This window comes from Paenibacillus sp. WLX2291 (assembly GCF_046603665.1).
Classification (GTDB): Bacteria; Bacillota; Bacilli; order Paenibacillales; family Paenibacillaceae; genus Saccharibacillus.
On sequence record NZ_CP176755.1, the window covers coordinates 1,544,213 to 1,601,883 of the forward strand.

General features: G+C 47.5%; 48 protein-coding genes, 2 tRNA genes and 1 riboswitch (2 of these 51 running past the window's edge). Of the genes, 42 read left to right on the forward strand and 8 right to left on the reverse strand.

Annotated features, from left to right (window positions below):
• The 5 genes from ACDE64_RS06705 to ACDE64_RS06725 form a co-directional block, all read left to right on the forward strand.
• On the forward strand, nt 1-954 hold the 3' portion of the coding sequence (locus ACDE64_RS06705; RefSeq protein ID WP_411349437.1) for a hypothetical protein. 540 nt of this gene lie to the left of the window's left edge; 954 of the gene's 1,494 nt are visible here — the last part of the coding sequence; the start codon falls outside the window, past its left edge; it ends in the stop codon at nt 952-954.
• A 208-nt stretch (nt 955-1,162) separates the two neighbouring features.
• Nucleotides 1,163-2,131 (forward strand): aldolase catalytic domain-containing protein, encoded by a 969-nt coding sequence (locus ACDE64_RS06710; RefSeq protein WP_411345705.1) that lies wholly within the window; start codon nt 1,163-1,165, stop codon nt 2,129-2,131.
• A 251-nt stretch (nt 2,132-2,382) separates the two neighbouring features.
• Nucleotides 2,383-2,456, forward strand: a tRNA-Pro gene (locus ACDE64_RS06715).
• Nucleotides 2,457-2,462: 6 nt separating this feature from the next.
• Nucleotides 2,463-2,533, forward strand: a tRNA-Gly gene (locus ACDE64_RS06720).
• Nucleotides 2,534-2,657: 124 nt separating this feature from the next.
• The gene (locus tag ACDE64_RS06725) at nt 2,658-3,128 is read left to right on the forward strand and encodes a GAF domain-containing protein (RefSeq protein WP_411345706.1); all 471 of its coding nucleotides are present in this window, start codon (nt 2,658-2,660) and stop codon (nt 3,126-3,128) included.
• 104 nt (nt 3,129-3,232) lie between these two features.
• Here ACDE64_RS06725 and ACDE64_RS06730 read toward each other — a convergent pair whose 3' ends face one another.
• Together ACDE64_RS06730 and ACDE64_RS06735 are read right to left on the reverse strand one after the other, a co-directional pair.
• On the reverse strand, nt 3,233-3,832 hold the full coding sequence (locus tag ACDE64_RS06730) for an RBBP9/YdeN family alpha/beta hydrolase (protein WP_411349438.1): 600 nt from the start codon (nt 3,830-3,832) through the stop codon (nt 3,233-3,235).
• Nucleotides 3,833-4,059: 227 nt separating this feature from the next.
• Nucleotides 4,060-4,410, reverse strand: coding sequence for a hypothetical protein (locus ACDE64_RS06735; RefSeq protein WP_411349439.1), 351 nt, complete (start codon nt 4,408-4,410; stop codon nt 4,060-4,062).
• A 668-nt stretch (nt 4,411-5,078) separates the two neighbouring features.
• On the opposite strand from ACDE64_RS06735, the gene abc-f reads away from it, so the two are divergent.
• From abc-f to zapA, 4 genes are all read left to right on the forward strand, one after another.
• Nucleotides 5,079-7,124 (forward strand): ribosomal protection-like ABC-F family protein, encoded by a 2,046-nt coding sequence (gene abc-f, locus ACDE64_RS06740; protein WP_411349440.1) that lies wholly within the window; start codon nt 5,079-5,081, stop codon nt 7,122-7,124.
• A gap of 579 nt (nt 7,125-7,703) precedes the next feature.
• A complete protein-coding gene (gene pheS, locus ACDE64_RS06745) occupies nt 7,704-8,735 on the forward strand; it encodes a phenylalanine--tRNA ligase subunit alpha (RefSeq protein ID WP_411345710.1) in 1,032 nt (343 codons plus the stop codon).
• A 97-nt stretch (nt 8,736-8,832) separates the two neighbouring features.
• Nucleotides 8,833-11,274 (forward strand): phenylalanine--tRNA ligase subunit beta, encoded by a 2,442-nt coding sequence (gene pheT / locus ACDE64_RS06750; RefSeq protein WP_411349441.1) that lies wholly within the window; start codon nt 8,833-8,835, stop codon nt 11,272-11,274.
• Between the two features lie 423 nt (nt 11,275-11,697).
• Entirely contained in the window at nt 11,698-15,360 is a 3,663-nt protein-coding gene (gene zapA / locus ACDE64_RS06755; protein ID WP_411349442.1) for a cell division protein ZapA, read from the forward strand.
• A 153-nt stretch (nt 15,361-15,513) separates the two neighbouring features.
• Here the strand turns inward: zapA and ACDE64_RS06760 are convergent, their stop codons facing one another.
• A complete protein-coding gene (locus ACDE64_RS06760; protein WP_411345713.1) occupies nt 15,514-16,914 on the reverse strand; it encodes an MFS transporter in 1,401 nt (466 codons plus the stop codon).
• Nucleotides 16,915-17,169: 255 nt separating this feature from the next.
• On the opposite strand from ACDE64_RS06760, the gene ACDE64_RS06765 reads away from it, so the two are divergent.
• The gene (locus ACDE64_RS06765) at nt 17,170-17,562 is read left to right on the forward strand and encodes an ArsR/SmtB family transcription factor (protein WP_411349443.1); all 393 of its coding nucleotides are present in this window, start codon (nt 17,170-17,172) and stop codon (nt 17,560-17,562) included.
• Between the two features lie 96 nt (nt 17,563-17,658).
• Here ACDE64_RS06765 and ACDE64_RS06770 read toward each other — a convergent pair whose 3' ends face one another.
• A complete protein-coding gene (locus tag ACDE64_RS06770) occupies nt 17,659-18,069 on the reverse strand; it encodes a cupredoxin domain-containing protein (RefSeq protein ID WP_411345715.1) in 411 nt (136 codons plus the stop codon).
• 256 nt (nt 18,070-18,325) lie between these two features.
• On the opposite strand from ACDE64_RS06770, the gene ACDE64_RS06775 reads away from it, so the two are divergent.
• From ACDE64_RS06775 to ACDE64_RS06785, 3 genes are read left to right on the forward strand one after another with little or no spacing between them, the layout of a single operon-like run.
• On the forward strand, nt 18,326-20,698 hold the full coding sequence (locus tag ACDE64_RS06775; protein WP_411349444.1) for an endonuclease MutS2: 2,373 nt from the start codon (nt 18,326-18,328) through the stop codon (nt 20,696-20,698).
• A 59-nt stretch (nt 20,699-20,757) separates the two neighbouring features.
• Nucleotides 20,758-21,210: a DUF350 domain-containing protein gene (locus tag ACDE64_RS06780; protein WP_367055237.1), complete on the forward strand. Its 453-nt coding sequence runs from the start codon at nt 20,758-20,760 to the stop codon at nt 21,208-21,210.
• A gap of 32 nt (nt 21,211-21,242) precedes the next feature.
• Nucleotides 21,243-21,851, forward strand: a complete 609-nt coding sequence (locus ACDE64_RS06785; protein WP_411349445.1) for a hypothetical protein — start codon at nt 21,243-21,245, stop codon at nt 21,849-21,851.
• A 392-nt stretch (nt 21,852-22,243) separates the two neighbouring features.
• Here the strand turns inward: ACDE64_RS06785 and ACDE64_RS06790 are convergent, their stop codons facing one another.
• Nucleotides 22,244-23,491 (reverse strand): NAD(P)/FAD-dependent oxidoreductase, encoded by a 1,248-nt coding sequence (locus tag ACDE64_RS06790; RefSeq protein WP_411349446.1) that lies wholly within the window; start codon nt 23,489-23,491, stop codon nt 22,244-22,246.
• A gap of 300 nt (nt 23,492-23,791) precedes the next feature.
• On the opposite strand from ACDE64_RS06790, the gene ACDE64_RS06795 reads away from it, so the two are divergent.
• The 16 genes from ACDE64_RS06795 (at nt 23,792) to ACDE64_RS06870 (ending at nt 36,718) form a co-directional block, all read left to right on the forward strand.
• Nucleotides 23,792-24,292: an Lrp/AsnC family transcriptional regulator gene (locus tag ACDE64_RS06795; protein WP_411345719.1), complete on the forward strand. Its 501-nt coding sequence runs from the start codon at nt 23,792-23,794 to the stop codon at nt 24,290-24,292.
• Between the two features lie 15 nt (nt 24,293-24,307).
• On the forward strand, nt 24,308-25,510 hold the full coding sequence (locus ACDE64_RS06800) for an aminotransferase class I/II-fold pyridoxal phosphate-dependent enzyme (RefSeq protein WP_411345720.1): 1,203 nt from the start codon (nt 24,308-24,310) through the stop codon (nt 25,508-25,510).
• A 131-nt stretch (nt 25,511-25,641) separates the two neighbouring features.
• On the forward strand, nt 25,642-25,902 hold the full coding sequence (locus ACDE64_RS06805) for an aspartyl-phosphate phosphatase Spo0E family protein (protein WP_411345721.1): 261 nt from the start codon (nt 25,642-25,644) through the stop codon (nt 25,900-25,902).
• A gap of 222 nt (nt 25,903-26,124) precedes the next feature.
• Nucleotides 26,125-26,691, forward strand: a complete 567-nt coding sequence (locus ACDE64_RS06810) for a hypothetical protein (RefSeq protein ID WP_411349447.1) — start codon at nt 26,125-26,127, stop codon at nt 26,689-26,691.
• Between the two features lie 55 nt (nt 26,692-26,746).
• Entirely contained in the window at nt 26,747-27,325 is a 579-nt protein-coding gene (locus ACDE64_RS06815) for a cob(I)yrinic acid a,c-diamide adenosyltransferase (RefSeq protein WP_411349448.1), read from the forward strand.
• Between the two features lie 42 nt (nt 27,326-27,367).
• Nucleotides 27,368-28,387, forward strand: a complete 1,020-nt coding sequence (locus ACDE64_RS06820) for an RluA family pseudouridine synthase (protein ID WP_411349449.1) — start codon at nt 27,368-27,370, stop codon at nt 28,385-28,387.
• 17 nt (nt 28,388-28,404) lie between these two features.
• Nucleotides 28,405-28,767: an arsenate reductase family protein gene (locus tag ACDE64_RS06825; RefSeq protein ID WP_411349450.1), complete on the forward strand. Its 363-nt coding sequence runs from the start codon at nt 28,405-28,407 to the stop codon at nt 28,765-28,767.
• A gap of 127 nt (nt 28,768-28,894) precedes the next feature.
• Nucleotides 28,895-29,377, forward strand: coding sequence for a GNAT family N-acetyltransferase (locus ACDE64_RS06830; RefSeq protein ID WP_411345726.1), 483 nt, complete (start codon nt 28,895-28,897; stop codon nt 29,375-29,377).
• Between the two features lie 234 nt (nt 29,378-29,611).
• Complete coding sequence (locus ACDE64_RS06835) at nt 29,612-30,037, forward strand: hypothetical protein (RefSeq protein ID WP_411345727.1); 426 nt, start codon at nt 29,612-29,614, stop codon at nt 30,035-30,037.
• A gap of 220 nt (nt 30,038-30,257) precedes the next feature.
• Nucleotides 30,258-31,148 carry a 5'-3' exonuclease H3TH domain-containing protein gene (locus tag ACDE64_RS06840; RefSeq protein ID WP_411345728.1) on the forward strand — a complete coding sequence of 297 codons (891 nt, stop codon included), beginning with the start codon at nt 30,258-30,260 and terminating at the stop codon, nt 31,146-31,148.
• Nucleotides 31,141-32,253 carry a phosphodiester glycosidase family protein gene (locus ACDE64_RS06845; RefSeq protein WP_411349451.1) on the forward strand — a complete coding sequence of 371 codons (1,113 nt, stop codon included), beginning with the start codon at nt 31,141-31,143 and terminating at the stop codon, nt 32,251-32,253. The genes ACDE64_RS06840 and ACDE64_RS06845 overlap by 8 nt, the downstream gene beginning before the upstream one ends.
• A 157-nt stretch (nt 32,254-32,410) precedes the next feature.
• A complete protein-coding gene (locus ACDE64_RS06850; RefSeq protein WP_411349452.1) occupies nt 32,411-33,310 on the forward strand; it encodes an ROK family protein in 900 nt (299 codons plus the stop codon).
• Entirely contained in the window at nt 33,294-34,082 is a 789-nt protein-coding gene (locus ACDE64_RS06855) for a DsbA family protein (RefSeq protein WP_411345731.1), read from the forward strand. The genes ACDE64_RS06850 and ACDE64_RS06855 overlap by 17 nt, the downstream gene beginning before the upstream one ends.
• Before the next feature lie 5 nt (nt 34,083-34,087).
• Complete coding sequence (locus ACDE64_RS06860) at nt 34,088-34,552, forward strand: disulfide oxidoreductase (protein ID WP_411345732.1); 465 nt, start codon at nt 34,088-34,090, stop codon at nt 34,550-34,552.
• A gap of 550 nt (nt 34,553-35,102) precedes the next feature.
• Complete coding sequence (locus tag ACDE64_RS06865) at nt 35,103-36,041, forward strand: NADP-dependent oxidoreductase (RefSeq protein WP_411349453.1); 939 nt, start codon at nt 35,103-35,105, stop codon at nt 36,039-36,041.
• A 128-nt stretch (nt 36,042-36,169) separates the two neighbouring features.
• Nucleotides 36,170-36,718, forward strand: coding sequence for a MarR family winged helix-turn-helix transcriptional regulator (locus ACDE64_RS06870; RefSeq protein WP_411349454.1), 549 nt, complete (start codon nt 36,170-36,172; stop codon nt 36,716-36,718).
• Nucleotides 36,719-36,820: 102 nt separating this feature from the next.
• On the opposite strand, the gene ACDE64_RS06875 is transcribed toward ACDE64_RS06870, so the two are convergent.
• Nucleotides 36,821-37,432, reverse strand: coding sequence for a GNAT family N-acetyltransferase (locus ACDE64_RS06875; protein ID WP_411349455.1), 612 nt, complete (start codon nt 37,430-37,432; stop codon nt 36,821-36,823).
• Nucleotides 37,433-37,757: 325 nt separating this feature from the next.
• On the opposite strand from ACDE64_RS06875, the gene ACDE64_RS06880 reads away from it, so the two are divergent.
• Nucleotides 37,758-41,228 (forward strand): HAD-IA family hydrolase, encoded by a 3,471-nt coding sequence (locus ACDE64_RS06880; protein ID WP_411349456.1) that lies wholly within the window; start codon nt 37,758-37,760, stop codon nt 41,226-41,228.
• A gap of 317 nt (nt 41,229-41,545) precedes the next feature.
• On the opposite strand, the gene corA is transcribed toward ACDE64_RS06880, so the two are convergent.
• Nucleotides 41,546-42,481 (reverse strand): magnesium/cobalt transporter CorA, encoded by a 936-nt coding sequence (gene corA, locus ACDE64_RS06885; RefSeq protein ID WP_411345737.1) that lies wholly within the window; start codon nt 42,479-42,481, stop codon nt 41,546-41,548.
• A 478-nt stretch (nt 42,482-42,959) separates the two neighbouring features.
• Nucleotides 42,960-43,096: riboswitch (SAM riboswitch) on the forward strand.
• Between the two features lie 150 nt (nt 43,097-43,246).
• Between corA and metA the strand changes: the two genes are divergently transcribed.
• From metA to mqnC, 6 genes are all read left to right on the forward strand, one after another.
• Nucleotides 43,247-44,188 carry a homoserine O-succinyltransferase gene (gene metA, locus ACDE64_RS06890; protein ID WP_411349457.1) on the forward strand — a complete coding sequence of 314 codons (942 nt, stop codon included), beginning with the start codon at nt 43,247-43,249 and terminating at the stop codon, nt 44,186-44,188.
• A gap of 67 nt (nt 44,189-44,255) precedes the next feature.
• Nucleotides 44,256-45,446, forward strand: coding sequence for an aminotransferase class I/II-fold pyridoxal phosphate-dependent enzyme (locus ACDE64_RS06895; protein WP_411349458.1), 1,191 nt, complete (start codon nt 44,256-44,258; stop codon nt 45,444-45,446).
• Between the two features lie 6 nt (nt 45,447-45,452).
• Entirely contained in the window at nt 45,453-46,703 is a 1,251-nt protein-coding gene (locus ACDE64_RS06900) for a PLP-dependent transferase (RefSeq protein WP_411349459.1), read from the forward strand.
• A 162-nt stretch (nt 46,704-46,865) separates the two neighbouring features.
• Nucleotides 46,866-47,192, forward strand: a complete 327-nt coding sequence (locus ACDE64_RS06905) for a hypothetical protein (RefSeq protein ID WP_411349460.1) — start codon at nt 46,866-46,868, stop codon at nt 47,190-47,192.
• 162 nt (nt 47,193-47,354) lie between these two features.
• The gene (locus ACDE64_RS06910; RefSeq protein WP_411345742.1) at nt 47,355-48,152 is read left to right on the forward strand and encodes an SDR family NAD(P)-dependent oxidoreductase; all 798 of its coding nucleotides are present in this window, start codon (nt 47,355-47,357) and stop codon (nt 48,150-48,152) included.
• A 489-nt stretch (nt 48,153-48,641) separates the two neighbouring features.
• Nucleotides 48,642-49,778 (forward strand): cyclic dehypoxanthinyl futalosine synthase, encoded by a 1,137-nt coding sequence (gene mqnC / locus ACDE64_RS06915; protein ID WP_411345743.1) that lies wholly within the window; start codon nt 48,642-48,644, stop codon nt 49,776-49,778.
• 281 nt (nt 49,779-50,059) lie between these two features.
• Here the strand turns inward: mqnC and ACDE64_RS06920 are convergent, their stop codons facing one another.
• Nucleotides 50,060-50,389, reverse strand: coding sequence for an antibiotic biosynthesis monooxygenase family protein (locus ACDE64_RS06920; protein WP_411349461.1), 330 nt, complete (start codon nt 50,387-50,389; stop codon nt 50,060-50,062).
• Nucleotides 50,390-50,523: 134 nt separating this feature from the next.
• On the opposite strand from ACDE64_RS06920, the gene ACDE64_RS06925 reads away from it, so the two are divergent.
• From ACDE64_RS06925 to ACDE64_RS06950, 6 genes are all read left to right on the forward strand, one after another.
• Nucleotides 50,524-51,408, forward strand: coding sequence for a LysR family transcriptional regulator (locus ACDE64_RS06925; protein WP_411349462.1), 885 nt, complete (start codon nt 50,524-50,526; stop codon nt 51,406-51,408).
• Nucleotides 51,409-51,425: 17 nt separating this feature from the next.
• The gene (gene yfcE, locus ACDE64_RS06930) at nt 51,426-51,971 is read left to right on the forward strand and encodes a phosphodiesterase (RefSeq protein ID WP_411349463.1); all 546 of its coding nucleotides are present in this window, start codon (nt 51,426-51,428) and stop codon (nt 51,969-51,971) included.
• 634 nt (nt 51,972-52,605) lie between these two features.
• A complete protein-coding gene (gene thrS, locus ACDE64_RS06935) occupies nt 52,606-54,546 on the forward strand; it encodes a threonine--tRNA ligase (RefSeq protein ID WP_411349464.1) in 1,941 nt (646 codons plus the stop codon).
• A 448-nt stretch (nt 54,547-54,994) separates the two neighbouring features.
• Entirely contained in the window at nt 54,995-56,230 is a 1,236-nt protein-coding gene (liaF, locus tag ACDE64_RS06940) for a cell wall-active antibiotics response protein LiaF (RefSeq protein ID WP_411349465.1), read from the forward strand.
• A gap of 7 nt (nt 56,231-56,237) precedes the next feature.
• Complete coding sequence (locus tag ACDE64_RS06945; protein WP_411349466.1) at nt 56,238-57,308, forward strand: sensor histidine kinase; 1,071 nt, start codon at nt 56,238-56,240, stop codon at nt 57,306-57,308.
• On the forward strand, nt 57,271-57,671 hold the 5' portion of the coding sequence (locus tag ACDE64_RS06950) for a response regulator (protein ID WP_411345750.1). Its footprint extends 265 nt past the window's final position; only the first 401 of its 666 coding nucleotides appear in the window; the start codon lies at nt 57,271-57,273; its stop codon lies off the right edge, out of view. Before ACDE64_RS06945 ends, ACDE64_RS06950 begins: the two co-directional genes overlap by 38 nt.

Sequence of the window (57,671 nt, forward strand, 5' to 3'; positions counted from 1 at the left end):
GCGCAGCAGATTGATTATATTTCGCTGGATGAGGGATTTTCGCTGGCAGCGCTGCGAGCGGTCGTGTCACGAAGTCGTCGCTGGATCTGGTTAGCTGTAGCAATCATCGCCATTATTGGCGGCAGCAATCAGATATCCGCTTGGTTATGGAGCGTATGGCAATCGCTGCTGGGGATGCTTACACCAGCTAGTATGCCGTCACCGCAAAGTGTTCAGCCAAATGACATCCTGCCTTCGCAAGAGCCATTGCTATTGCCGGAAAGTGAAGATAACAGCATGAACCCATTTTGGATACAGAAAATCGCCCAAATTGCCATGCTGCTAGCGGTCAGTGCGTTTGCTAGTTGGCTGGGATGGTTGCTGTTTCGTATGATCCGCAAATATGCTCCACGTCTATACCGCTGGCTACTGGCTCTATGGGAACCGATTGCTCATACCGATCATGGACAGTCCGGTGACGCATATACCGACGAGGTAGAACACATTTCTCCAGCTCACCAAAAGGAAAAGCGGCGTCTGTTCGCCAATCGTCGTCCACCTGACGATCCATCGGCGCGCATTCGTTACCATTATCGTGAATTGCTGCGCCTTGCACAGCGAAAAGGGCTGCATGTGCCGCCGTCAGCTACGCCGTTGGAAGTGGGGCGGCAATTGGAACACGCAGCGAGGGATGAGAATGGAGCGAGTAGACTGGATCGTACTACTGCATATGATCATTTAGATCATCAGCATTCAGATCACCAGCCTTCAGATCGACAGCAACACCCCTCACCAGTGGATCATACCAACCAAGAGCATGCTGCAACGTCTTATGCTAATTCAGCATCTTCCAATACCTCAACAACGATAGACAAGCTGATCGCGCTGTACAATCGATCCCGTTATGGAGGGCAGTCGGTTTCTATGCAGGAGGTTGAGGAATGGGAGCAACACAATAAACAGACGCACCGATAAGCAGATATTCGTGACAATGCTGTGAAGCATTGTCATTCGCGGTAGACCAATTTCCTTTGAGGACTGGACATAGAGCGCATCAACGGCTATGATAAGTTGTAAGTGACTGTAACCGATTGATGCGTTAAAGCATGTTAGAAAATTTCTTTACATTGAATTTGGCGTACAGTATTATGTATAGAATGAACAGCCTGAGAGGAGATTAACGATGAAACTCAATCATTGCAAAATTGTAGACTGCACAATCCGCGACGGAGGTCTGGTGAATAACTGGGACTTTAGCGTAGAGTTTGTACAGGATTTGTATAATAAACTGAACGAAGCGAACGTCGATTATATGGAGATTGGCTACAAAAACTCGCCCAAGCTGCTGAAAGGTGCCGAGAGCGCTGGTCCATGGCGTTTTCTGGATGACGAGTTCCTGCGCGAAGTGATCCCGCACAAAGGGCATACCAAGCTGTCTGCACTTGTAGATATCGGTCGTGTGGACGAGAATGACATTTTGCCACGTGAAGATAGCCTGCTCGATCTGATCCGTGTCGCTTGTTATATCAAGGATGTAGACAAAGCGCTGCAACTGGTACAAACATTCCATGATCGTGGTTACGAAACAACGCTGAACATTATGGCGCTGTCCAACGTGATGGAAAATGAACTGATCGAAGCATTCGAACTGATCCGTGAGAGCGTAGTAGATGTGGTTTACATCGTGGATAGCTATGGTAGTTTGGATTACAAAGATTTCATCTATCTGGTAGAGAAATTCAAGACTCACCTTCCAAACAAACGTCTGGGTGTGCATACCCATAACAATATGCAGCTTGCGTTCTCCAACACACTGATCGCTGCTGATAATGGCGTAGAACTGCTGGATGCTTCGGTATACGGTATGGGTCGCGCGGCAGGTAACTGCCCAACTGAGCTGCTCGTAACGCATCTGAAAAACACCAAATACACACTGCGTCCTGTACTGGAAATGATCGACAAGCACATGATTCCGCTGCGTGAAAAAGAAGAATGGGGTTACCTCATCCCGTACATGATCACAGGTACACTGGATGAGCATCCACGTTCGGCAATGGCACTGCGTGCTTCGGCGGACAAGGATAACTCGGTCGATTTTTACGACAAGCTGACTACACCAGAAGTAAGCTTTGATTCTTCTTCCAAAAACTAAGTGTATGCCGTTTGTTGTTAAGTCTATACTGTTCGTTGGATTGTATATAGGCTTCACTATAGAACGGGTAAAATAGCGAATGAACAAGCCGGATGCCGTAGATTTGCTACGCTCTGGCTTGTTGTTATTTTAGCGAAATACGCGTAGGGCAGAAGCAGTACCAATCTCATCCTGCGGAGAAATTGCTTGCCAAATTGTTTGAAATATGGTATATTCGCTGTTGTGACTGACAACCAAACTTATAAAAGTTACGGGATGTAGCTCAGCTTGGTAGAGCACCTGGTTTGGGACCAGGGGGTCGCATGTTCAAATCGTGTCATCCCGATTCTGGGCGGGTGTAGTTCAATGGTAGAACTCCAGCCTTCCAAGCTGGTAGCGTGGGTTCGATTCCCATCACCCGCTTCATGTATTTAAATAAATGCGCCGTAGACCCATTTAAGGTTTACGGCGCATTTATTTTTGGGTAAAACGTAGATGATACTATAAATTCGCATGATGCGATATTGGAACAGGAGAAAGATGAACCATGGAGAATTATTCATTTTTTACGGATGAATTGGAGGCAGCTAATCATGTGATCGAAGTGCTGAGTAATGTGCTTGCCGTCAACACCATTTTCATTGCCAGTAATGATGGCAGCACCAATCGCATACTGCGGGCTTTTAACCGTGAGGAATTGTTGGTGAATGAAGGATTGGAACTGCCGCTTCAAGATACATATTGTGGATTGGTTTCCGGCAAGGCTGCTTATGTCGCACATACGAGTGAACATCCATCTACCTGTATGCTTCCAGTGACAGAGAATATGGGGGATCATGCGTTTATCGGCTTTCCAGTCAATCTGCGCAGTGGGCAAATTGTAGGCACGATCTGTGCGCTGCACACACCGGGGTATATTTATTCCAAAACAGAAGTACAATCGATGTACTCGATGGCGATTCTGATGAGCCATGTAGCTGAATTGCAACATCAGACAGATTCACCGATCGTACGCTGATTTGGGAATCATATCGGCATAATATCCATCTATGCTGATTTTGAAAAATAGAGTTGCGACATCGCTTATGCTGGCATCGTTAGATCCTGCTATGCCGGGATATTTCAATCGGTAGCAGATGCCGGAACAGAAGCTTCACCAGAAGCGAATGGAATCGTGCCAGTCAGTGCAAGTTGTAATATAAACGGCCATGCTCCATGCCCGGATGCAGTGTTAATATGTCCCATATTCGGCAGGGTAATACTAAGAACGCCAATTTCTGCATAAAACAACGTGTTCTCCAACTCACAAAACGGATCGTTAGAGGATTGAATAATCAACGTAGCATCCGCAGCAAGCTGTAAGCGTTCCGGGTGTGGAGGCGGGAAAAATTCCTGTATTTCTGGCAACTGAATCTGTGCAGACGGTGGAGCAACTACAATCGCTTGTTTGACGCGTCGCGCAGGTAATGTAGCCGCATAGTGGAACCAGAGCATACAGCCCAGACTGTGCGTAATGACGATCAATTTCTCGTCCTGCGGAATGGCATCCATCAGCTCGCTGAGTTCCTGTAACCAGATGGCAAGCGACGGCTCATCATGATCCGGGAATTGCGGGTAATAGACCCGTTCTCCACGCTCTACCAATTGAGTCGATAACCACGTCTGCCAGTGCTCCGGCCCACTGCCACCCAATCCGTGCAGCAAAAGATAACTTGTACTCATGAACGATGCAACTCCTTTATGTAGAAAGTTAGATGGCAAATCGCAATCATATTCACATATTTTGCAGCCATATTCACATATTTTTAAATTATATAAATAAATACTTTTGTCTGTCTACGTTACATGCTTTATTCGATTTAGGGTTTAAGTTAGAAAGGTCACTCAAGCACCGTCACTTCATTTATTGTGATGCAAGAATGTAATGGTATATCGTTCAAGTGTCATCGCTATTGAGCACGTATCGTCAATTTACTAGCGTTTTCTTGATCCGATTTGCTCAAGATGATCAGATAACGAACATGATCTTTCGTAGCTTGAAGCACTTTGGTACTTTCTACACTATTGACCGTCCAGCCTGAAGCAAGCAGGGAGAGCACATAATTACTTTTTAAATTCTCATGGCCAACATTGAGAGCATAACAGCGTACATCTTCACAATCGGGCTGTGCAGTGATAAACGAAGAAGTAGGAACAGGAAGAGAATGTAGCTGTGGATCGGATTGAGTTTGCAATGTGTCGCTTGTACTACTACATGCGGTTAGTAACCATATCATACTTATTATCAGCGTTTTTTTCATATAAGGCTCCCTGAAATTCATGTTGGTTGATATCGACACACATTCTAGCACGATCTTGAATGAGATAACAATGATGCACCTGTTTCTGTATAAAAGTTGGCATCTATTTCCTTTTCTGCTACAATGACACTGTTGGCGATTCAATATGCCGATCAACTTGTAGAAAAGAGAGGTAACCATTTGTCTAATGAAGTAACAATACGAATGTCCCCATTAACTGTATGCATAAATACAGGCAGTCAGCTGTTCGCGGCGATTGCAACGGGATTCGTATGTGTGTTTTCATCGATAAGGACAGTGGATTACTGGCATTTCTCTTTCACCAATATAGCGCAAATGGTATCAAATACTAGCGCTATGTCTGTATGCAATATACGATAGTGCGGCACAGGATATAGCCGTTCTTAAGTATATATTGCAGGATGTATGTATGGTGATGCTATAAGCTGGGATACAAGGATAGGATATATTACACGGTAGTCTTTGCGCTGCCTGTTATGATCGTATCGTCACAGCTAGGTAGCAAATGAATCCAACCTGACCGATTATTGCTGAATCACATATTGGCTAGTTAAAGCTAACCTTCCGTTTGCAAACCGCGCAGCAGCTGCTGTCGCGGTTTTTTATATGTTCTACACACAGCTGTAGAAGCCGGAAGGATGATGAATATGACCACATGGGTGAAAGTACGTAATTTGTCCAAAGACTGGAATGGCAAAATGATTTTTGAGCAGGTGAATCTGCAAATCGAGAGTGATGAGCGACTGGCGCTGATCGGTGTAAATGGTAGCGGTAAGACGACGCTCATTCGTATGCTGATGGGTGAAGAACATGGTACTGAGGGCGAGATAGAGCGCTTTTTGCCATTACAATATTGGGATTGGATGCGTCAACAAGACGATCAGGATCAGATGGAGGAAGGCGTTACTGTACTGGAGATGGCAAGGCAGGGGAAACGTGAATTGTGGAGCCTGCGCCAGCAATTGGATCGGGATGAAGCGGCGCTGAGCGATACTTCACTGGCAGCTGACGAACAAGGCATGAATGAACGTCTATCCCAGTACAGTCAGCGATTAGAGCAGTATGAACAGCTGGACGGCTTTGTCTGGGAAACGGAAGTGGAGAAGCAGTTGACGACACTCGGTATCGACAGCCAGCTGTGGAGCACACCTTATGCCAGCCTGAGCGGTGGACAGAAGACGCGTGTGCGGCTGGCGGCAGTACTGACTCGTGATACCCGGTTACTCATTCTCGATGAACCGACCAACCATCTTGACGTAGAAACGATGGAGTGGCTGGAGAAGCGGCTGCGGCAATATACCGGTGCACTGCTGTTTGTTAGTCATGATCGCGAATTTGTTGATCGTTTGGCAACTTCTGTAGCAGAATTGACGCCACAGGGCATGACGGTGTACAAAGGCGGCTATCGTGATTATCGGGAGCATAAGGAACGGGAGCTGCAAGCACAGCAGGCACTATACAAAAAGCAAGAGCAGCAGCGTAAAGCGTTGGAAGAGTCGATTCGTCGCTACAAAGAGTGGTTTGACAAAGCGCACGCCGATGCAGGCAAGCAAAGTGAAGTGAAGATCACTGCCAGCTTTTACAAAGCCAAAGCGAAAAAGAATATTTCCCGCTATCATGCCAAGCAAAAGGAAATGGAGCGACTGGAAGCAGTTCGTGTTGATAAGCCGCGGGAAGCGGATCGACTGAACTTTCAACTGGAATCTAGTGAGTTCCGCGGGCATACGCTGCTGGCATTGCGGGATGTATCATTTGGCTATGAAGAACGAAATCAAGCAGCTAAGTCCCAAGCAGAACAACCGTCTCACCTGCTGCAACATCTTGATTTGTCGCTACATCGTGGTGATCGTCTGGCAGTTACTGGGCCAAATGGCAGTGGCAAAACGACCTTGCTGCGATTGCTGCTGGGCAAGCTGAAGCCGAGTGAAGGTGAGATGTATACACATCCGGCACTACAAATCGGATACTTTTCGCAGGAGCTGGAGGATTTGCCGCTGGATATGATGTTGCTGGACAGTCTGCTTGTATTGCCGGGCATGACACGTACGGAAGCGCAGACGATTCTTGGTTGCTTTTTGTTCCGGCGCGAGGATGTACACAAGATGATTGGACAGCTTAGTATGGGCGAGAAATGCCGCGCGGCGCTCATTCGATTGTATTTTGGCGGTGCCAATCTGCTCATATTGGATGAGCCGACCAATTATCTGGATATCGCTGCACAGGAAGTGATCGAGTCGGTATTGAGTAACTTTAGCGGTACAATTGTGCTTGTATCGCATGACCGGATGATGATTCGTCGATTGGCGAATACGTTGTTGCTGCTGGATGGTCACGGACAATATGAAGTGTTCGCTGGTAGTATGGAGGAATATGAGCAGTTTCAGCAACGCTTGAGACAGCAAGCGCAATCTGGTGGACGCGAGGCGGATGAACGACGGATGCTGCTGGAATTACGATTGTCTCAACTGTTAGCGGCGGCTGAGAATGGACAGCAGCATACTAGCTTGGCGTCATCCAGTACTAGTAACACGTCATCGACGATGCATACGTCCAAGTCTGAATATGGCAATCAACCATCGACAGAGGAAGCACTCACAACAGAACATCCGCCAACTGCCGAGCAACGGCTATGGATTGAGATTCGGGAAATACGGGATGAATTGGAACGCTACAAATTGCATAACAATCGTTGACGACCGCCGGGGAAGTTTGTACAATAAGGAGTATTCATCTGCATGACGGTTTTAGAACATGTAGATACGTATTGTCCATTACATGAATGAACATGAACATCTGCAACGATGGAGACAAGTACGCAGCATCGCCCTACAGGGAGAGAATGCCGTAGATTGAGAGCATTTTACAGGGGACGAACTGCCGAAATTCACTCCGGAGCAGCTGCCTGAACGATTCATTGTCGCCGTATCCGCCAACTGGCTGACGGTCTGACATTTGATTTCAGTAGGGATAGCCGGTCTAACGATCCGTTATTGTCGTTATTGAGCGAGAATTAAGTGCTCTGTCCCATGGAACATCATTACATTTGCTGTATTCGGCATGATGTCATTCCGCGCAGACAGAAAAGGTAGCTTGCCGTCATCATCACATCGTCCGCGATTGGGTGCATGACTACAGCAGAACCGGCTTATTTCTAACAAGGGTGGTACCACGGTCTTTTCGTCCCTTACGGGAGAGAAGGCCTTTTTTTGTTGATTTCGTTTCCTTAACAGATTGGCAAATGTGTACAAACAGGCAGAAAGGGGAATTTTACAATGAGCGAAACGGTTCAAATGAAAGAGCAATTGCTAGCGCTGAAGACAGAAGCGCTGGACGTACTGGAAAAAGTCGGCACCCCCAAGGAGCTGGATGATCTACGCGTCAAATACTCTGGCAAAAAGAGTGCGTTGACCGAGATTCTACGCGGTATGGGTAAACTGAGTGCGGAGGAGCGTCCGGTCGTCGGTCAGGTAGCGAATGAAGTGCGCGAAGCGATCGAGGAAGTAATTAGCCGCAAGCAGGCGCATTTTGTACGTGAAGAAACGAATGCCCGTCTGCAAAATGAAAAAGTTGACGTTACTTTGCCGGGTCGTCCATTGTCCCAAGGTGGTATTCATCCACTGAACAAAGTGATCGAGGAATTGGAAGATATTTTCCTCGGTATGGGCTATCGTGTAGCGGAAGGACCGCAGGTTGAGACGGATTATTACAACTTTGAAGCGCTGAATCTGCCACAAAACCATCCAGCACGCGATATGCAAGATTCGTTCTATCTGACGGAAGATCTGCTGATGCGTACACAAACATCCCCAATCCAGATCCGGGCGATGGAACATGCCAAAGGACAGGCTCCGCTAAAAGTCATCTGTCCGGGCGCTGTATATCGCCGCGATGATGACGATGCGACTCACTCCTTCCAGTTCCACCAGATTGAAGGACTCGTTATCGACAAAGGCATTCGCATGAGCGATCTGAAAGGAACACTGCTGCAATTCGCACGCGAAATGTTCGGTGAACAAACCGAGATTCGTCTGCGTCCAAGCTTCTTCCCTTTCACCGAGCCAAGTGTTGAGGTCGATGTGACCTTCACCAAGAAAAACGGCGAGCGCATCTGGATCGAGATTCTCGGTTGCGGTATGGTGCATCCGAAAGTACTGGAAATGGGTGGCTTTGATCCGGAAGTGTACAGCGGCTTTGCCTTCGGTATGGGCGTCGAGCGGATCGCAATTCTGAAATACGGCATTGACGATATTCGCCATTTCTATAGCAATGATATGCGTTTCTTGGAGCAATTCTCCCGCATGTAATATGGGTCATGATGAATGTGATCCATTGTAAACGATAAAGCATCAACTGTACGATGCAATACTAGATACTATTGAAGGTAAAAGGAGTGAACGGACTGTGAAAGTATCAACAGAATGGCTATCTCAGTATGTGTCGCTGGAAGGCGTTAATCCGGAAGACCTCGCTGAGCAAATTACCCGTGCAGGGATTGAGATCGACAGCGTAGAAAGCCGCAATCAGGGCATCACTAGCGTCGTTGTCGGTTATGTCAAACATAAGGAAAAACACCCAGATGCAGATAAGCTGAACGTATGTACAATTGATGCTGGACAAGGCGAAGACCTGCAAATCGTTTGCGGTGCCAAAAACGTCGATGCTGGTCAAAAAGTACCGGTTGCACTGGTCGGTGCCAAGCTGCCGGGTGATCTGCATATCAAAAAAGCCAAGCTGCGTGGCGTTCTATCGCAAGGTATGATCTGTTCCGCGAAGGAGCTGGGCATCAACGATAAGCTGCTGCCGAAGGAGCAACAAGAAGGCATTCTCGTACTGCCAGAGCAAACAGAAATCGGTACACCGATTATTGATCTGCTCGGTTTGAACGACCAAATTCTTGATTTTGATCTGACGCCCAACCGTTCCGACTGTCTGAGCATGATTGGCGCGGCTTATGAAGTGGGTGCAATTCTTGGTCGTGATGTGAAAGTGCCGGAAGTGAATCCGGTAGAAGGTGGAGATTCCGCTGCCAGCCACATTTCTGTATCAATTGAAGCAGAAGAAGCATGCAGTCACTTTTCCGCGCGTTATATTACTGGCATCAAGATCGGTACATCGCCGCTATGGCTGCAAAATCGTCTGATCGCTGCTGGTATTCGTCCGATCAATAACGTGGTGGATATTACGAACTTCGTTATGCTGGAATACGGTCAACCGCTGCATGCGTACGATGCGGACAAGCTGAACAACGGTGCAATCGAAGTGCGTATGGGTCGCGAAGGCGAAATTTTGAAAACATTGGATGATCAGGAGCGTAAGCTGGATGAGCGCATGCTAGTGATTGCGAGCGGTGGCAAAGCAGTTGGTCTTGCTGGCGTCATGGGCGGAGCGGATAGTGAAGTGACTGGTGAAACAGTGAACATTTTGCTGGAATCGGCACGCTTTGATGGCGGTACGGTTCGCAAAACGTCTCGTCGTCTCGGTCTGCGTTCCGAAGCAAGTCTTCGTTTTGAAAAAGAAGTCGATCCTGCTGCGGTTGTACCCGCGCTGAATCGTGCAGCTGAGCTGATCGTGCGTTATGCACACGGTATGATTCACGAAGGTGTCGTTGAGCAGGTTGTATCTCAGCTACAAGAACAAACATTGCAACTGTCGCTGAGCAAGCTGAATCGTTATCTTGGTACTGAGCTGTCACTGCTGGAAGTGAAAATTATTTTCGGTCGTCTGCAATTCCCTTGCGGCGATATAGCACAGGATCTGATTGAGGTACGTGTACCGACTCGTCGCGGCGATATTCAGCGTGATGTCGATCTGATCGAAGAAGTGGCACGTCTTTATGGCTACGACAATATCCCAACAACGCCAATTGAGGGCGCAACGACACCGGGCGCACTGACTGCACCACAGCGTCTGCGTCGTACGGTTCGCCATCTACTCGTACATGGTGGTTATCAGGAAGTGATCAGCTACTCGTTCACACATCCAGACAAAAACAAACGTTTCCCACAGCTGCGTGGCAGTCATCACGATGTAGCGCTGGCGATGCCGATGAGCGAAGAGCGCAGCGTACTGCGTACTGGTATCGTATCGCAATTGCTGGAGATCGCTTCATACAACCGTAACCGTAAGCAGGATAATCTGGCATTGTTCGAGATTGGTATGGCTTTCTTCAGTGAAGAAGAGAAGCTTACTCGTCAGCCGCATGAAGTGCCATTGCTTGGTCTGCTGCTCACTGGTAAACGTCAGCCTGCGCAATGGAATACCGGTTCTGACCGTGTTGACTTCTTCGATATCAAGGGCGCGCTGGAAGGTGTTTTCAGCTATCTGGGCATTCAGCCTTCCATTACGTATAAAGCAGATCAACCAGAAGGATATCATCCGGGTCGCTCCGCATCCGTATATCTGACTACTGGCTCGCGTGAGCTGCGTATCGGTACGATTGGTCAGATTCACCCAGATATTCAGCGGGAAGCGGATCTAGATGAAACATATGTGGCAGAGATCGAACTGACGCCGCTGTATGAGCATACAACAACTCAGATTACGTATAGCGAATTGCCGCGTTATCCATCTGTTCAACGTGATATCGCGGTTGTCGTTGACGACCTGATTCCGGCAGGCGATCTGATTGCTTGCATCCGCGAAACAGCAGGCGAGCTGTTAACATCGGTACACGTATTCGACGTGTTCAAAGGCGAACGTCTCGGCGTGGATAAGAAAAGTGTCGCCATTGCACTCGTGTATCGCCATGCTGAGCATACCCTGACTGATGAAGAAGTAACAGCTGTACACGATATTGTACTGGCGCAATTGGCAGAGCGATTCGGTGCCGAACTGCGTAAATAATAGTAATGCAGATAGCATCCAATCTCGTTATGTAATCGGGTATAGCGATAGGTTCTAACAAAATAGAAGCTGATTCCTAATGTGCAAACAGCAGGAATTCCATGAAGCCACATCGAAATAGACGTCGATGTGGCTTTTTTGTTCAACGAGCACTAGAATAGACAGAAGAACATTTTGTACAATAAGGTTAGCATAAAAGATGACCACAGGCGTAATGTTAGTATGCACCTGTGTATGCCCATATTTATTTGGAACCCGGTGCGCTCCGGCATACAGGATGCCGACATGGCATGTTGCATTCCGTACAAGACCGCGGTGATGCAAAATGTTGACGATCTGGCTTATGCTTCGTCAACATTTTGTGCTTATACACGACATAATGATGAATCGAATAGATGAAATGAAACAAAGGAGGGCACGACTGTGACAACAAACGATCGGATCAAAGTCAGTGTGAATATTTACGGAAAGTCGTATAAGCTAGTTGGCAGCAGTGCCGACTATATGAAAAGTGTAGCCCAATATGTAGATGGGCATATGAATCAAATTGCGCAGGCACATGATCATCTGGACACCACGAAGCTTGCCATTTTGTCAGCAGTACATATGGCGGAAGAAGCGATTCAGGCGAACGAGGGTCGTGCGCAACTGGATGAGGCAGTGAGTGAACGCGATTCGCTGCGGCAGGAATTGGAGCGACTGCATGAAGTACAGCTCAAGCAGCAGGATGTGATTCGGAAGCTGCAAGAAGAGAACGAGCAGCGACAAGCGAATCAGCAGCAGCTGGATAGCGAGCTGACACAATCTCGCAGTGAATTGGAGCAAACGCAAACCGAATTAACAGCTGCACAGCAAAACAACACCAAGCTGGAGCAGCAAAATGCTGATTACCGTCAGACTGGCGTGCAATTACAAGATGAGCTGGACAAGTCCACCACCCGGATCGATGCACTGAAGGATCAGTACAGCAATCTGGAAAATAATATGAAGCAAACGGTAGAAGGATTGCAGCTTGATCTGATGCAGTCTACCGAAAATGAAGAAACGTACCGTTTGCGTACGGAAGAATTGGAAGAGAGTATCCATACGCTGCAACAAGAGCACGATACGGCGCAGCAGCGTGTGATTGTATTGGAGGAAGATAACGATTTTACCCATGCGCAGCTGGACGAATCGCGTCAGCAGCATGATCAGGTACAACAGCAATTGCAGTTGGCACAGGAAGAAGCCGAAACTTGGCGCGAATTGTCACAGCAGCAGGATGGCGATTTGCAGCAATTGCGGGACGAGCATCAGACACTGCAACAGCTGCATGATCAGCTTGACCAACAATTGCAGGAACGTGGAACTCAGCTGGAACAATTGGAGCAGCAGCTGGAAGAACGCCAGCAGGAACTGGTTGTTTTGCAGGATGTCCACAGTCAGTTACAGCAGAGCGATACGGAAGCACGTCAGCAACTGGAAGAGCAAGCGACTCAATTGGAAACGCTGCGTAATGAAGGCGGACAGCTTCGTTCAGAGCTGGAACAATTGCAACAACGTTATGACCAATTGCAGGCAGAGCAGGAGCAGTCAGCAAGCGAACTGGCAGATACGCAAGCTAGCCTGACAGCTGCACATGAAGAAAATGAAATGTTGAAGCCGCAACTGGAAACATTGCAGGGACGTTACAACGAATTGGAGCAACAGCAGCAGCAAACGGTACAGCGCTTTGACGAGCAAACAGGTAAGCTGGACGAACTGCGTGAAGAGAATGGTCAAGTATGGACGGAACTCGGTTCGTGGCAGGATCGTCATGCGGAGCTGGAGCAGCGTCACCGCGAGTTGGAGCAAGAATGGCAGCAGCGCGGCGAGCAATTGGAGCAGCTGCAACAGCAGTCAGCCGATTTGCGCAGCGAATTGGAATTGTCGCAAGCAGGTCGAAGTGAGCTGGAACAGCGCGAAGAGCAGGTGCGTGCTGAGCTGGCATCACTGCAAACTAGCCAAAGTGAATGGCAGCAACAGGAAGCGAAGCTGCATACCGAGCTGGAGTCGTTACAGCACAGCCGGAGTGAACTGGAGCAACAACAGCAGCAATTGTCTGCTCAATTGCAAGACACGCAAACGAGCCTGACGACTGCTCAAGAGGAGAATGAACGACTGAAGCCGCAACTGGAAAGCTTGCGCGGCGAGCACAATCAGGTGTGGGCTGAGCTGGAATCATGGCAAAATCGTCATGCTGAACTGGAACAGCACAGCCAGGATGTACAGCAACAATTGACCGTGCAGCATGAACAGCAGGTTGGCGAACTAGAGCAGCGCCTTGCAACCACAGCCGATCAACAACAGCAGTTGCAGCAGCGGTTGGATGAGTTGCATGGAGAACTGGCAGAATCCCGCCAGAATACTGAACAGTTCCGTGAAGAAGCAGATACATGGGAGCAATTATCCGGTCAGCAGGAACAGCAGATTGTAGAACTGCAATCCGAGTTGGAGCAGCGCAGTCAGCAGCAACAACAGCTTCGCAGTCAATACGAAGCGGAGCATCAGCGTTTACAAGCTGAACATCAGGATGAGCAGGAACGCCTGCTTTCTCAACAACAGCAATTGGAAGAACAATATACAGCCCAGCACCAGCAGTTGCAGACACGCATCGAAGAGCTGGAGCAGCAGCTACAAGATAACACCGCTACGTGGGAACAACAACTTCACGATCGGACTGCTGAGTGGGAGCAACAGCTTCAAGCTCGCTCTGCAGAACTGGAACAGCACCAGCGTCAACTGGTCGATACACGCGAGGAATCCGGCAACTGGCAGCGTCTGTCTGAGCAGCATAAGGAAGAATTGACCGAATTGCGGGCAGAGATGGAGCAGTTGAATCAGTTGTATGACGAACAGCTGGCAGAAGTGCAAGAGCAGCTGAATCTGGTGAATATCGAGCGAGATGATTTCACCGAACAGACCGAGCGTTTACAACAGCAATTGGAGCAATTGACCTTATCTGCTGCTCAAGTACGAGAGGAATCGGATACATGGGAGCAACTGTCCGGTCAACAAGAACAGCAGATTCTGGATCTGCGCAATCAATGGAATTCGCTGAATCAGAAGCAAGAACAGTGGCAGAACCGCACGGCAGAGTTGGAGCAACAGCAGCATGAGCTGGAACAGCAATATGCTGAACTGCAACAGCAGGCGGATCACTGGCGCGGCGAATGGAATCGAGCGCGTGCGGAATATGGCACAGTTAATGAAGAACTGAACACATGGCGCGAGCTGTCGCAACAGCAAGAGACAGAAGCGACACAGATTCGCAGCGAACTGGAGCAAGTACATCAGCAATGGGCAGATGAGCAGCAGCGTTATCAAGAGCAATCTTCGCAATGGCTGGATAAAGAACAACAACTGGTACAAAGTACACGCGAATTGGAAGAACAATTGACGACTGTACGCAGTGAAACTGGCGAGTGGCGTGAAGAAGCGGAAACGTGGCGCGAGCTGTCCCGTCAACAGGAACAGGACACTGCCCAGATTCAGAGTGAGCTAGAGCAGGCACGTCAGCAAGTAGACACACTGACGTCGCAACTGGATGAATGGAATGCGCGTCAACAGGAGCAAACTCGTTTACTGGAAGAAGCATTGCAGGATATTGACAGCTGGAGCCAGCGGCATCACCGTCTGGAAGAGGAGTATCGTGCGATTGTGCTGAACGAGCAGGGGTATATGGAAGAGATTGGACGATTGGAGCAACAGAACCAACAGTTATCTGTAGAACTGGAGCAGGTCAATGGACGACTGGAGCAATTAACCGATCGTCAGGAGCAGCAAAATGAACTGCTGCGCGAATTGGAAGAGAGCGAGCAGCAATGGCGTGGTCAGTGCGAGCAATTGCAACATTCGCAGCAGGAGCACAGCCGTGAAGCCCGCGAAGTGATGGATCAGTACGAAATGCTCAGCCATCAGCTACGTATTATGAATGTAGAACGCGAAAGCCAGATTCAGGAGAAGGAACGTATCCATCAGGAGCTTCAACAGCTGCGTGAACAGCATCAACAGCTACAGGTTGAGCACAATGAGTGGATGGAACTGATCGAGCAAGATCAGAACTGAGCAAGTGAAGATGCTCGTAAATGGTGTATGGAAATTGAAATAATAAAGAGCTGAACTGAGAAAACTGAAATCAAAAAGAACCGACAGCATCTAGGTGCTGTCGGTTCTTTTTACGATTATACCAATGAAGATAAATATCGTCTCACAAGCGTATTATCCAATTTGTTTGTTAGCATTCAACATCCGCATCGTACGTAGATAAACATACGATGAGATGAAGGCAAGAAGCGCCATAATCATCAATCCCCAGAAAATATTGGAGTACGCAGCTGAGAGAGATAATCCTTTTTGCCATTCCATTGCACTGGATGCCAATGCTACACTGAATGCTCCGCTGAAAAATTGCATCAGCTGGAACAGTCCCATGCCCGAGCCGACCTGTGATGCTGGCAAGATGCGCGAGATTTCATTGGACACACTGCTTGATAACATTGAGAAGCTCAAGCTGTTCAGCAAATAAATGAACAGAATCGATAACCAGGAATTGCCTGCAAACAGGGCGAACAGAACAATCGCGAACAATACCATTAGCGGCGCATATCGCAGAATCGACGAGTTACCATGCTCGTCAATAATAGAGCCGATTTTGCGTGAAGCGACAATCGCCAGTAGCGAACCTGGGAAAATAATGAATCCAGCATGACTGGCACTGAAGCCGAAGCGATGCACCAGAATTTGCGGAATGAGGAACAGCGTAGCAAAGCTGCATAGATACGAGAGAATGCCGACCAGCGATAGCGTTACATATGATGTATTTGCCAGCAGTGCAGGCTGCACGAATGGTTCCGCTGCTAGTCGAATACGCAGAATGAATAGTGCCAAGCCAACTAGCCCGATCGTCAGCGCCAACCACGAGTGATTGGTCAGGAACAGCAGAATACCACTTGTACCTGCCGCAACAAACAATGCGCCTGCCGTATCAAACACACCGCGCTTTGGCATTTCTTTGGGTAAAAATAAATAAAACAGCGGCACCAGCAGCAGGCTGATCGCCGTGATCAGAAATAGAAAACGCCAGCCCATATAATCAACAATCGCTCCGCCGACAACTGGACCTAAGCCGAGTCCTAGCGAGACCGCAGACATAATGAATGCCATCGCTTTGCCGCGCCGTTCTAGTGGAATATAGCGGGTGAACAATACCATTGACAGCGAAATGACTGCCCCGGCACCAACTGCCTGCAATACCCGCATCGTCAGCAGCAGTGCAAAGCTGTTACTGAACAGACCGCCGATCGCAGCTAGCCCGAGAATGCTCAGCCCGATCACTAGCAAACGGCGTAGCGGTACGAAGTCGGACAATCGGCTATATGTAATAGAAGAGATGGCGAACATGATCGAATAGCCGGTTACGATCAAGGAAGATACTGAATCTGTCAGTTGAAAATAGGACGTGATTTTGGGTAATGCCAGATTGAACATCGATGTGTTCATAATTGCCAGTACGACTGCAATGCCTAGCAGCACGGTTAATAGCCCTTCTTTTTGCAGGCGATCCTGACGGACGCTGTCTGTATGGGAAGCAGCAACAGATGTTGTTGCAGTAGTTGACATCAAGATTCCTCCTGTACGAAAAAAGTATTGTTCGAATGTCATCGAACAATTGAAATATAGCATGGGATGATTTAAAATTCAATTAGAGATTTTAAAATTGGATAGGAATAGTATTCATTATTTACATGTAAATATAAATATAGTAACTGTGCTCTGCATTTCATAGAAACGTATGATGCCGCTTCCAATTTCCACATGACGTATGAGGGAATAGCGGAGCTGCTACTTACTTTTCAGCTCAAAGGAGACGTTGTTATGAAAGTGTTATATCATCCTGACCGTCACGAGATCGAACTGGCTTCCGTATTGTACGCTTTGAGCGATCCGATTCGGCTTCATATTGTTTCGCAAATTCGCAGTGAGGGCGAGAGTCCATGCAATGCCTTTCAAGTGCCTGTTGCCAAATCGACCTTGTCGCATCATCTGCGGACGTTGCGCGAAAGCGGGGTTGTGTTTACACGCAGTCATGGTACACAGCGATTGATCACAGTACGCGAAGATGATCTGAATGAGCGTTTTCCCGGCGTGCTGCATGCAGTATTGTCCGCCTATGATGCGACAGCCGCTTTCTTTCCTGATGCTAACGATGAAGCGACGACTATGTTGGCAGATGGGGAACAGCAACCATTGATAAAAGAAACAGAGTAGCCGCCTTGCCACCATATCTATGTTCTACAGCACAAAAAACACGCAGTCAGCATAAGAGCGACTGCGTGTTTTGTCATCCTATTCAAGAGATTATGCTTACGCTTCGTCAACGATCAGCTTGGCAACCATCGTGCTGTGACCGGAGCCACACATAATCGAGCATGCCATATCAAATTCGCCTGCTTCTTGCGGGGTTACGGTTGCCGTTGTATTGCTGGAATTCAGATCGACATTCAGCGCTGGGATCATCAGACCGTGGTTTCCTTGTTCATTTTGGAAGACGATCGTGATCGGTTCGCCTTTTTTTACATGGTATTCCTTCTGGTCGAATGCGTAATTTGTCGCTTTGACGACCAGCTGGTTGCCGCTAGCTTCACCGCTATCCGATGTAGCTACGCCCGTATCGGTAACGCCTGTTCCGCCGGATGAGTTTTGCGCTTGCCCGCCGCACGCTGTTGTTAATAACAACATGGCGGCAGTGACGCCGATCAGCATATATTTTTTCATGAGTAGTTCCCTCCTGATCTCATTATCTTCCATTGCAATCATTTTTATCATAACGCACATGGAAGAGACTGTCATTCAAACCTTTTGTGAAAATTGTGTGCGGGTGTATAATAGAATGGAAGCGGTATGCCATGTTGCCGCTGTAGCTGTAATTGGTACGTATTCTACCTGTCTGTACGTGTGTGTTGAAACATTTGCCTGAAATCGCCGTCTATGGTGATGAGGATTTCAGTATGAATAGAGGAGTGTCATAACGTTGAACGAAAAAATATTCCATACGATGCAGTATGGACATATTCTCGATATGCTGGCAGGTTATGCGGCAACCGCGCTTGGTAAGCAGGCTGCGCTGTCGCTGAAGCCGGATACCGATCTGGAATATGTCAAGAAAATGCTGCAATATACCGATGAGGCGACCAATGTGGATCGACTCAAAGGCACACCGCCATTTGGCGGCATCGTCGATATTCGTCCGGCTGTCAGCCGCGCACGCATCGGCGGTACACTGAACCCGAGCGAGCTGCTTGGTATCGCGAATACGATTATGGGGATGCGCCGTGCGGCACGCCATGTCGAGATGGTGCATGAAGAAGAGCCTGCACCGCTGCTGTTTGATCTGATTGAATTGTTGTCTGATCAGCGTCCACTCGAAAAGTCTATCCGTGCCTGTATCGACGATTCAGCGCATGTGATGGACTCTGCCAGCAGTGAGCTGGCAACGATTCGCCGTGAGCTGCGTTCCGGCGAAGTACGTATCCGCGAAAAGCTGGATGGTATGATCCGTTCACAAACGGTAGCGAAGATGCTGCAAGACCAGCTGATTACGATTCGAGGCGACCGCTTTGTCATCCCGGTCAAAGCTGAATACCGTTCGTACTTTGGCGGGATTGTGCATGATCAGTCCGGTTCTGGTGCGACGCTGTTTATTGAGCCGGAAGCGATTGTAGCGATGAACAATAAGTTACGCGAAACACGACTGCGTGAAGAGCGTGAGATCGAAGTTATTTTGCAAAAGCTGACCGCACAAGTAGCAGAGCAGAACGAACTGCTTGGCTACGATGTGGAGACGATTGCGCAATTGGACTTTATTTTCGCCAAAGCGCGTCTTGGCTACAAAATGAAAGCGAACAAACCGGTCATGAACGACCGTGGATTTTTTAAATTGAAAAAAGCCCGTCATCCACTGATTGCACCGGAGCATGTCGTTCCGACTGATCTGGAGCTGGGTAATACCAATACGAGCATCATTATTACCGGTCCGAATACGGGCGGTAAGACAGTCACCCTGAAAACGGTCGGTCTGCTCAGTCTGATGGCGATGTCCGGTCTGTTTATTCCGGCGGATGATGGCAGCCAGATGTGCGTATTTGACGCGATTTATGCCGATATCGGGGATGAGCAAAGTATTGAACAGAATCTCAGTACATTTTCCAGTCATATGACCAATATCATCTCCATCCTGCGGCAAATGACACCGAAAAGTCTGGTACTGTTTGACGAGCTAGGCGCGGGAACCGATCCGGCAGAAGGCTCGGCGCTGGCGATTGCTATTTTGGAGCATATTCATGCCCGCGGCTGTCGGATGATTGCAACGACGCATTATAGCGAACTGAAAGCATACGCGTATGATCGCAAAGGCGTCATCAACGCCAGTATGGAATTTGACGTCAATACGCTCAGCCCGACATACCGTCTGCTGATCGGTGTACCGGGACGAAGCAACGCGTTTGCGATTGCTGAGCGCCTTGGACTGTCGAAGGATATTCTGGATGTAGCACGCGGTGAAGTAAGCGAAGAAGATCAACGCGTCGAGCAAATGATCGCTTCCCTCGAAACGAACCGTCTGGGTGCCGAAGCGGAACGCACCGAAGCCGCGCGTCTGCGCCAGGAGATGGAGCAGTTGCGTGCACGCTATGAGCGCGATCTGGAGCGCTTGGAAGATCAACGCGACAAGCGTCTGGAAAAAGCCGAAGACGAAGCGCGTGCCATTCTGGACAAAGCGCGCAGCGAAGCGGATGAAGTCATTCAATCTCTGCGCAAAATGGCGCTGGAAGAAGGCGCATCCGTCAAGGAGCATCGCCTGATCGCTGCTCGTCGTCAATTGGACGAAGCCGCACCAGCACAACGCAAGAAAAAGAAAGCACCGACCACCACTGAGAAAAAAGCAAAACCGATCGGTCCCGGCGATGAAGTTATGGTGCACAGCTTCCGTCAAAAAGGTCATGTCGTCGAACTGTCCGGCTCCAAAGAAGCGCTTGTACAAATGGGCATTATGAAGATGAAAGTTTCGCTCAGCGACCTAGAGCTGATCCAATCGTCCAAATCGACTGCCGCTCAGCCACAGCGCAAGCAGGTGACGACCGTTCAGCGTTCGCGTGATGACAATACTCACTCCGAGCTGGATCTGCGTGGTGCCAATGTCGAAGAGGCGCTGATTGATGTGGATCGTTTCCTTGATGAAGCATTTCTGGCGAATCTCGGACAGGTGTATATTATTCATGGCAAAGGTACAGGCGTACTGCGTACCGGCATTCAGGAGTTCCTGCGCCGCCACAAGCATGTGAAAAGTTACCGCACTGGCAACTACGGTGAAGGTGGTACGGGTGTAACCGTTGCCGAATTGAAATAAATCCGGAATCTCTTTGAAACCATTACGGACGTCATACGTACACAGTATGATGATCTGTAATGATTTCATACCGGAAGGAGTTACGAAGAGGCGTGAAGGACTACGTGGATCCATTGCTGGCGCACCCGGTCGGGATGATGATCGGTTATTTTTCCGTGGCTGTGCTGCAATTAATCGTATTTTTATGGTGTTTTGAATTAGTAACCAAATATAAATGCTGGGACGAAATCAAGCGCGGCAATGTGTCCGTAGCGATGGCAACTGGCGGTAAAATTTTCGGTATTTGCAATGTGATGCGCTTTTCCATTGAAGCGCACAGCTCGGTCTACGGAAGTCTGGGCTGGTCGCTGGTCGGTTTTTTGCTGCTGATGGTTGCCTACTTTTTGTTTGAATTTTTAACCCCGGTATTTAATATCGATAAAGAAATTGCTTCGGACAACCGGGCGATTGGTTTGATCTCGATGATCATCTCCATATCGCTATCGTACGTCATCGGTGCGTCCATTCTTTAAATTTGACTTTGCATCACGAAAGGGACGAAATTATGGATACAACAGTATGCCCATGGTGTCACAGCGAGATCGTATGGGACCCGGAATTTGGACCTGAGGAGCATTGCCCGCATTGTGGTAATGAACTACAAGGTTACCGCACGCTGAATATTGAACTGGATGAGGAAGACGAGCAACCATCCCAGTATGCAGCGGAAGAGGCGTACCAACAGAACGTCATCGGCAACGAGCAAGCAGCGAATACACCAATCGGTAATCGCGCGGCGACATTGCTGGATGAGGCGGAATTGTTCCAACAGCCGAATCTGTCTTCACTCAAGACGATTGAGCAGTACGGCGATGAGAACTTCAAGATGGTCGATTATGAGGAAAAGGTTGAGCAATTGCTGGACAGTCAGGAAGAGATTCCGCAATGTCCACATTGTCAGGAGTACATGCTGCTAGCAGGCAGTCAGGAAATGGGGACAACTGGCTTCAAGCCAAACCCCGCAGCGAACGGCAAGCTGTCATTCCTGACAACACCATATACCGTCAACGTATATGTTTGCCCGAGCTGTTTCCATGTGCATCAGAGCTTGGATGAAGCAGGTCGTCTGCGTATGATCGACACGCTGTCCCGCTCTACTGAGCAGAGTGGCTAAGCGGATGCCAATCTACTTTGCTTCTATTGGAAGATAGGGCAGAGCAATGAGCATAAATGAAAATGAACAAGAATTTATGTACAATGCGATTTGAGCATGATCGGCTAACTACAATACGAATAAAATATGACACAAAAAAGCCCGACAGTTTCTGAATGAATTTCAGAAGCTGTCGGGCTTTTGCGTATAAGCAAGCACGAATCTCAGTGAAAGAATGCAAACATACAGCATAGCAAGAATAGAATCACATACGAACAATATAGCAACAACATCAAAATAATATAATAAAGTTGTTATTCCTGTTATTCCTGTTATTCCTGTTATTCCTGTTATTCCTGTTATTCCTGCTGTTCCTATGTTTGTAGCTTAGCTAGCTTTCTAATACCGATCCATCAAGATGCTGGCACATCAGGAGTTACCGCCGGTGAGGGCTTAGACGTACGAGTCAGACTGAACAGTTCCAATTCGGGGCGTGTGACGCCGGACAGTTCATCTGCCAGCAGCATGGCAGCGATAGTGCTATATACCGTACCGTTACCGCCATATCCTTCCACAAAGTAGCAATGTGGATAGTCCGGGTGTTTGCCCATATAAGGCAGACCGTCGCGACTAGAGCCGAATGGCGCTGCCCATGCCGATTCGATAGATAATGGACCAATGTCCGGGAACAGCTCTTGTACCGATTCCAGCAGCCGCTGCGCCTGATTGATTCGGCGGACTTCCATATCTTCAATATCTGTCAGTGGTTCGTCCAGACCGCCAGCGATAATCCGGTTATCTGCGGTCGTACGGATATACAAATACGGTCGCGCCGTTTCCCAGATCATACTTTGCTTGTACCAGCCATCCCAGCTGCTGACTGGATTGGTCGCAATCGCATATGTGTTCATGAGGAACGCGCCGCGTTCTTTTTTCTTTTCCTGTGTTTCGTAGCCGGTAGAATACACGACTTTTTTGGAACGAATACGATAATCGCCGATATAGCTGACAACTTCGTTCGTGCCGTATTCCTGATGCGTAATCTCCGCTTCTTCAAATACGCGGACACCGTTCTGATGCGCATCCATCATCAGCGCATGCACCAGTCGATACGGATTCACCTCTGCATCGCCATGCGTGTAAATGCCTGCTGGTCGGCGGAACGAGAAGTGTTCAGCAATTTTCTCTTCATCCCAGAACTCGGCAGCAAAGCCATGCTTCGATAATGTTTCATATTCTTCGATGACTGTCTCTACATCGCTCTCGTCACTGGCAAAGTACAAACTGCTCCGCGGAATCAGTTGTGCATCCAGCGGCAACTGTGGAGCAGTATGCAGCAGATATTCCATCGCATCACGGCATAGCCTATAAAAGAGTACACCATTATGCTCGCCAAATGTATTGATGCAAGCAGTCAGTGTTTTGTCGTTCGTATATTGAAGCAATCCGGTATTGGCAATGGAGCTACCACGACCGACCTGTCTTTTCTCGGCAACTACTGTGCGTAGACCGCGTTTGGCAAACTCGTGCGCACATAGTGCGCCGCCCATGCCGCCACCGATGATCAGCACATCGCACTCCAGATTCTCAGTCAGTTGTTCGTAGGTTGGCGGGTTCGTCAGGGTGTGTCCCCACATCGTATCTCTGGTGTGCAAATCCATGGTTGTTCGCTCCTTTGATTGTGTAAAATCGTCAAATTTCATACTTAATGTCAGTTGAACCGTCAGTTGGACAATCTTCAATTCTATTCGATGAAAACGAGTGATCTACAATCTGTTATGACACAATATAATCTGTCTTAGCATTAAGTAACCGGAACAGGTGTATAATGAAGCAGAACAACGACAGGTGCGAAGACCGATAGCGGCAAATGCTGCAAAACGACCTTCGGGGCTTGGCAGGAATGTTGGATTCGTGTAATATTTTTAATATTAACTTTTGCACTTGGAGGCTATATCGTTATGAAGGAACTTAGCGAGCTGAAGTTGCAGATCCTTGATCTGCTCAAAGAAGATGCAAGACGTACCCCGCAGCTTATATCGACTCTGCTCGGTATTGAAGAAGCCGAGGTCAAACAGGCGATTCAGGAATTGGAAGATGATCATGTGATCGTCAAATATGCAACAGTTGTCAATTGGAGCAAAGTAGACGAAGAAACGGTTACTGCACTAATCGAGGTACAGATTACACCGGAACGCGGACGCGGCTTTGAAGGGATTGCTGAGCGTATTTACTTGTATCCGCAGGTGAAATCGGTCTATCTGATGTCTGGCGCATATGATCTGCTAGTAGAAGTGGAAGGTCATAACCTGAAAGAAGTCGCGAGCTTCGTTTCCGAACGTCTGTCTCCGATTGAATCGGTATTGTCCACCAAAACACACTTTATTCTCAAAAAATACAAACAGGACGGAATTGTTTTTGAAGATCGCGAAGATGATCGCCGCCTGATTATTTCTCCGTAAAGGAAGGCGAATAGCATGATGGTCAATGGAGGACAGACAGCCGAAGGGCAGAAGTCGATGGAGTCATACCTGGCTCCGCTCGTGCGCGGTATTCAGCCTTCCGGTATCCGCAAATTTTTTGATCTGGTGAGCGCGAGCAAGGATATTATTACACTTGGTGTCGGCGAACCGGATTTCACCACACCGTGGCATGTACGTGAAGCGTGTGTATATTCATTGGAACGTGGCTATACCCGTTACACATCCAACTCCGGTATGCCGGAATTGCGTGAAGCGATTGCAGGTTATTTGGAAAATGAGTTCAAAACGTCGTATGATCCCGCAGACGAGATTATCGTGACAGTTGGCGGTAGTGAAGCGATTGATCTGGCGTTGCGAGCATTGATCGCTCCGGGTGATGAGATTCTCATTCCAGAGCCTTGTTATATTTCGTATTCGCCTATTACAGCGATTGGTGGCGGTATTCCAGTCGGTATTGAAACATTTGCCGAGAATAATTTTAAATTAACTGCGGAAGCACTGGAAAAAAGTATCACGCCGCGCTCCAAAATTCTGATTCTCTGCTATCCAAGCAATCCGACAGGCGCAATTATGACATATGAAGATTGGTTGCCGATTGCGCAAGTAGTGGAAAAGCACGATCTGATCGTCATTTCCGATGAAATTTATGCTGAGCTGACTTACGGCACCAAGCACGTTAGCTTTGCATCCATTCCAGGTATGCAGGAGCGTACCATTCTGGTGAGTGGATTCTCCAAAGCGTTTGCAATGACAGGCTGGCGGATGGGATATGCGTGTGGACATCGTGATCTGATCTCTGCAATGCTCAAGATTCATCAGTACACTGTAATGTGCGCACCAGTCATGGGACAGGTTGCCGCATTGGAAGCATTGACTAACGGATTAGAGGAAAAAGACAAAATGGTCGAGTCTTATAACCGTCGGCGTCGGCTAATCGTTGATGGATTCCGTAGTGTCGGACTAGAGTGCCATGAGCCGCAAGGCGCATTTTATGCATTCCCAAGTATTCAATCGACTGGTCTGACATCGGAAGAATTTGCTCAGCAATTGCTTGTTGAAGGACGCGTAGCTGCTGTGCCGGGCAATGTGTTCGGATTGGGCGGCGAAGGCTTTATTCGCTGCTCGTATGCGACTTCTGTTGCTCAACTTAGTGAAGCGCTTGAGCGAATTGGATCGTTTGTTAATAAAATAAAATAATTTCCATTAATGTAATTTGTCACAGAATATTTCTAATTTACCCTCTTTAACAAATTTCTGCTTCCATTTCCTTAGACCTGTGCTATAATAGGTCTTCGGAAGCAGGAATTTGTGTAGAAGGAGGGAATTATTTGTATTGTGCTGAATATCCGGTACCGATGTACCGTGGAATGCTACTGTCAGAGAATAAAGCAGTCTGGCCGCAACAACCGGATGACTCCAGACAATTAATTTCTCTGGAAGATGAGATTCACAAGCTTCGTACCCGCATGGAGCTGATGTTTTTGGAAAGACAATCGTTTACAGCGGAAGATGTACTAGAAATCAGCATGCTGCTCGACATCAAGATTAACGAATATATGCACTGCAAAAGCAAACGGCATCGTTTATAAAGAAGCAGTCGGACTCTTGCAATTCAACTATATACAATAACAGGCTTGACTAGTTGCGATATCATACATAGCGTTTATAGCGGTAAGATGAGTGCGTCAGACGGCATAAGATGCCGAATGTAGTCGGCAGTGGGACAGTGAAGACCTCGCGGGAGGTCTTCTTTTTTTGCGCGTGAAAGCTGTGGTATGATGGGAGTTAGTTACGTTGAAGGAGGAACATCGGTGAAGGCGAAGGCATGGATGAGAACAATTGGCTTTGCGCTGGGGATGAGTCTGATGGTGCTGCTGGCGGCATGTGGCGGCGATAAGCAGGATAGTGATCCGAACCAGATCAAAGTATTCATTATGGGAACCGAAGGGTTTCCGCAGGAATATGCAGACAAGATCAAGCAGAATTTACAACAGAAGCTGGGCAATGATTTGACCGTTACGGTTAGTACGACGCCCGTATATTCGGCAGAGAAGCTAGTGCTGGAATATGTGGATCGTACCGACGATATTATTATTTTACCGGAAAATGATATGAAAGCTTATGCCGTCAATGGCGGTCATATGGTGCTGGATAACGACTTTAGCGCGGATACGTACAAGTCTGGTGTGACCAAAGGTGCAGCAAACGAGAATGATACCGAACCGACCAAACAAAAGGAGCATCTGTTTGCAATTCCGGTGAGCCAGATGTCCTCGTTCAAAGATATCGGATATACGCGGGATGATCTGTACGCTACCATTCCGATCTTCGCCAATCATGAGCAGGCGGTAAACGTATTGAAAGCACTGACCGACTGACGTATGCAGTAAGCAGAGAGTGAATATGCAATGACGATCGTAGGAGGGAATAGCGATGGGTATCTACACACGTACCGGGGATGAAGGCAGAACATCGGTGATCGGTGGACGAGTCAGTAAGGATGATATTCGTGTCGAGGCGTATGGCACAATCGACGAGCTGAATAGCTTTGTCGGGCAGGCTGTGTTAATGGCGCTGAGCGAGCATCATGAAGATTTGCAGGACGATCTGTTGCTCATTCAGCAGGAATTATTTGATTGCGGCTCTGATCTTGCATTTGTCAGCTTACAGGAGAATCGCTACAAGGTGCATGACAACATGGTGGAGCGGCTGGAGCAGTGGATGGATGGGTACGAGCAGGAGAATCCGCAGCTGGAGCGTTTTATTTTACCAGGCGGTACTCAGTTGGCGGCAGCACTGCATGTGTGCCGTACGGTATGCCGTCGCGCTGAGCGTCGTACTGTGACATTAGGTGCAGAGCATGAGATCAATCCGGCGGTACGGCGGTATTTGAATCGATTGTCGGATTATTTCTTCGTGATTGCTCGGACTGCCAATGTGCGTTCTGGTGTACCGGATATTGAATATGTACGTAGCCAAAAGGTATTTCGGCGCGATTCCGATACGAAATAACGAGATCGGCAGAGGTAACAGGGAAAGGAATGTCAAACTGCAATGATAGATGAGGATCATAACCGCTATACCCACCCGGATGCTGCCGATTATTACGCTCCCATTCAGCATGTCGTGAAACCGCAGGATGAAGGCATGTTGCTGAAAACGATCCTGAATCGCCGAATGGGCATCTCGCGCAAACTGCTGTCCCGGCTGAAAATGACGCAGCGCGGTGTAGAACTGAACGGTCAGCGGGTATATGTGGACGAGAAAGTAAAAGGCGGCGATGTAGTGCACGTACGCATGCTGCGTGAAAGCTCGGATGATATTTTGCCACAGCCGATGGAGCTGGACATTTTGTTTGAGGATGAGCATCTGCTCATTTTGAACAAAAGAGCTGGTGTTATCGTGCATCCGACGCATGGACATTATACGGATACGCTGGCAAATGGTGTCGTGCATTACTGGCAGCAGCAAGGTGTGCAATACCGTTTTCGTCCGGTGCATCGGCTGGATCAGGATACGTCAGGCGTGCTGGCAGTTGCCAAAAATCCGTATGTGCATCAGCATATTTCGGAGCAAATGATATCGGGAACGGTGTTCAAATCGTATCGTGCTTACGTGCATCATCTGCCGTCACCAGCTGCTGGCAGAATTGAGGGGGCGATCGACCGCGATCCTGAGCAACCGCATGTACGTATCGTTACGCCGAATGGATATGCGGCTGCGACGCGTTATAGCACGGTACAACAATTTCCTGATCAGGATGCTGCGCTAGTGTCGTTACAATTGGAAACCGGACGTACTCACCAGATTCGGGTGCATATGAAGCATATCGGTTGTCCGCTGATCGGGGATAAAATGTATGGATATGCAGCGGCGGATGGTTCATTGGATACTTTAGCCGCTAAGGATCAACAGGCAGCACAGCGAATCACTCAGCTGGATGAGATCGTTGGCCGTCAGGCGCTGCATGCGTATGAACTTGGTTTTGTACATCCGGCGACAGGCGAGCAGGTGTTGTTTCAAGCGCCTTTGCCGGAAGATCTGGCATTGCTGGATGCTCAATTGAATGTTTGAAAAGGAGTCTGATCTTGATGAGTAAATTGACCGTTTACCAATATCTGCCATGCAGCACATGCCGCAATGCAATCAAATGGCTAAAAGAACAAGGGCACGAACTGAACCTGATTCATATCGTGGAATCACCGCCAACAGCCGAACAGCTGCGCGAACTGGTGGAACACAGCGAATTAGAATTGAAAAAGTTCTTCAATACCAGCGGTGAAGTGTACAAAAGCCTTAGTTTGAAAGACAAGCTGCCAACGATGAGTGCAGAGGAGCAGCTTGAACTGCTATCGCAAAATGGCAAGCTGATCAAGCGCCCGATCGTAACCGATGGCGATCGTGTGACCGTCGGCTTTAAGGCAGATATGTACGAGCAAGCGTGGAAGGCATAATATTTCTTTGGATCGATAAGCAGATGGATAATCTCATCTTCATATGAATCTAGATGTATGTGGTGAATATAGATTCGTATCACCCAGTATGATAAACTCCTCCTAAACATACGGAGGAGTTTTTGCTATGTCTCATACATATTCCCATTCATCGCCGCAGTATCAGCTACAAAGCGCGAATCTCGAAGATGCTCATTGGATCGCCGAATTACGCGCAATAGTATTAAAGGAAGACCTGACCCGTTTGGAGCGGTATGATGATGTGCGTGTTCGACAGCGGTTTTTGAATTCTTTTCAACCACAATATACACAGTTGATCGTTGTTGATTCTCAAGCTGTTGGCTGTGTAGCTTTGCGTCCAGCTCCAGATGCTGGATACGTGCTAGAGCACTTTTACATTCATCCTGATCAACAGGGACAAGGCATTGGCGGTGCCATACTTGCACATCTATTGTCCTCACATGAGCTGCGCGGACAGTCAGTTATACTTAACGTATTGCAGGGCAGTCCGGCGCGTCGATTGTATGAACGCCACGGCTTCCGAATGTATGAGCAGGATGAAGTGGATGTATGGATGAAACGTATATTAGACGCATCAACAGATGGATAAGCAATCAGAATTATCATTGTATAACTAGCATGTATAACATCAGCAGTTATATAGCCAATCAATGGAACATAGATCATATCTAGTCGAGTCCAATAACCTGACTTCTTTTCCTCAATCTACTTAATTAAATATAATGTGTATTTTTTAGGAATAATAAGGATATAAAATAAAATATAGGGTATACTAATCTGGTAGCTAAGTATTTGATCAATACGATCAAAAGGGGATAAAGATATGATAACCAGGTTGGCGAAAGCATCGGCAGCACTTATTCTGGGCGCTTCACTTTTATTTACAGCAACCACACCGGCAACAGCAGCAAGTTCATCGTACAAAGTCACACTGACCAAAGTTAAAATGATCTCCAATGATCACGTCGGCAATGAATGGTATACCGAAGCCAAAGTGAACAACAAAGTATTGTATGAAGGTCAAAGTGTAACCGTCAAAGCTAACTCGAATGGCACTGTGAAGCTGTATGCTTATGCAGAAGAGCAAGACAAAATTCCCGATGAAGGAACCAAAACCAAAAATGTCAGCCTATCTTCGGTATCGTCTAGCGGTTCTACTGTCAAACTGCGCGTCAGTGTAATCGAGAATCGTGGACGTTATTCCGGCAACGAAGCGGTCTGGGAATTTACGTATGTACTGAAAAAATAACGGATTCTCGATCATGGATTGTCGATTCTGAATCACCGCGTAGGTTTTCCTTTTATTTTGCAAACGTATGACACCAAAGGCTCCCTGTATGAACAGAGAGCCTTTTTGCTGCGGCATAAACGAAGCAAATAAGAAAACGCTGTGAACAGTTGTACAGCTTTGAACAAATTCGGTATGATAGAGTCAAACTGGTTTTACACGCATAAGGGAGAATGGAACATTGACACAATTACAACCACAAAAAATGATGCTGGTCGACGGCATGGCACTGCTGTTCCGGGCGTATTATGCCACCTCACAGAGCGGCTATATCCGTCGTACGAAAGCCGGTATTCCGACTAATGCGATCTACGGTTTTGTACGTTATCTATGGGATGCAGTTAGCCTGTATCAGCCGACGCATGTTGCTTGCTGCTGGGATCTGGGAACACAGACATTTCGACGCGAGGAATTTGCCGCTTACAAGGGTAATCGCACCGCTGCACCGGACGATTTGATTCCGCAATTTGATCTGATTATCGATGTGATGAAAAGTATGGGCATTCCGAATCTGAGTGCACCGGGCTACGAAGCGGATGATTGCATCGGTACGATCTCGCGTGAATTGGAGCAGAATATGGAAGTAATGATTCTGACTGGAGATCACGATATGTTGCAACTGGTCGATCACCGTACCAGTGTGATCATTATGAAAAAGGGTTATGGCAACTACAGAGTGTATACGCCAGAATCGCTCATGGAGGAAAAAGGGCTGACGCCAGCACAGATTATCGACATGAAAGCGCTCATGGGCGATGCAAGCGATAACTATCCGGGTGTCAAAGGCATCGGTGAGAAGACAGCAACCAAGCTTGTACAGGAACATCAGTCGGTAGAAGGCATTCTGGACAATCTGGAATACCTCAGCCCGTCCGTTCGCAAAAAGATCGAAGCCGATCTGGACATGCTGCATCTATCTCGTCGTCTTGCAACGATTCACCGCGAAGTACCAGTGTTGTGCACACCTGACGAATGCTTACTGCTGCTAGAAGACAACAAAATCATCGACAAATTTGAAGAACTGGAAATCAAAAGTCTCTGTTCTATGCTAGGAGTGGGCGTATTTGACTAAAGGTTCTACATCTTCAAGCTGGACTGTTCGTTTGCCGATGCTGCTGTTGACTGCCGCGTTGCTGGTTGGCATAACGGCTGTTCCGAGCAAGGAGCCTGCACAGGCGGCAGGTAGCGGTATCCGTTATGCCAAAGTCAACGTGCAGGCAGCCGGACGCAGCTTTGCCGTACAAACGGTCCGCATTCCTAAAGGTACTGCAACAGCAGTCGGTCTAGCAGATCGTCAGGTGGGGCATACGTCCTCACTCTCGTCGATTGCCAGCGCATATGGTGCCAAGGCTGCAATTGACGGTGCCTTTTTCGAAGCATATGGTGGACCGCCTGATCCTTACGGTACATTGATCTCAGGCGGACGATTGCTGCATATCGGTCGGTACGGTACTACGATTGGCTTTACTGCGAATGGCACTGCGATGATGGACACGCTGCGTATGGAAGTGACTGGTCAAGTGACGCCGCAGAGCGGACGTTCTAGCGGTTGGTATGCCGTCTGGTTCAACCGTACTCCGGCATCTACATCCAGCACCTCTATTGTATACACGCCTGATCGGGGCAAAACGACTGGCTTTCAGGGCGGTATCGCTGTTACCGTGCGCAATGGTACAGTAACGGCAAAAGGCAGCAATACCAACCTCTCCATTCCGACAGACGGGTATGTGATCGTCTTTACCGGTACGATGAAGTCTTCTGCGGATCGCTTTGTCAAAGGAGCAACCGTTAGCATGAACAAAACGTATACGGACATCAATGGCAAGCCCATCGACTGGTTCAACGTCGTCACAGCTGTTGGTGCCGGACCACGACTGGTCAAAGACGGCAGCATTGCACTTAACGCGGCAGCCGAAGGCTTTCAAGATCCGAAAATTCTAACTGCATCCGGTGCACGTAGCGGTATCGCTATTATGGCAGACGGCTCAGTTATGATCGCGACTGTACCCGGCGCAACGATGAAGCAATGGGCAGCGGTTATGCAAAAGCTCGGCGCCAAACAAGCTATGAATCTGGATGGTGGCGCATCATCCGGCATGTATGTCAACGGCAAAGTTGTTACATCGCCCGGACGTACGCTTAGCAATACCCTCGTATTTGGCGGTAATCGTTCCTAACTCTTATTGAACAATCATGTAACGGCTTGCATGATGGCAAGCAAGGGCGGCTGGTCTGTATCGACATCTGCCCGACACATTGCCGCGCTATCATGATAAGCCTGCACATGCTCATATTGGTCATCCATAAGGATGCTGCAAAGGAGACGCATAATTCATGAAAAAACTTGGAGCAATTGAGGCAGGCGGTACCAAATTTGTATGCGGAATCGGTACGGAGGACGGACAGATTCTGGAACGTGCCAGCTTCCCGACGGAGACACCGGAGATTACGATGAAAAACGTCGTATCGTTTTTTGAAGGGAAAGGCATTGAAGCGCTGGGCATTGGCTCATTTGGACCGATTGACCCGATTGTGGGCAGTCCGACATACGGATACATAACAACAACACCGAAGCCACATTGGGGGCAATTCAATCTGGTTGGGCATTTGAAGCAGCATTTTGACATACCGATGAGCTTTGATACCGATGTGAATGGCGCGGCATTGGGCGAATATACTTGGGGTGCAGCGCGCGGGCTAGACAGCTGTATTTATATCACGGTAGGTACTGGGATCGGTGCAGGTGCTGTCGTAGGCGGCAAAATGCTGCACGGTCTATCTCACCCCGAAATGGGTCATATTCTGGTACGCCGTCATCCTGACGACACCTTCGAAGGGTTTTGTCCATATCATGGAGATTGTCTGGAAGGCATGGCTGCTGGACCAGCAATCGAGAAACGCTGGAATATCAAAGGCTCCGATTTGACTCCAGATCATCCGGCATGGGAAATGGAAGCGCACTATCTTGCCCAAGCACTGATGAGTTATGTACTGATTCTGTCTCCGCAAAAGATCATCATGGGCGGCGGTGTGATGAAGCAGGAGCAGCTATTCCCGCTCATTCGCACGAAGCTGGTTGAATTGCTGAACGGCTATGTGCAGCACCCAAGTTTGTCAGAACATCTGGACCAGTATATCGTCTATCCCGAATTGGGAGATAACGCCGGATTGTGTGGAGCAATCGCACTGGCGAAACTGGCACTGAATGGAGAGGAAGGTGCAACGATTGGCTAACCCCAAATCGAACAAGAAAAAAGTAAATCCCGAGGTCAAGCGTCAACAACAGCAGGCGTATAAGGAAAAAGAACGTCTACGCCAGCGCAAAACGATGCGCAATCTGATCATCGGAACCGTAGCTGTTATCGCTGTAGTCGTACTACTCATCATCTTCATTCCGAACAACAACAATGATACAACGTCTGGCACGCCGGCAACGTTTGACTATACCCAGTTGCCAGTGAAGGGCGAAGCCAATGCTCCGGTCAAAATTGTAGAATTCGGCGATTTCAAATGTCCGATCTGCAAAATGTACAATGAGCAAATCGTACCACAAATCCAGAAGGACTTTATCGACAACGGTACGGTAGCGCTGCATTTTGCTAATTTCCCGTTTATCGGTGAAGATTCCACCACTGCTGCACTGGCAGCAGAATCTGTGTATCACCAGAAGAGCGATGCGTTCTGGACATATCTGGATGCCATTTACACAAATCAAAAAGACGAGAATACGAACTGGGCAACACCGGACTATCTTGTTCAACTGGCGGAAAATGCCAAGCTGGGCATAGATACGACCAAGCTGCGCCAGGACATCGATAACAAAACATATGCCGATCAGGTGAGCGCACAGTACGATAAAGGGCAGGAGCTGAATATTCAGGGAACACCGTCCATCTTTATCAATGGTGTGCAATATACTGGCGATCTCGGTGATTACAATGCGCTGAAGCAAGCGATTGAGAAAGCACAGCAAGAAGCCGCAGCTACTACCGGAACAGGGGGCTGACGGATATGCAGATCAGTGGCTTTAAGCTATTTCTGTCACGGTATTATCTGTATCTTGCCTGGATCGTCGCAATTGTCGCTACTGGCGGCAGTCTATTTTTGAGCGATGTGCTGAAATGGGAGCCATGCAAATTGTGCTGGTTCCAGCGCATCTTCATGTATCCACAGGTCATCTTGCTCGGTATCGCCGCTTATCGCAGCGACCGCCGCATTGTCGGTTATGTCCTGCCGATGAGCATTATTGGCGGTCTGATCGCTATATATCACTATGCCAAACAGCACATTCCGGCACTTGATCGGATTGCGCCATGTACAACAGGCGTACCGTGTAACAAGGATTATTTTGAATATCTGGGCTTTATCACGATTCCGTTTCTTGCTCTGATTGCGTTCACTCTGATTGCACTGCTTCTCTGGCGGGGCAGTCGTGCTTACGACGAAGTGGAAGTAGCGGAAGACAACGCAGAGTGAGTGTACAAGCAGATTGAGTATACAATCGGAGATCGATATCGCATCATACTCATGTCAACTGCAAGATAACATCTTGCAACACAGCATATGTTTAGAAAGATTGTCAGGATAGCATAGTTGCAATGAATATAATTGTGGTAAATATAATTGTTGTATGATTAGGAAATCAAATGGGACTCTACACGATGGATGCTTGGAACAAAGCTATCGTATAGAGTCTTTTTGTATGCAGAAAGAGTGTTGTTTATACATACAATCAGAACTACAGATTAGTTGATAACCTGCTAATCGTAGCATTTTTACAGCACAAACTTTTTGAGATGATGGGTAGAGACAATTTTCAGATCGTGTACAGATTTTAGATCATGTGCAGAAGCGCTTTTGAGATCATGTGGGGAAATATAGTTCAGGCGAGAAAACAACTTATTTTATAAAAATTAAAATTTTTTAAAAATATATGTTGCCGACCACGTAAAAATAGTTTATATTTATGTTGCCGGCAACATAAAACATTAAAAATTCAAATAACCCAACAAAAAAGGAGTTTATTATGATGACCAACAATACAATGCAAGCGATTTTGATCGACCGTTACGGAGATGCTAACGTGCTAGAATTACGCGAAACGGATCGTCCTCAACCTCAGGAAAATGAAGTACTCGTCCGCATCGCTTATGCTTCGATGATTCCGTTGGATTGGAAAATTCGCAACGGCTGGCTGGAGCAAGTATTCCCGATCACATTCCCATACACTCCGGGATTTTACGCTTCCGGTATCGTTGAAACTGTAGGTTCACAAGTAACTGACCTGCAACCGGGCGACCGGGTTTTCGGAGACTTGCGCAGCTCATATGCTCAGTATGCGATTGCTGAAACAGGAGCGTTGGTCAAGCTGCCCGATTCCATTTCACTGCAAGATGCCGCTGCGATCAAAGCGGGAGCAGATTCCGCATGGAAAGCCTTGTTTCTTGAAGGCAATCTGCAAAGTGGACAAACTGTTCTGATCCACGCTGCTGCTGGCGGGGTTGGTCAATTCGCAGTACAGCTTGCCAAATGGAAAGGTGCTACGGTGATTGGAACTGCTTCGGCAGACAATGTTGATTTTGTACAATCGCTTGGTGCGGATCAAGTAATCGATTATCGCAGCGAAGATTTTGCCGCAATTGTACATGATGTTGATCTGGTTGTGGATACAGTTGGCGGAGATACAGAACAACGTTCCTGGGGTGTATTGAAGCAGGGCGGTATGCTCGTATCGCTCGTCGGTGATCCTGATGCCGAACAGGCTACGGCTCACGGCGTGACAGCAAAGTTCAATACCGTGTTCGCTGCTCGTGAACATTTGCTTCAGATCGTGAATCTGATCGCCGATGGTACGCTGAAAGTGGAAACAGGTCGCGTATATCCACTGAGCCAAGCCGGAGCAGCGCAGCAGTTCAGCGAACAGCGCCATGGACGTGGTCGAGTACTGCTCAACCCGGAAGCCTGATTCGGTTTGCGTATACTGGAATGGCTTCTATACAAATTGTATGATAGAGACAGCAGTATTCCGTATACGAACCAGAATCGCTTAGATACAATAGGAACAGCGTATTCAGAAGAAACGAGGACAATACAATGAATGACGAACAAGCTCACTCCGTTCCATCTTCTCAAGCTCACGATCCACATAGCCAAGAGGTGCATAGAGCTGCTGTAGATCATTCTTCTTCAGCACCTATGCGCGAATTCAGTGCGGGCGATCAATATCCAGTCAGCTTTGCGATCTTTGCCGCTGGACGTTCACACAAAGGATTGGCTGCTCAAATGCTACGCGAAGTCGGTCTATTTCCCGGGCAGGAAATTTTATTATTCCAGCTATGGGATCAAGATAGCCAATCGCAAAATAGTCTCGGACGCGCACTGCGACTGGATCATTCCACCGTCGCCAAATCTGTCAAACGATTAGAAGAAGCTGGGCTCGTATCCCGCTCCCGCTCACCGCAAGACGGTAGAGTTACGCTCGTATCACTAACCGATGCTGGACGAGCGCTAGAGCAGCAAGTAACCGAAGTGTGGCACCGTATGGAAGAAGCGACAACAGCAGGGCTTACAGAAGAAGAACTGACGATCCTAACAAAACTGGCACTAAAAGTCGCAGCCAATTTGGATAACCAACTAAAATAAAGCAGCTGCCACGAACCCATACACAAAATACAGCAAAAAGACCGTTCCTTCGCGAAACGGTCTTTTTTGCATGCTCGTATTATTTATGTACGCTGTCCCTATCTACATGTTCACCTTGGCATATATACAAGTATCCGTCCAACGCAGCCCATCCGCAGACAAATCCTCATTTTTCAAAATCCCCTCTAATTCAAATCCTAACCGTTCCGCTAATGCTCTGCTTTTCCAATTTGTGCTCTCGCACTGAATCGCCATCCTTCTAAATCCCAATCGCTCAAAACCAAGCTCTATTAACGCTTCAACAGCTTCAGCCATATATCCTTGTCCACTGCAACTACTACGAATCCAATATCCCAATTCACATTTCTTCACCTGATAATCAATGCCCTGCAAACTGACAACCCCGATAAATTGTGCCGATTCTTTGGAAAAAATCAGATACCGAAACCCTTCCCGACGTAGAAAACGCAAACGCGCCTGTTGCAAATCAATTTCCGTGTCCAATAATTCAGGAACACGTTGAGCAAATGGTAAAAACAGCATTAACTCATCCAACGACTCCCGTATAGCCGCATTCACAATAACCGAATCATGAATTTCGACTCTTCCAATCAAAGGCGAACGAATCAAAAGCCGCTCTGTCTCAACATATTCCGGTATAGGATCTGCCAAGGTATATGTCCCATTGTGTTCCTCATTATCCTGCATATCCATTCTATGTACTCCTTCACCCAATTATAGTTTTCTCACTACTCTACTACCACTACCCCCAAAAGCGCAATATTGCCTCCCACCCCCAAATTCGTATACGCGAAGCGTCCTATCCTTCCCAATATACAATTTCCTCACTTCTACCAATATTGCACTTTTCTTTCCCCATCAAACCAGTTAATATTTTTTCTAAGAGCGTCCCCCTAGCAAATATGGTTAATGATGAAGAGTACCACTATCCCAGTAGTATCATCTGAATGAACAGAAGCTCGCAGCAAGCGACAGTACAGTACATCTACCAGCTTAACGAAGAAAGGGGAATGACCACATGAGAGAAGGAACAACGATTTATGAAGTAGAACCGTGGGTAATCCGCGAGACTTCTTTTAATCCACAATACAATCGCCGCAGTGAAACCGTATTTACCGTAGCTAATGGGTATATCGGGATGAGAGGACATTTTGACGAAGGCATGAATGTGCCGGAAGTGGATGCGCTGAATGGTACATACCTGAACGGGTTTTATGATTCGGCAGATATTATATACGGAGAAGAAGCGTACGGATATGCTCGCAAACGGCAGACGATGCTTAACGTAACCGATAGCAAAATCATCGAACTATGGATTGAGGGCGAACGCTTCAATCTGCTAGCAGGGCGTATCGTTGATTACGAACGCGTACTGGATATGCAGACAGGCATCATGACTCGCTGTATTACATGGGAGAGTGGACGTGGACGTCTGATCTCGATTTGTATTGAGCGTCTTGTTTCGTTTGCGAATAAGCATGTGGCGATGATTCGTTACAAGGTCAAACCGCTGAACTTTTCCGGTGAGATTACGCTTGTATCCTCGTTAAATGGCGAAGTGCATAACGAGATTTCCGAAGGCGATCCGCGCGCAGGTGCGGCTTTTACCGGGCAGGTGCTGCATACGATTGACAAGTCCGAGGAAGGCACACGTATGTCGCTGGAGCAGCGCACGTCCGAGACAGAGTTCCATCTGCTGTGTGCCGCCGATCATCGTGCCAACCTCAAGCATGACGTGAAGACAGAGGAACACGAACAGCGGATGGATAAACATTTTATATTCAATCTGGAGCAGGATCAGGAAGCAATTTTGGAAAAAGGGATTGTCTATTATTCCTCCAAAGACTACGAGGTCGAGCATCTGGATATTCTCGCTCAATCTACACTCAAAGACGTAATAGAAGATGGATTTGACGAGCTAGCTACACTCCAACGTCAGCGTTTGGATGAATTTTGGGAAACGGCAGATATTCAGGTGGAAGGCGATGAGAAGCTACAGCAGGGATTGCGCTTCAATGCCTTCCATCTGTTCCAGTCAGTCGGTCGCGATGGGCTGACTAATATCGGTGCCAAAGGGATCACCGGCGAAGGGTATGAAGGTCACTATTTCTGGGATACGGAAACGTATATTATGCCGTTCTTCCTGTACACTCAGCCAGATCTGGCGCTTCGTTTGCTCGAATTCCGTTATCATACGCTACCCAAAGCGCGTGACCGTGCCGTAGAGATGGCTGCTTCCGGTGCCTTGTATCCGTGGCGGACGATTGGCGGGGAAGAAGTATCCGCGTATTATCCGGGCGGTACGGCACAATACCATATCGACGCCGATGTGGCACACGCGGTCATTCAATATAGCGAAGCTGCCGCAGACGAAGAATTTTTGCATACCAAAGGTATGGAGATTCTAGTGGAAACGTGTCGCTTCTTCTTATCCGTTGGCGATTGGATTCCGGGTAAGGGCTTCTGTATTAATGGAGTTACCGGACCAGATGAATATACAGCGATCGTCAACAACAATACGTATACGAATATTATGGTCAAAGACCAGCTGGAGTTTACCGTGCGTGAACTGCGCAACTGGCGCGATAACGACCGGGCGAATTACGAGTCGATGATCCAAAGCCCGATGGGCTTGTCCGACGATGAGATCAACGTATGGGAGCAGGCAGCAGAATCGATCTATATTCACCGTCAGAGTGGTCTGATCGGACAGGATGATTCGTTCTTGGATAAAGGCATTTGGGATTTTGAGAATACACCAGCAGACAAATATCCGCTGCTGCTGCATTTCCACCCACTGGTCATTTACCGTCATCAGGTGCTGAAGCAAGCGGACTTGATTTTGGCGATGTACATGCAAGGTCATCGCTTTACGAAAATGGAAAAAGTGCGTAACTATGCTTACTATGAGCCGCTGACTACGCATGATTCCTCTCTATCAGCAGCGATTCATGCTATTCTCGCTTCGGAACTTGGCACGATGGACCCGGCATATGATTTCTTCATTCAGTCAGCACGTATGGATCTGGATGATATTCATAACAACGTCAAGGACGGTATTCACGCCGCTTCGATGGCAGGTAGCTGGCTGACAATTGTCGGTGGATTTGCTGGTATGCGTCAGTATGCAGGCTTGCTACATTTTGAACCGAAGTTGCCACCGGGCTGGACACGTTATACGTTCCGCGTCCAATTCCAGAAGCGTCTATTGGAAATGACCATCGAACAGAATCAAACGACTTACAAATTGTTGCGCGGCGAACCGCTGCTGATCGACCATTATGGTGACCAGTATCTAGTTGCATTAACTCAGCCATTGGAAATGAAAAATCGTAAACTGGGTGCTGTCATTTTCGGTTTGGAAGGTGTACTGATTCCAATGCCAGAACTGGAGCAGCATTATGAGATGCCAGCAGAGAAAGAACGCGAACCTGCATTGGTCGGTGCTGCGGCAGACCAGCATGATTATGAGGCAGAAGATGAGAGTAAGAAGCCCAATACAGGACCAACCGGTAAGCTGTTCGACCAAGCGGTAAAACGCAATAAACAGGCAGCACAGGATGCTGCCGACAAAGCGGATAAGGAAGAAAAACAGCATCAACAGCAAGCTACCGCTACTGCGCAAAAGCAAGCGTCTTCTGCTAATACCAACGAACAATCATCTACCGAAGCGCAAGAGGAAGTTGTCCATCCACAAGAAGATGATAATCAAGATACAGTTAGTCAGCCAAATGTAGTGGATACGCCAGCAGAAAATAATAAATCAACCGATACGAACCGCACAGGTAACAAACGTGGTAAAGGTAAAGCTGCTGACAAAACAACCGCATCGCGTCCGCCAGCATCCAAAGATAATCCAGACGATACCGACAACCAACGTCTGAAAAAAGCATCTGCGAGTAACGATGAGCGTAGCGGCGAAGAAAATGCCCAAGTGTCAAGTCATTCATCGGATGATCAAAAGGCAATCAACCCTCCCGCTGCATCGGCACAAGGGGATGGTGAAGATACTGTGCTGGATACTGGACATGCCCCGGATGCACAGACTGAGCCAGCACTGCCAATTGATGAGATGAATGAGCAGGAAATGCATCGCGAATTCTTGTTACCAGGTGTGGAAAGTCTGCTTGCTCAGCTGCATGAACAAAATGTAAAAGTGCTGCTTGCTACCGATCGCCCGGATGCGCGCCAGATTCTGGAACGTCTTGGCATGGATCACTATTTTGCCTCTATCATTCAAGCGCAGGATATTACCCATCCGAAGCCAGACCCGGAAAGCTTCGTACTTGCTGCTGAATCAGTAGATGTACATCCATATCACTGTATGGTCGTTGAGGATTCACCAGAGTGCTTGCGCTCAGTTCGTCAGGCAGGGATGAAGACAATCGGGGTCAGCCTGCATCATATTATGGATCACGCACACTTTACCGTTGCCAGTCTGGAGCATTTAAATGCAGAAACGATGGAGCGGTGGATGGAGATTCCTTGATAATCCGTAATGCATATCGTACAAGAAAGCATATTGTACAAGCCGAACGTATATAGCATTATATAGCATGATGAATATACATGTAGCGAATACGGCTATGTAATCTGTTCCAAAGTAAATCCAGAGTTATAAAAAGGCACCTCCGATCTCCTGATCTACAGGAAGTCGGAGGTGCCTTTTATACAACCTATACAACCAAATCAAAAAGCGTCCATACCGGAATGCATATTCCGCATGGACGCTTTTCATAATACAATACAGATCAACATATACGATAGATGACAATGCACAGCAGAGATGGGATCAGCAACCGAAAGTTAGATCCAGTCACGTTTACGGAACGTGAAGAACATTGTCAAACCAAGTACGATCATAATACCGATCACCATCGGATAGCCGAAGGGCCATTTCAGCTCCGGCATATTCTCGAAGTTCATTCCATAAATGCCCGTAATGACCGTGAGCGGCATGAATATCGTCGTGATGGCGGTAAATACGCGCATAATTTCATTCGCACGATTGGCGATACTCGACTGGTACGCCTCTCGTAAGTTGCCCATCAGATCGCGGAATGTATCAAACATCTCAGATACTTTCACGGCATTCTCGTACACGTCACTAAAATATTTTTGCAGCTGATCGTCGATCAGGCGCAGGTCTTTTTTGTTGAGCGTATTAATAACCTCGCGCTGTGGACCAAGTACCCGTTTGAGCCACAGAATCTCACCGCGCAGACCAATAATTTCGTTCAGATGCGACTTTTTCGTATTCATCAGAATACTTTCTTCCAGCCGCTCGACTTGATCTTCGATCCGATCGCCAACGGTGAAATAGTTATCCACCACCAGATCGACCAGCAGATACATGAATTTGTCTGGACGACTCACTTCCTCTTCCCACAAAATCGGTTTGAGGGTGCGCAGCTCACTGATTTTCTGTTTGGTCACGGTAATAATAAAATGACGTCCCAAGAAAATGTTCAGTGCGCGCAGGAAAATCTCTTCATCGTCAAAACGAATACTGTTTACAACGATAAAGTAGTGATTTTCATAAATTTCGATTTTTGGACGCTGCTCCTCATCGCCCATCATGTCCTCAACCGCCAGATCATGCAGCATAAAGAGTGGCTGAAGCAGGATCAGATCATCAAGACCAGCGTCTATCCAGTAGAAACCTTCCTCCGGTGCAACTAGTGTTTCATTAACATCCTCAACCAGCGTGAAATTGCCGGCGTTTACGTGCCGAATTTTCATAATATGCTCTACTCCTTTTTCATATAAATGAGCAGGAAAGAGACGGCAATTGTACACACTTATTTAAAGCTTCGCTATAATCTGAAAATTACATTTTCAACATGGCGCGCTCCTCCGGTATCCTCTTGTCGTTTTCTTCCTGCGATATGGTGGAATCTTCTTGCCAGCTACTCCTCGGGTCGCCTTCCATCTTGAAATTCACCTCTTTGAAATAAATTGAATACCAACATGTTTTACGAAAAACATGAAAATACGCCAAATACTTGTTAAGTATACCGTGGCGACAGCAGGCTTTCAAGCTTAATTCATCACGTCACGATATAAGTTGTATATCGGTAGAACTTACCCTTGACGATAGGTATGACGATGGTATACGATATCGTATATCCAATCCGGTGAGCTTCCATCTGGAACATCCCATATTGGAATAAATGATAACGTGTCTTTCTATTTTTTACCCCATAATCAAATACAGCGAATCTTATCAAGAGCAGGCGGAGGGACTAGCCCTATGAAGCCCGGCAACCGGCAGTCATATACTGTACGGTGCTAATTCTAGCAGAGATACAGGTACATCCTACGATGAAGTATCTGGTATCTGCTGACAGATGAGAGAGGCGCTATATAGACGCATCCTTTGCGGATATGACCTTTCTCAGTATGTTTTGGAGAAAGGTCTTTTTGCGTTACACATCGCAACTCTCCTTCCATCATGCGGGCAGCTGCTCGGCTGTATTATCCACACATTTCAAGGAGTGAATCAGTATGCCAATCAAAATTCCAGACAGTTTACCGGCGAAAGAGATCCTTTCCGGGGAAAATATTTTCGTGATGGATGAATCGCGCGCGTACCAGCAGGATATTCGTCCGCTGCGCATCGCGTTGTTGAACCTCATGCCGACGAAGGAGACGACCGAAACGCAATTGCTGCGGTTGCTCAGTAACAGTCCGCTGCAAGTGGACATTTACTTGCTGCATACGCGTTCCCACACATCCAAAAACACATCTGCTGAGTACCTGAACGCCTTTTACAAAACCTTTCCAGAAGTCAAGCATCTACGCTTTGACGGTCTGATCGTCACCGGTGCGCCAGTGGAGACGATGGATTTTGAAGATGTGAATTACTGGGAAGAGATTCAGGAAATTTTCGAATGGAGCAAATCCAACGTCACCTCGACGATGCACATCTGTTGGGCATCACAGGCTGGCTTATATCACCACTTCGGCGTACCAAAAGTCGATCTGCCGGAGAAATGCTTTGGTGTATTCCCGCATACGCTCAACAAAAATAATGTGCAACTGCTGCGAGGATTCGACGAATTATATTTTGCCCCGCATTCCCGTCATACCGAAGTGCGGCGCGAAGATATTGAGAACGTACCAGAGCTAGAAATTCTATCCGAGTCGGAAGATGCCGGTATCTACATCGTAGCGACAAAAGACGGCAAACAAATTTTCGTCACCGGTCATTCCGAATATGATCCATTATCTCTGAAATGGGAATACGACCGCGATATCGCACGCGGTATGGACATCGCTGTCCCGAAAAATTACTATCCAAACGACGATCCAACTCGCACGCCGCCGTCGATCTGGCGCGCGCATGCAAACTTGCTGTTCTCCAACTGGTTGAACTATTACGTGTATCAAGAAACTCCGTACGATCTGGAAGCAAGCAAAGCCGAAATCGGTCTGTATTCCATTTAAACAGTAGAGACTATATCAAAAGAGATCATATCAAACTTGAATTGGATATCTGAGGAGGAAGTAACATATGACGGAACACAAAAAGAATGAATCTTCACTTAGTATTGAAAGCCGGTTAGCCCAGATTGGGTCGATCCATGAGCCGGTAACAGGAGCTGTGAATTTCCCCATTTACCATTCGACTGCATTCCGTCATCCAGCACTTGGGCAAAGTACAGGCTTTGACTATATTCGTACAACCAACCCGACTCGCGCTGTACTGGAAGAAGCGGCAGCTGGACTGGAATCCGGTGATGCAGGGTTTGCCTGTAGCTCCGGCATGGCGGCACTGCAAACGATCTTCGCGCTGTTTGGTCAGGGCGATCATCTGATCGTCTCGCTTGATCTGTATGGCGGAACGTATCGTTTGCTGGAACGCATCCTGTCCAAATTTGGCATCACTGCATCTTATGTAGACACGAACGATCTGGAAGCGATGGACAACATCGTACAGGACAACACCAAAGCGGTATTTATCGAAACGCCGACCAATCCGCTAATGATGATTACCGATATCGAAGCGGTAGCGACATGGGCGAAACAGTACAACCTGCTGACCATCGTGGATAACACGCTGCTATCGCCATTTTTCCAACGTCCGATTGAGCTGGGGGCGGACATCGTTGTACACAGTGCGACCAAATATCTGGGCGGACATAACGACGTACTCGCCGGATTGATCATTACCAAAGGTAAAGAGTTGTCTGATGAGATGGCATTTCTGCACAATTCGATTGGCGCAGTACTGTCACCAACCGATTCGTATCAGCTGATGAAAGGCATGAAGACGTTGGCGCTGCGTATGGAGCGTCATGAATACAACGCAACAACAATTGCGAACCATCTGCTAGAGCATCCGCAAATTGCCGAAGTGTTCTATCCTGCATTGCCAGATCATCCGGGGCATGAGGTACAGAATCGTCAATCTAGCGGTAACACGGGGATTTTCTCTTTTAAAGTGAAAGATGCTCGTTATATTAAACCGATCTTGAGCAATATTAAACTGATCGCCTTTGCTGAAAGTCTGGGCGGTGTGGAATCGTTAATGACCTATCCAGCGATTCAAACGCATGCAGATATTCCACTCGAAATCCGTGATGCAATCGGCGTTGACGATCGTCTACTACGTTTCTCCGTGGGAATTGAACATGTAAATGACCTGATCGCCGATCTGGATCAGGCACTGGAAGCAGCACGTATCGAAGTAGAAGGAGCGTGATTGGACATGACCCATTCCGGCAACGAACAGAACAAGAGCGGTGTGACGCAGCTAGACCCTGCACAAGCTAACAGTCACGCTCATTCCGGGCGCGGCGCGGCTGGCAAGTCATACAAAGAACGCAGCTTTGAAACGAAATTGATCCATTTTGGTGCCGAGATTGATCCGGTAACAGGTGCATCTAGTGTGCCGATTTATCAGGCGTCGACTTTTCATCAGGAAGATATTCTGAATCCACCGCAGCATGATTACAGCCGTTCTGGTAATCCGACGCGGCAGGCGCTGGAAGATTATATTGCGCTGTTGGAAGGCGGAGCGCGCGGATTTGCCTTTGCTTCGGGCATGGCTGCCATTTCGACCGCATTTCTAATCCTGTCCGCAGGCGATCATGTCATTGTGACTGAAGATGTGTACGGTGGAACGTATCGTTTTCTAACGACCGTGCTGAACCGGATGAATATTGAAATCAGCTTTGTCGATATGACCAATCTGGAGCAAGTGAAAGGCGCACTGCGTCCGAATACGCGCGCCGTTTATATGGAAACGCCATCCAATCCGACGTTGAAAATTACGGATATCGGTGCAGTGACGAAGTGGGCGCAGGACAATCATCTGTTGACGATGCTGGACAATACCTTTATGACCCCGTATTACCAGCGTCCGATTGAACTGGGTGTGGATATTATTCTGCACAGTGCGACCAAGTTTCTGTGTGGTCACAGTGATGTGCTGGCAGGGCTCGCTGTTGCTCGTACCCCAGAGCTGGGCAAACAACTCAAGCATCTGCAAAATGGACTCGGCACCGTACTCGGTCCGCAGGATTCGTGGCTGTTAATGCGCGGCATGAAGACGCTCGGCGCGCGTATGGCACATACCGAGAAAAGCACCGCGATTATCGCTGACTGGCTGAACAACCGCGATGATATTCAGGCGCTATATTATCCGGGGCTGAGCAGTCATCCGGGTCATGCGATTCAAGCGGCACAGTCCAGCGGCTTTGGCTCGGTACTATCGTTTGATGTCGGTTCTGGTGAACGTGCCAAGCAGGTACTGGATCGTGTGCAGTTGCCACTGGTAGCGGTAAGTCTGGGAGCAGTCGAAAGCATTCTGTCCTATCCGCCAACGATGTCACACGCCGCAATGGGTGCGACCGTTCGTGCAGAGCGCGGCATTACGGATGGTCTGCTGCGCTTGTCGGTTGGGCTAGAAGATGTCAACGATCTGATCGCAGATCTGGAGCAGGCGTTGGAAGATTGATTTTGGATGTAATGATCTTCAGAAAGTGAGTATCCCTTTTGATGTAGATAAGACGAAAAGTCATGGATTACTATGAACTTGATCTTATTTATGTTAAAAGGGATTTTTTCTTGGATTGATATGATTGAAAACAAATTTATTATTGTATAGGAGGATGTAAATTTGGCAATAGTCACATCAACTATAATTGCTGTAGCTACTTTTTTGTTTACTGTTTTTAAATATTTTAATGAGAAAAAAGAAAATAGACGCAATGTTGAATTTGATCAATATATAAGAATACTTGATAGAGTCGCAGGTAGGCATCCAGATGGAAAACTGATGGTTGAGACACAGCAAATTTCCGCTGTTTATCAACTACTCGAATTTAAAAATTTTAACTATATTACATTGCCTATACTCATTCATTACAAAGAAAAGTTTGCTAGTGAAGAAGATTCGAGCTTCATCAGAGCAATCAATGATGTATACAGCAAGATTTCGCAATAAACTGAAACATTATATTTTGAAGTGTATTGCAAACGTTATCAATAACAACTGCCGTTTATATCCCATCTCAACGGGTAATGACCATACGTAAGTAACATCCGTGAAGCATGATGACATGTAGCCATTTTGTTTCTCAAAAAACATCACACGGAGGACCTAACTATGACTCATAATACTTACCCTTTTGAAGATTCTGTTGTACTCATTACCGGCGCTAGCACAGGTATTGGACGTGCAGTTGCTGCTGCTTTTTTGGAAAATGGCGCCAAGGTCGTACTGGCTGCGCGCAGTGAAGATAAGTTGTATGAAGTAGTGGATCGTTACAATGATGATCGGTATCTAATCGTACCGACTGATGTGCGTGTTCGCGCACAGGTAGATGCATTGGTTGAAAAGGCAGTAGAGCGCTTTGGCAAATTGGATGTTGTGATTAGCAACGCTGGTGTCAGCGTGGTCGGTCCTATCGAAGAATTAACCGATGAGGACTGGGACAATATGCGTGCGACTAACATCGACGCTCAGATTTATCTGGCACGCGCTGCTACGCCTCATCTGGTGAAGTCGCAAGGCTCGCTGATTGCCACCTCATCTGTATCTGGTCTTGCTGGCGATTGGCCACACCCGGGGTATAATGCGACCAAAGGTGCAGTCAGTCTGTTCGTCCAATCGCTGGCATTACAGCTCGGTGAAAAAGGGGTACGTGTTAATGCAATCGCTCCGGCATTTACGATCACCGAGATGACCAAGCCTATGATCGAAGAGGGCGGTCAGGAAGTCGTAGAGAAGTTCAAATCTCGCGTTACCCTACAACGCATCGCCGAAGCGGAAGATGTCGCACCAGCGTATCTGTTCCTCGCCAGCCCGGATGCCAAATACATCACTGGCGTAATCCTGCCAGTCGATGGCGGTACGAGCGCATCCAACGGTCAGGGCAACTCTCCGCGTGAATTTGGCAATTAACCGTACAGAATATGCATGAAACGATATGAGCAAACGGTACACCAAGATTCATATAAGATTTAAATACACGACTGTATGATACAGTTGGAACATAGGATGAAATTATCCTTTCTTAGTTCATACCAAATCCAACAGCCGTTCGGCATCATATTCTGAAATGTTATATTGGTGTATCAATTGAATCCAACCGAGCGTTTTGCGAAGCGGGTATTCCGATTAGGAACCTGCTTCGCATTTTATATATACTTGCTTATATCCGAAAACCGAATTTTTCGGCAAACTTCTTCATAAAAAAGATACTCTTCATCATTCCATCCCTGTTTTTAAAATGTGAAATATGTTACGATAGTACATGTCGTTATTGATTATTTTAATTTTTAGATATAGGTTTGCAGACACATCGCAACACGCAGCCCTATCATCAACCTATACTCAAATTGACTTTTCGACATCAACCCCTGATGCCTGAATACACTAGGAGGCTATCATATGAATACAGTAGATCGTATTCTGGAAAAAGCACTACAAGGCGGTCGTCTGGATGTGGAAGATACGATTGCACTATATGAATCGGATCAGATTGAAAAAATGGGTCATGTTGCGAATCAGATTATGATGCGCCACAATCCCGATCCGATCACGACGTTTGTTATCGGTCGTAACGTCAACTATACAAACGTATGTGACGTGTACTGCCGTTTTTGTGCCTTTTACCGTCGTCCCGGTTCGCCGGAAGGTTATGTATTGCCGGACGAAACGATCCTGCAAAAGATTCAGGAAACCGAGGACGTAGGCGGTACTGAGATTCTGATGCAAGGCGGAGTCAACCCTGATCTGCCGTTTGATTATTACCTGAATATTTTGCGTAAAATCAAACAGCATTTCCCGAATATCACCATGCACTCCTTCTCTCCAGCGGAGATTATGAAAATGCAAAAACTATCTGGACTGTCGATGGAAGATACGATTCGTGCGATTCATGAAGCGGGTCTGGATTCGCTGCCAGGTGGTGGCGGCGAGATTCTCGACGACCGTACACGCCGTAAAATCAGCCGTCTTAAAGGCTCATGGCGTGATTGGATGGACGTGATGCAAACTGCTCACAAAGTCGGCATGAATACAACCGCAACGATGGTAATCGGTTTTGGCGAATCGTTTGAAGAACGCGCATTGCACATGCTGCGTGTACGTGAAGCGCAGGATGAATGTATCCGCAACGGTTACGATTCGGAAGGCTTCCTGGCATTTATCTCCTGGACATTCCAGCCGGATAATACCAATATGAAAGCCGAAAAACAAACACCGGAACAATATTTGAAAAATGTAGCGATTAGCCGCATTTTCCTGGATAACATCAAGCATTTCCAATCGTCTTGGGTAACGATGGGACCGGAAGTTGGCAAAATGTCACTGCAATACGGTTGTGATGACTTCGGTAGTACGATGATGGAAGAAAACGTCGTATCTGCCGCTGGTACCACTCACAAAGTCAACATCGAGCAAACATTGGAAATCATCCGCGCCGCTGGCAAAATTCCAGCACAACGCGATACGAAGTACAATATCCTGCAAGTGTTTGACGACAAAAACCAGAAGATCCAGCGCGACTTTATTATGCAGAACTAATAGCAGGTATGTGATGCGTACAGCATAATATGCTGTACGAATACAACCGCAAATTGCGCAAAGTTTCATATATTGAAATATCAAAAGCTCTGTAATCCATAATGGACTACAGAGCTTTTTTTTGGATTCATAGTCAGGGTTTTCGTATATCAGTTTTCCGAAAACTGTACAACAATCCAACCATTCCATACAATTTAACTTATCACTTATCACTTATCACTTATCACTTATCACTTATCACTTATCACTTATCACTTATCACTTATCACTTATCATTATATTCATGCTTCAAACGAATAAGCGCGCTCTACTTTGCATATTTTCAGTGAGTAGCCAGCGTACCATTGCTCTTTCCCTTTGTCTTGAGCAACTTGATGTGTCGGGTTTTCCTTCCAGTGTCGAATCGATTCCAGATCGCGCCAGTAGGAGATGGTAACACCTGCGCCGCCAGTATCGCGATAACTTTCTACACCGAGAAAGCCCGGCTGACGGGAAGCCATATCTACCATTACATCGGACATTTGACCATATCCGTGATCTCCTTCTGTGCGCTGGCTACTGAAGATAACGGCGTAATACGGGGGTGTTTGCTGTTCAAGTGGTACATGCATACATGATACTCCTTTCGATTTTGCGGGGTTGCTTGCATATGATACATTAGATTATAACGAGGAATGCTGAATGAGAAAAATGAATGTTTGGATACAATAAGTGAATCTTTTTCATGTACGATAGGAGGATAGCTATGAGTCTCCAACGTTATCGAATATTGCAAAAAGTAGTGCATACCGGCAGTCTTGCCGTCGCCGCCCGCGAGCTGCAATTAACACCTTCTGCGATCAGTCATGCGATCACGTCGTTGGAGCAGGAATTGGGGCTGAAATTGCTGCTGCGTAAACGGGAACATGTGCAGCTTACTGCCGAAGGAGAATTGGCATGGCAGCATATCCGTACGATTTTGCATGAACAGCAGCTGTTGATTCAGAAGGTAGACAGCTTGCGGGAACTGGAGACAGGTATATTGCGCATCGGTACATTTTCCAGTGTGTCTATGCGCTGGCTACCCTATATACTGGCTGAGTTTCGTCAACGATATCCGCAGATTACGATTCAGCTGCGAGATGGTTCGTATGATGAGATTACAGGCTGGATTGCCGCAGGGCAGATAGAATTGGGGTTCATTAGCGAGACCCATACGGCAGGATTACCGTTTCAATTGCTGTATGAAGATGAGCTATTTTGTCTACTGCCAGATGGGCACCCATTGTCTGATGAACAGGAGCTGCATGCAGAGCAGCTTCGGCAAGAACAATGGATTTTACCTGTGCTCGGTTGTGATACAGGTGTGCGAGGCTTCATAGCAGAATGTGATTGGAAGCCGTATATTGCGTATGAACTGGAAGATGATCACAGTATGATGGCGATGGTGCGGCAAGGGCATGGCATTACGATTTTGCCGGAGTTGATTATGGATCCTTCTGATCGACAGGGAATGCGGCTGGTGAGATTATCCGGTCGCCCTTGTCGTCGTATCGGCTTAACTGCTCTGAATCTCAATGATCTATCACCCGTCGCCCGTCATTTTGCTGCATGTGTTATGGAGTTATTGCTGAGTGATGTACATACCTGATGAAGGAGCTGATATTGATGAAACTTATGTTTATTTCCGATATTCACGGTTCGCTGCACTGGTTGCAAATGGCACTGGACAAAGTCCAAGTCGAGCAGCCGGATCAACTGATTTTGCTAGGTGATTATATGTATCATGGACCACGTAATCCGCTACCAGACGGTTACGATCCTGCTGGTGTCGCTGAAGCTCTGAATCAGTACACAAGTCAAATCATCGGCATCCGCGGGAATTGCGATTCTGAAGTGGATCAGATGCTGCTGCAATTCCCGATGATGGGTGACGATGTTCAATTGTATGTGGACGGTCGCCGTATCTATGTCACACACGGTCATGGCTACAGCATCGACAAGCTGCCACAGCTGAATGCAGGCGATGTATTGATTCAAGGGCATACGCATGTACCCGTCGCCGATATAAAGGATGGCATCTATATCCTGAATCCCGGCTCCATATCATTGCCCAAAGAAAACTATGCGAACTCCTATGGCATTCTGGAAAATAACATCTTCACGGTCAAAGACTTCGATAATCAAACGATCAAATCTATTGAGTTTGCATAAACAGCGATTGCGATTCGAACGAAACTTTACAGAGATCAAAAGCATAGAAACGCCTAAACTGAATATACAATCGACGATATAGCAAAACATATCGCTCGCAAATGCTTGACGCCACTCCTACACACTTTTATAATAATTGAAGCAACGATTCCATGCGCTGGGTAAGAAAAAACAGCATGATGGCGTTATGCAATCACATATCTGTGCAATGACAAAGACAACAGCACCATGCCTGTCCGGTCCAGAGAGAGGGAAGTTCTTCACGCTGTAATTTCCTCCGGTTGACGATGGCTGCTTACCCCTTTCGAGCAATGATGTTGAACCCGGTACGGTCTGCTTCAGACCTCTGTGACCGTCAGTAAGCATGATCGGTTCATCTCCGTTACTAGATGTTCAATGAAGGATTCTGTCCCGCCTGCAATGTTACCAATTGCTCTGTGTGCTGGTGCAGAATTGAATCAGGGTGGAACCACGTGTGTACATAACGCTCGTCCCTTTGCCGGGGCGGGTGTTTTTTGCTGTTTATAAAAGAAAGGGAATGAAGCGTAGCCCGAACGGTGCCTTACGATCCATCATGCAATGTACAAACAGTATCTAGCATGATCTATTTTGTATCCAGAGAGGAAGATTGAAGATGGCAATCGAAATTAAACTGCCTGACGGCTCGGTTCGTCAGTACGAAGAAGGAAACAACATCGGCGATGTCGCCAACTCCATTAGCAAAAGCCTGTTCAAAAACGCGATAGCTGGTAAATTGGACGGAATCGTAGTCGATCTGAATACACCGCTGCATAACGGCGCACTGGTTGAGATCGTAACCGCAGATAGTGCAGACGGCGTGGAGGTTATTCGTCATAGTACGGCTCACTTGACTGCCCAAGCGGTCAAACGTCTATTTGGTGCCAAAGAAGTAAAACTGGGCGTAGGTCCTGTGATCGAGGACGGCTTCTACTACGATATGGATCTGGAGCATTCACTCAATCCCGAAGATCTGCAAAAGATCGAAAAGGAAATGGAGCGTATCGTTAACGAGAATCTGCCGATTACACGTCGCGAAGTGAGCCGCGCGGAAGCACTGGACATTTTCCGTGAACTGGAAGATCCGTACAAAATCGAATTGATCGAAGCGCTGCCGGAAGACAGCATTATTACGATTTATGATCAAGGCGAATTTTTTGATCTGTGTCGCGGTCCACACGTACCATCCACAGGCAAACTGAAAATTTTCAAATTGCTGAGCGTAGCTGGTGCTTACTGGCGCGGCGATAGCAAAAACAAAATGCTGCAACGTATTTACGGTACAGCATTTAACAAAAAAGCCGAGTTGGAGCAGCATCTGCATTTCCTCGAAGAAGCGAAGAAACGCGATCACCGCAAGCTGGGTAAAGAACTAGGCATGTTCACATTCTCCAATCTGGTTGGTCAAGGCTTGCCAATCTGGCTGCCTAACGGTGCCAAGCTGCGCCGTACACTGGAGCGTTATATCGTTGATCTGGAAGAAAAATTAGGCTATAGCCACGTATATACACCAGTTCTCGGTAACGTTGAGCTGTACAAAACATCCGGTCACTGGGAGCACTACCAAGAAGATATGTTCCCAGTGATGAGCATGGACAATGAAGAACTCGTCCTGCGTCCGATGAACTGTCCGCACCATATGATGGTGTACAAGAGTGACCTGCGCAGCTACCGTGATCTGCCGATCCGTATAGCCGAGCTGGGTATGATGCACCGTTACGAAATGTCTGGCGCACTGACTGGTCTGCACCGTGTACGCGCGATGACGCTGAACGATGCGCATCTGTTCGTACGCCCAGATCAGATCAAAGATGAGTTTGCCCGTGTTATTCAACTGGTGCAACAGGTATACAAAGACTTCGGCATCAGCGACTATCGCTTCCGTCTGTCGTACCGCGATCCACAGGATACTGAGAAATATTTCCCGAACGACGAAATGTGGGAAATGTCCCAGCGTATGCTGCGCGAAGTCGTCGAAGATCTGGATCTGCCATTCTTCGAAGCAGAAGGCGAAGCAGCATTCTACGGTCCGAAGCTGGACGTACAAATCCGTACTGCACTGGGTAAAGAAGAAACGCTGTCGACTGTACAGTTGGACTTCCTGCTGCCAGAGCGCTTTGAGCTGGAATATATCGGTGACGATGGTCAGAAGCACCGTCCGGTCGTTATTCATCGCGGTGTCATCAGTACGATGGAACGCTTTACTGCCTTCCTGCTGGAGAACTTTGCCGGTTCGCTTCCACTGTGGTTGTCCCCGGTACAAGCGAAAGTTATCCCGGTATCGACTGCATTTGAAGAATATGCACGCAAAGTTGAAGATCAGCTGCGCCTGAGCGGTGTAACCGTTGAAGCCGATCTGCGCAACGAAAAACTGGGCTACAAAATCCGCGAAGCCCAGCTGGAGAAAATCCCGTACATGTTCGTTGTCGGCGAAAACGAGATGAATGCAAACAGCGTCTCCGTACGTAAACGCGGCGAAGGCGATATTGGCGCTATGCCGCTGGATGAAGTAGCCAAACTACTGAGCCAGCAAATCGCAGATCGCACCATTTTCTAAATCGGAATTTGGACCATTGTCGAATCATCTTCTTGTTCTCATGGAATGTAAAAGGAAATAATTGACTGTAGTTTACGCCTATTTTGCGCGAAAACGCAGCTATTGCTGTCCATTTCTTCTATAATGAAAGCATCGATCTTCATGATCGGTGCTTTTTGTTGTTGAGTTATTCCATACATGGGATTCAACGACATCGTGCTACTTAATGAAAAGCCTACTGTTTAGATATTGTAATCTATCTATGAGCTACACTTATGAGGCATGTGAGTGCATCATGTCATAATCTGCGTATGGTACTCAGTCTGTAGACCGAGATAAGGTTCCGCCTATTGCCGCTATGCAGAGAGGCTATATTTTTTTACACTTAGAGTATGAATGAACGAAGGTATGCGTACTGGAATGATATAGAGATGAAAGTAACAGGCAACAAGAAAGCGAGGGGCTTCATATGAATCGTCATATGTTCCGCAAAACGTTCTGGGGATTGACTCTGATTGGACTTGGTTTGGTCTTTCTGCTGGATCGACTGGATATTATCGATTGGGGCGTAAGAGATGCACTAGTTCTACTTTGGCCACTGTTTTTGCTGGAGATCGGTTTAAACGAGCTGCTGTTCAAATGCAAAAAGGATGTTGGCGGCTGGATTATGACCATACTGGGTGTATATTTCCTCGGACGCAATCTGGATTGGTTTGACTATTCGATCGGCGATCTGATTCGTCTGATGATTCCGCTCGGATTCGTATTTTTCGGATTCCGTATGCTGACTGGCAAAGGTCGTTCCGATCATAAGCGTAGAAAGCATGATCAGGAGCATGGTAATCCGTACGCTGATCAACCATCATCACCTTATAACGCTAGCCCACCGCCACCGCCGGCTCCTTCTTCGTTGGACGATCTGTTTGATGAGAAGTTAGGACGCAAACAGAATCCGTCCTCATCCGAATCTTCTGCTTATCAGCACGAAGCAGTAGGGAATCCAGCGCAGCAAGGATTTGGCGAGAAAAAAGGCCCGAATCTGCGCAAGGATGAACATTCATTCGAGGATGGATTTCATGACCCTTTGCATGAAGAGCGTATGCACCACAATACGCAAACCCGTCAGGATGATCTATCTGGCTGGGGGAATGTTAACAAGCAGAATTGGCATCAGCACAAGCAAGATTTCAAAGATCATATGCGCCGCATGAAGCAGGATAAGCAATGGCATGCGGAACAGTGGAAACAGCAGCATAAGCAGGGGCATCATTATGCGGGTAATCGGTGCAGCAGTCGATATAATCAGCAACATGGCTATGGTGGTAATGTAGAGAATCGTTCCAATTTTATCGGCGATGTGCATATCGGCAAAGATTATTTTGAACTAAAACCGCTGAATATTTCTCATTTTATCGGTGATACGATGCTGGATTTGACAAAAGCTCAAATTCCATATGGTGTGACCAAGATCAATGTCTCTGCCTTTATCGGCGATGTCAAAGTATTTATCCCAAGCGGTGTGGAAGTGAGTTTCAAAGCGCAGGGCAATTCGTTTATCGGTAATATGGATATTATGAATCGCAGTATGGATGGTATGATGAATCAGCTGAGCGGCGAGACGAGTGATGACGAATCGACGGGCAAACGGGTTGAAATCGCGGTAAGTGTATTTATCGGCGATATCCGAATTAACCGAGTGGGGTAAGATGACGATGCGGACAAAGTGGTTTAAAAATATCAAATGGGAATTAATTGGCTTCTTCGGTATTGTAGGCGTGTTAACTACCATTACAATCTATGTCGCCTTGAGCCGGGATTACCATCTGCTGGTTATGCCGGAAAATTGGTATCTGTACTTTATCGGTCTGATCGCTATCTCGCTCATTGCTGGTTATGTTGCCGGTCAGCGGGTACAGCGACGGATCGATAATGTCCATTTGCAAATGACACAGGTGGCAAAAGGGAATTTCGGTGCTCGACTGCAACCTATCGAAGATGAATCATTTAACCGTGTACATGAAGAATTTAACGAAATGATGAGCACGGTGGAGCGCAAGATGCGTATTCTGCAACAGCTTGGCGAGCGTGAAGTGATGGAACGTACGCGTGAAACCGAGCAGGCGGTGCTGGAAGAACGTCGCCGGATGGCACGCGATCTGCATGATTCAGTCAGCCAGCAGCTATTTGCTATTCATATGTCTGCGTCCTCATTGCCTAAAGTACTGGAACGTAATGAGCAGCAGGCTAAGCAGGTGATGGATCAATTGATCCAGATGTCCCAGCTCGCGCAAAAACAAATGCGTGCGCTCATTACCCAGCTTCGTCCGATGGAGCTGGAAGGGCGCTCGTTGACCGAAGCGCTGGATACATGGTTTCCGGATTATTGCCGTCACAACGGTTTAAAAGGGATTCAGGATATGGAGCTTGTCGGGGAATTGACTGAGGCCAAAGAGCGTCAGCTTTTTCTCATTATTCAAGAGGCACTGGCGAATATCGTCAAACATGCGGACGCTTCGATTGTCAGCCTGTCATTGCAGGAGGAGCGTCACCATGTGTCTTTACATATTAGCGATGATGGTCGCGGCTTTGAAATGGGACTGCACAAGCAGGGTTCCTATGGGTTGACCATTATGGCGGAACGGGCGGAGAAGCTGGGCGGGCAGGCCGAGATTATCAGCAAGCCGGGAGCGGGAACGACGATCCGTATTCATATCCCGACATTTGAACATAACAACAGGGGAGCGGATGAGCGTGGACAAGATCAAAATATTGCTGGCAGATGACCATGATATGGTACGAATGGGTTTGAAAACGTATCTTATGCTGGATGATCGATTTGAAGTTATTGCCGAAGCCGCAGATGGGCAACAGGTCATTCAACTGTTAGAGCAGGGCATTGATGGCGGTATGCCGGATTTGATTTTGATGGATATGATGATGCCTGTTATGAACGGTGTCGAAGCAACGCGTCATATTATACGGCAATATCCATATTTGAAAATTGTCATTCTGACCAGCTTTCTCGAAGACGAGATGGTGGTGGAGGCAATCGAGGCGGGAGCGGTTAGCTATATATTGAAAACGGTCTCCGCTGAAGAATTGATCTATGCGCTGCAAGGAGCAAGTCGTGGTATGCCTGTAATGAC

What these genes read in the sequence shown, in the direction of transcription:
- mqnC (WP_411345743.1), top strand. Translation starts at nt 48,642, where the DNA reads ATGAATACAGTAGATCGTATTCTGGAAAAAGCACTACAAGGCGGTCGT.
- ACDE64_RS06770 (WP_411345715.1), bottom strand. Translation starts at nt 18,069, where the DNA reads ATGAAAAAATATATGCTGATCGGCGTCACTGCCGCCATGTTGTTATTA.
- ACDE64_RS06785 (WP_411349445.1), top strand. Translation starts at nt 21,243, where the DNA reads ATGGATACAACAGTATGCCCATGGTGTCACAGCGAGATCGTATGGGAC.
- ACDE64_RS06920 (WP_411349461.1), bottom strand. Translation starts at nt 50,389, where the DNA reads ATGCATGTACCACTTGAACAGCAAACACCCCCGTATTACGCCGTTATC.
- thrS (WP_411349464.1), top strand. Translation starts at nt 52,606, where the DNA reads ATGGCAATCGAAATTAAACTGCCTGACGGCTCGGTTCGTCAGTACGAA.
- ACDE64_RS06765 (WP_411349443.1), top strand. Translation starts at nt 17,170, where the DNA reads ATGAAAGTGTTATATCATCCTGACCGTCACGAGATCGAACTGGCTTCC.
- ACDE64_RS06945 (WP_411349466.1), top strand. Translation starts at nt 56,238, where the DNA reads ATGCGGACAAAGTGGTTTAAAAATATCAAATGGGAATTAATTGGCTTC.
- ACDE64_RS06735 (WP_411349439.1), bottom strand. Translation starts at nt 4,410, where the DNA reads ATGAAAAAAACGCTGATAATAAGTATGATATGGTTACTAACCGCATGT.
- ACDE64_RS06725 (WP_411345706.1), top strand. Translation starts at nt 2,658, where the DNA reads ATGGAGAATTATTCATTTTTTACGGATGAATTGGAGGCAGCTAATCAT.
- ACDE64_RS06825 (WP_411349450.1), top strand. Translation starts at nt 28,405, where the DNA reads ATGAGTAAATTGACCGTTTACCAATATCTGCCATGCAGCACATGCCGC.
- abc-f (WP_411349440.1), top strand. Translation starts at nt 5,079, where the DNA reads ATGACCACATGGGTGAAAGTACGTAATTTGTCCAAAGACTGGAATGGC.
- ACDE64_RS06780 (WP_367055237.1), top strand. Translation starts at nt 20,758, where the DNA reads ATGATTTCATACCGGAAGGAGTTACGAAGAGGCGTGAAGGACTACGTG.
- ACDE64_RS06850 (WP_411349452.1), top strand. Translation starts at nt 32,411, where the DNA reads ATGAAAAAACTTGGAGCAATTGAGGCAGGCGGTACCAAATTTGTATGC.
- corA (WP_411345737.1), bottom strand. Translation starts at nt 42,481, where the DNA reads ATGAAAATTCGGCACGTAAACGCCGGCAATTTCACGCTGGTTGAGGAT.
- ACDE64_RS06815 (WP_411349448.1), top strand. Translation starts at nt 26,747, where the DNA reads ATGGGTATCTACACACGTACCGGGGATGAAGGCAGAACATCGGTGATC.
- metA (WP_411349457.1), top strand. Translation starts at nt 43,247, where the DNA reads ATGCCAATCAAAATTCCAGACAGTTTACCGGCGAAAGAGATCCTTTCC.
- ACDE64_RS06710 (WP_411345705.1), top strand. Translation starts at nt 1,163, where the DNA reads ATGAAACTCAATCATTGCAAAATTGTAGACTGCACAATCCGCGACGGA.
- ACDE64_RS06830 (WP_411345726.1), top strand. Translation starts at nt 28,895, where the DNA reads ATGTCTCATACATATTCCCATTCATCGCCGCAGTATCAGCTACAAAGC.
- ACDE64_RS06880 (WP_411349456.1), top strand. Translation starts at nt 37,758, where the DNA reads ATGAGAGAAGGAACAACGATTTATGAAGTAGAACCGTGGGTAATCCGC.
- ACDE64_RS06865 (WP_411349453.1), top strand. Translation starts at nt 35,103, where the DNA reads ATGATGACCAACAATACAATGCAAGCGATTTTGATCGACCGTTACGGA.
- ACDE64_RS06820 (WP_411349449.1), top strand. Translation starts at nt 27,368, where the DNA reads ATGATAGATGAGGATCATAACCGCTATACCCACCCGGATGCTGCCGAT.
- ACDE64_RS06760 (WP_411345713.1), bottom strand. Translation starts at nt 16,914, where the DNA reads ATGTCAACTACTGCAACAACATCTGTTGCTGCTTCCCATACAGACAGC.
- yfcE (WP_411349463.1), top strand. Translation starts at nt 51,426, where the DNA reads ATGAAACTTATGTTTATTTCCGATATTCACGGTTCGCTGCACTGGTTG.
- ACDE64_RS06790 (WP_411349446.1), bottom strand. Translation starts at nt 23,491, where the DNA reads ATGGATTTGCACACCAGAGATACGATGTGGGGACACACCCTGACGAAC.
- ACDE64_RS06835 (WP_411345727.1), top strand. Translation starts at nt 29,612, where the DNA reads ATGATAACCAGGTTGGCGAAAGCATCGGCAGCACTTATTCTGGGCGCT.
- ACDE64_RS06800 (WP_411345720.1), top strand. Translation starts at nt 24,308, where the DNA reads ATGATGGTCAATGGAGGACAGACAGCCGAAGGGCAGAAGTCGATGGAG.
- ACDE64_RS06730 (WP_411349438.1), bottom strand. Translation starts at nt 3,832, where the DNA reads ATGAGTACAAGTTATCTTTTGCTGCACGGATTGGGTGGCAGTGGGCCG.
- pheS (WP_411345710.1), top strand. Translation starts at nt 7,704, where the DNA reads ATGAGCGAAACGGTTCAAATGAAAGAGCAATTGCTAGCGCTGAAGACA.
- ACDE64_RS06860 (WP_411345732.1), top strand. Translation starts at nt 34,088, where the DNA reads ATGCAGATCAGTGGCTTTAAGCTATTTCTGTCACGGTATTATCTGTAT.
- ACDE64_RS06795 (WP_411345719.1), top strand. Translation starts at nt 23,792, where the DNA reads ATGAAGGAACTTAGCGAGCTGAAGTTGCAGATCCTTGATCTGCTCAAA.
- ACDE64_RS06870 (WP_411349454.1), top strand. Translation starts at nt 36,170, where the DNA reads ATGAATGACGAACAAGCTCACTCCGTTCCATCTTCTCAAGCTCACGAT.
- liaF (WP_411349465.1), top strand. Translation starts at nt 54,995, where the DNA reads ATGAATCGTCATATGTTCCGCAAAACGTTCTGGGGATTGACTCTGATT.
- ACDE64_RS06910 (WP_411345742.1), top strand. Translation starts at nt 47,355, where the DNA reads ATGACTCATAATACTTACCCTTTTGAAGATTCTGTTGTACTCATTACC.
- ACDE64_RS06900 (WP_411349459.1), top strand. Translation starts at nt 45,453, where the DNA reads ATGACCCATTCCGGCAACGAACAGAACAAGAGCGGTGTGACGCAGCTA.
- ACDE64_RS06895 (WP_411349458.1), top strand. Translation starts at nt 44,256, where the DNA reads ATGACGGAACACAAAAAGAATGAATCTTCACTTAGTATTGAAAGCCGG.
- ACDE64_RS06875 (WP_411349455.1), bottom strand. Translation starts at nt 37,432, where the DNA reads ATGGATATGCAGGATAATGAGGAACACAATGGGACATATACCTTGGCA.
- ACDE64_RS06925 (WP_411349462.1), top strand. Translation starts at nt 50,524, where the DNA reads ATGAGTCTCCAACGTTATCGAATATTGCAAAAAGTAGTGCATACCGGC.